Raw genomic sequence first — 56,560 nt, forward strand, 5'->3', positions numbered from 1 at the left:
ACCAGCCTTTCCAATAGCAGCTCCCCCGGCCTGGCGCGGGAGATAACCGCCGAAGTCGGCCTGACATCAGCAAGATGGCTGAGCGGAATATCCCACTCAGCCACCGATTGCCACCGCCCCCGCTCGACGGCACCTGTGATACCCATCTCATTAAACATTCGATCTTTTTGGCGGTCATGCCCATCTCGGACAAAGGGTCTACTCCGCCGACTCGCCGTAGTCTAAGGCCACCTGCGCTGGTTAACGGCTGCGAACATTCACTGGATGTTCGGTCTGTCACCCAGCTTGGTGCAGGCAGCAAGCTGCCCTATGGAGGCTCAGCCGCACCGTCCGTGGTGCGGATGATCGGCTGAGTAGATCCCTTTGCCCTCCTTGAGGCTGCAGAGTCACCTGCTGGCCACTCGGAGCTCAGGATGAGGCAACAGAGACGACCTCCCACGACCGTGAAATGCCACGGATGGCATTTACGAGCCCTCAGGGACGAGTTTATGGCGTGTCGTGGGAGGCGGCTGTGTTGTCTCTGAGTTCGGACTTGGATCTGCGCAAATACCCCGGACTTGGGGACAAGGCCGGGGTAAAGATGATAACCACAGTCACCGAATGCGGTAGCCTGTTCGTCAGCTACTCGCCCGCGGGCATCATGCCCACCACGGAAATTACGCCAGCAGGCGCTTCATGCCGGCCAGCATGGCACTGGCCACCTCGTAATGATCCGCCTCCCACAACTGATCATTCAGAAACTCACCGGAGTAAAAGCCGTCGTAGCCTGTGCTTTGTATGGCACTGGCCCATTCCTGCAGCGGGATCTCGCCATCCCCCAGCAAACAGCCGCGCAACAGCTTTTCATCCACCCAGGGAGCATCGACGTCGGGACGCAGACCATCCGACAGATGAACGTTGTAAATCAATGACTTGTCAATCCTGGCCATATCTTCGGGAGTCGCACCGCGGCACGACCAGAAATGCCAGGTATCCAGAACAAAACCAAAGTTGTCGCGCCCGACCGTATCATGGAGCCGGTAGTAATGCTCCAGGGTGGCAATCGGCGTCCAGGCGGCCCCTTCGTATTGAAAGCGAATACCGTGCTCTTTACCGATATCGGCAATATTGCGGATATTCTGGGCGGTAATACGAATGTTGTCTTCCACAGACAGGCCGGTCAGTGCCTCAAACGCATTCAACTGTATGGTGGGTGCACCAATATCGGCGGCAAACCGGCATAAGGTTTCTGCATCCCTGAACAGCCGGGATTGCTGTTCCTTTCCTGTACTTTCCACCGAACCGATAATATCGATAGCCGACGGCGCTATCTGCGCCTCGTCCAGCCGCGCTTTCAGTGCCTGGCTGGTCAGCCCGGCCTGAATATAGCGCCACAGCTTATCGGTGTGTATCTCCAGCCCGTCGTAGCCCGTTTCTTTGGCCAATCGAATATCACTCACAATATTGCTGTGCAGTGAACACATTCCATGCAGTGCGTAGCGCATCCTTTAATCCTTCCGGTTCAATATAAATGACAATTCCAGTTGCCAACCACACCCTGAGATGGCTCAGCAACGACTTCTGATCCAGGTGCTGAGCGAGCAAGCCCCCTGGTCGGTAACCGCGCCGCTTGTCGCGCTGTGGTCTGCCTCACGATACCAGCTCGATGCCTCTAATAGACCATCATTCGGCGCCATGCCCCAGACCGCGACATGCCGCGGCTGCCCCACCCTCGTTGAATTGCTCTTTCAGGTGCGCATTGTCGTTTGGCACAGCATCGGAAATGTCTGGATCACAACAAGCCCGCCAAATCGAAAAATATTTTCTAAAAATGACAAATGACATCCTATCCCCTTAAAAAAACCACGACAACAAGTACCGTATTCTTTTTGTTTAAAATGTTATACGGATCAAGTTATTAACGATCACAAAAGACGAAATAAAACTTAAGTTATTGTTTTTATATATATAAAATTAAAACCCCCATCCCTTTATTACACTGTGGTCACAAAGTGACACTTAATGTGAAATATCGAAAAAGAGATGAAAAATATTTTTCATTTGGTGTTTTTATTGTTTATACTCCTCCCCAATGATGAAGGAGCGATGCAGGTAATGACGGTTGAGCTGGGCTGTGCGAGGTGATGTCACCGGCTGGTACATCCAACAGGACAGAAGAGTCAACTTCATCTTGCTGATATACAAAGACAAATTATGGAGAAGAAGCATGAGTAAGGTGCAATATGGAATCAGCCCGCTGACCTGGACCAACGACGATATGCCGGAACTGGGCGGCGAGATACCGCTGGAAACCTGCCTGAGCGAAATGGCCGAAGCCGGCTTCACCGGTACCGAGATGGGCACCAAGTACCCGAGAGATCCCGAGGTGCTGATCCCGCTGCTGGAACAACATGGCCTGGTACTGGCGTCCGGCTGGTTCAGCGGCAACCTGATGACCCACACCGCAGAACAAGAAATTGCGGCCATGCAGAGCCATATCAGGCTGTTGAAGGCCGCAGGCTGCAAGGCCATGGTCTTTGGTGAAGTCAGCAACACCATTCATGGCGATATCAACAAACCGCTGTCACAGCGTGTGATCCTGAGCATGGATGAATGGAAAACCTATGCCGAAAAGCTGACCCAGGTCGCCGATTACCTGCTCGGTGAGCATGGCATCAAGCTGTCTTTCCACCACCATGTGGGCACCATCTGCGAAACGGAAGACGATATCAACCTGCTGATGGAGCTGACGGGCGACTCGGTTCACCTGACCCTGGATACCGGCCACATCACCTATGGCGGCGGCAACCCGGTCACCATGATCAAGCGCTGGGGCCACCGTATCGGCCATATGCATTTCAAGGATCTTCGTCTGGACGTCATGAAGGCCGCCCGCGATGCAGATAAATCCTTCCTGAATGCCGTACTCGATGGTGTCTTCACCGTTCCCGGCACCGGCGATGTCGATTATGACGATGTCTTTGCTGCCCTGAAGGAACGTGACTATGAAGGCTGGTTGCTGGTTGAGGCCGAGCAGGACCCTGCCAAGGCACACCCGCTGACCTATGCCAAAACGGCTTACGAGAACATTACCGGCTATGCCAATAAATATGGCCTCTAGGCTGTCATTATTCCGTCCTTGCCGGGGACACTGGTCCCCGGTTCAAACACTGGCCGCTCAATAACCGGAAAAAAAACCTGCAGCCAGGACAAGGAAGCCACTTTTCGTGTGTCGAAACTCGAGGAAGAATATGAAAACTGTACGCCTGACTGTTGCTGAAGCGCTGGCCAAATACCTTGCGGCGCAAATGATAGATATTGACGGTAATAAAGAGCAGCTTTTTGGTGCCAGCTTTGCCATTTTTGGTCACGGCAATGTCACCTGCTTTGGACAACAACTTAAAAATATCGAAGACAAGATCCCCACCTGGCGCGGTCAGAACGAACAGTCGATGGCGACAGCCGCCATTGCCTATGCCAAGGCCAATCAGCGCCGCCGCATTGGTATCGCAACCAGCTCCATTGGTCCGGGCGCGACAAACATGGTGACCGCCGCGGGGATTGCCCATACCAACCGCCTGCCGCTGCTGCTGATCTCCGGTGATGCCTATGTCAGCCGCCTGCCCGACCCTGTGCTGCAGCAGCCGGAAAACTTCGAAGACCCATCCATCACCTGCAACGATACCTTCAAGCCCCTGACCCGCTACTGGGATCGTATTGTGTCGCCGACCCAGCTGATGCATACCCTGCCCCAGGCGATTGACACCATGCTGGACCCGGCCACCTGCGGCCCTGTCTTTATCGGTCTGCCGCAGGATATTCAGGGTGTGGCCTATGATTACCCGGAAGTCTTCTTTGCCGAGAAAGTGCACCGGATCCGCCGGCCAGAGCCTGAAATGGTGGTGCTGGAAGAAGCCATGGACATCCTGGTCAAGGCCAGACGCCCGCTGATCATCTCCGGTGGTGGCGTGCATTATTCACTGGCCACCGATGAACTGGCCGCATTTGCAGCAAAACACAATATTCCCGTGGTGGAAACCATTGCCGGTCGCGCCACCATGCTGCAGGACAATCCGCTCAACGCCGGACCGATTGGGGTCACCGGCTCCAATTCGGCCAACTACATGGCCGCCCATGCGGACGTGGTGGTCGCCATCGGTACCCGGCTGCAGGACTTCACCACCGGCTCCTGGAGCGTGTTCCGCAACCCGGAGATGAGGCTGGTCAGCATCAACGTCGCCAGGTTTGACGCGGTCAAGCATATGTCCTACCCGGTACTGGGCGACGCCAAGGCGTGCATGACCAAATTGTCCGCACTGCTGGGCGACTGGCGTGCGGACCAGGAATGGGCAGACACGGCAAAGGCACAGGCCGATGAATGGAAGGCGCAGGTTTACAAACGCACCCATCCGCAGGAAGGAGACCTGCTGCCGGGCCTGTCTTCCTATGCCCAGGTGATTGGCAAGCTGAACACCTCGATGGAGCCGGGAGATACCATTCTCACCGCCGCCGGTGGCCTGCCTGCCGAACTGGCCATGAACTGGCAGAATTACCAGATCGGCAAATTCGATATCGAGTTCGGCTTCTCCTGCATGGGCTACGAAATAGCCGGGGGCTGGGGCGCCAAAATGGCCAATCCGGACCATGATGTGGTGGTGCTGGTGGGGGATGGTTCCTACATGATCCAGAACTCCGATATCTACTCCTCGGTCCTGACCGGCCACAAGATGATTGTGGTGGTATGCGACAACGGCGGCTTCGCGGTGATCAACAAGCTGCAGAACAATACCGGTAACGAATCGTTCAATAACCTGCTCTCCGACTGCCGCCGGCCGGATGGCGAGCTGGCCCGCGTGGATTTTGCCAAGCATGCCGAAGCACAGGGCGCCATCAGCGAGAAACTGACCTCCATTGACGAGTTTGATGCGGCATTTGCCCGTGCCAAAGCCGCCGATCGTACCTATGTGATAGTGGTAGACGTCGATCCGGTTTCTCCGGCGGCATGGTCCAAGTGTGACTGCTGGTGGGAAGTGGGCCTGCCCGAGGTGACCCGCAATGAGGATACCGCCCGCACGGTGGCGGAATGGGAAGAAGGCCGCCGCCACCAGCGCCCCGGCGTATAAGTCACGTAACATATTGTTGTTCATACAGTTATCTTAAACCGCAGGTCAGGCACCTCCCCCTGCGGTACGAGTAAGGGAGCAGAAACATGTTTAATGAAGAACGTCGCTTTGAACAACCGATTCGCTGGGCCATGGTCGGTGGCGGACGGGGCAGCCAGATCGGTTATGCGCATCGTAGTGCCGCCCAGCGTGATGGCCTGTTCAGACTGGTGGCCGGTGCCTTTGATCTTGACCCCCAGCGCTGCCGCGACTTTGGTACCAACCTGGGTGTTGACGCCGATCGTTGCTATGCCGGTTACAAGGAGATGTTTGAAGCCGAAGCCGGACGCGCGGACGGGATTCAGGCGGTTTCGATCGCTACCCCCAACTCGACCCACTATGAAATCTGCAAGGCGGCACTAACAGCCGGTTTGCATGTGGTGTGCGAGAAGCCCATCACCTTCACCACCGAAGAAGCCGAGGAGCTGAAAACCCTCGCCGCAGAAAAGGGCCGTGTCATTGGCGTCATGTACGGCTATTCCGGCTTCCCCATGGTGCAGCAGGCACGCGAGATGGTACAGCGTGGCGACCTGGGTGAAATCCGTGTCATCAATATGCAGTTTGCCCACGGTTTTCATAACGAAGAGTACGAAAAGAACGACCCGGGCCTGAAATGGCGGGTCAGTCCGCAGGCGTCAGGCCCGACCTATGTGCTGGGTGATATTGGGACCCATGTCTTTTTCCTGGGCGAAATGATCACCGGGCTGGAGGTGGAACGCCTGTCCTGCATGCGTCAGAGCTTCATCCCGTCTCGCGCGCCGCTGGAAGATAACGCCCACGTCATGATGCAGTTCAAGGGCGGTGCGGTCGGCACCCTGTGGGCATCGGCGGTCAATGCCGGTTCCATGCACCAGCAGAAAATCCGTATCGTCGGCTCCAAAGCCTCGATCGAATGGTGGGACGAATACCCGAACCAGCTGCGCTATGAAATTCAGGGCGAACCGGCCCGTGTGCTCGAGCGCGGCATGAATTACCTGTATCAGGATGCCGCCGGCGTCTCCGCAAACCGTATTGGCGGCGGCCATGCCGAGGGATTCTTTGAATCCTGGGCCAACCTGTATCACCGCTTTGCCCTGGCCTTCGATGCGGCAAACCGTGATGACCAGGCCACCCTGGGCGAGCTCTGGTTCCCGGGTATCGATGCCGGTATCGAAGGGGTTCGCCTGTGTGAGAAATGTGTCGAGTCTGCAGATCAGAATGCAGCCTGGGTTGAGTACAAGTAACAGGAAACCATCATGACAAAACTTGCACTTGAACAAGATCGTCCACTTGATGCCATCGTCCTGGGGCGCGCGGGAGTCGATCTCTATGCCCGTGAAGCGAACATGGATATGGCGGATATTTCCGGATTCAACAAGTTCGTCGGCGGCTCGGCCGCCAATATTGCCGTGGCCATCAGCCGACTGGGCGCAAAGACAGGATTTATCGGCTGTGTCGCCGAGGACAGCTTCGGCGATTATGTCTGCCGCTACCTGGCCGGCCAGGGGATCAACCTTGACGGCATGATGACAGACGCATCCGGCTCGCGCACCTCGGTGGCGTTTACCGAGATGAAGCCGAGCGATTGCAACGTACTGATTTACCGTAACCGGGCGTCGGATCTGACCCTCAAACCGGAGCAGGTTGACCCCGACTATATTGCCAGTGCCAAGATGCTGGTGGTGACGGGGACCGCCCTGTCCGAAAGTCCGAGCAGGGAAGCCACCCTGATTGCCATGGAGCACGCCCGCCGCAGCAATACCGTCGTGGTGCTGGATGTCGACTACCGTCCCTACTCCTGGCGAACCGATGTGGATGCGTCCATCTACTATGGCATTGCCGCCGGTTTGTCGGACATCGTTATCGGTAACCGCGAAGAGTTCGACATGATGGAAACCGTACTGGCCCCCGGTAACAAGGACGATGATGCCACGGCTGCGCGCTTCCTTCGGGGCCATACCCAGGTGGTGGTGATCAAGGCCGGTGAGCTGGGGTCGAAAGTCTACTGCCGCGATGGCCACCAGTTCCGGCAGGGCATCTTCCCGGTCGAGGTCAAGAAGCCGTTCGGCTCTGGCGACTCCTTCGCCGGTGGCCTGGTCTGGACCCTGGCCAATGGCGGCGAGCTGGAAGAAGGGGTCAGGCTTGGCTCGGCCGCCGCCGCCATCAATGTCAGCGGTGACAGCTGTACCGAAGCCATGCCGACCCGGGAGCAACTGTTCGCCTTTATCGAGACCAGAGAGCAGGGCCGATAGGCCCGGGACCATACCACGGATTATCAGACAATCAGGACGCCATGGTGATGCAGGCACTGCCGCCGCATGGCAAGTGAGGAGGAAAAAGTAATGGGCAAGCATATCCCGCCATTTGACAACAAGAACCAGCCCATCATCGATATCAACGATGAGGTGACGCCGCTGTGTTATTTCAACCAGGTCCGCCTGAAACAGGGTGAAACCCACCAGCACGAGGTCGAGGGGTACGAGTCGGTCATTGTACTGGCCGGTGGTACCTGCAGCATCAAGGTCAGCAAGCAGGGCCAGGCACCGGTGGTGTTTGACAACATCGGGCAGCGCGCCTCGGTCTGGGAGGGTAACCCCGAATCCGTCTATGTGCCACTGGGCTACCGTGCCGAAATCGAGTGTGTGAGCGAGCAGGCCGATGTCATGATCGCCGGCGGGCGTTATGAAGAGTCGCTGGAACCCTTCTGCGTTCGCCAGGACGATGTGGATATGGTCCAGTATGGCTCGGACGAGACCAAAACCCACCGCAAGATCAAGCACGTACTGGGGCAGTCCAACGCCGACAAGCGCGGTCGCCTGCTGGTAAGCGAGCTGTTTACCGTGGGTGCCGGTGGCTGGTCGGGGTTCCCGCCGCACAAGCACGACGAGGACCGCATCAAGGAAGACGGCAGCAAGGAAACCCTCTACCAGGAGGTCTATCAGTTCCGTTTCAACCCGGATTTTGGCTTCGGTGCCCAGTTTCTCTATGAGCACGAAGACGATTTCGGCCCTGTCTATCACGTTCGTACCGGCTCGGTGATCGCGATCGACAAGGGCTATCACCCGAGCGTTGCCGCGCCGGGATACGAGATGTACTACTTCACCATCATTGTGGGCAAGACATCCAAGTCGCTGATCCAGCATTTCGATCCGCACCATGAATACCAAGTCAACACCATACCCGGTATCAAGGACATGATTGCCAAATTCAAATAACGAGGAGTTCTTATGCTGGTCAATTTAAACGATTTATTGCCGGAAGCGGCAGCATCCAAGTATTCGGTTCCCTGTTTCAACGTCTTTGGCTATGAGGATGCCAGGGCGGTGGTCGAGGCGGCCGAAGAGGTCAACAAGCCGGTGATCCTGGCCTGCAACAAGGATGTCATCGACTTCTACGGGGTCGAAACGGCAGCCGCCATGTTCCTGCACCTGGCCCGCAGCAGCACGGTACCTGTGTGTCTGCACCTGGATCATACCTATGAGGAAGAGATCGTATACCGCGCGCTCAAGGCGGGCTTCAGCTCGGTGATGTTCGATGGCTCTCAGCTGTCACTGGAAGAAAACATCGCCCGTACCCGCAAGGTGGCAGAGGTTGCCCATGCCCTCGGTGCCTCGATAGAGGGCGAGATAGGCTCGGTGCCCTATGATGAAGGTCGTGATCATATCAAGTCCATCGACACGGATCCCGCCGATGCGGCGAGGTTTGCCGCGGAAAGTGGTGCCGACTGCGTCGCCATCTCGGTCGGCAATGTCCACCGCCTGACCGAGCCCACCTGTACCATTGACTTTGGCCTGCTGGATCGCATCGCGGGCGCGGTATCCATCCCCCTGGTCATCCATGGCACCACGGGCATCAAGGAAGAGGACATGCTCAGGCTGAAGCAGAGCCGGGTTTCTAAGTTCAATATCGGTACCTGCCTGCGCCAGGCACTAGGCCATAATCTGCGCGATTTTATGAACGATGAGCCACAAAAGTTTGATCGCATCTACTTTATGCAGAAGGCCATGCCCTATGTGAAGCAGGAAGCGATTCGACTCTTTGAATTATTGTCTTAAAATGTCCGCCCCGGGGCGAACTTCCCCGGGGCTTGTGAGTTTATTATTGGCTTGTTAACGGGAGAGCACTCAGGTATGGCCATCAAGGATACCCAGCTACAACTCGTGCCGGACGATCTGGACACACTGCGAGAGCTGATTGCCAAGCGTTATGACAAGCTGAGTAACCGCCTGCGGCAAGTGGCCGACTATGTGATGGCACAGCCCATGCTGGTTGCGGTCGAGACCATGGCGACCATAGCCGAACAGGCGAATGTCCCCCTGTCGACATTGAGCCGCTTCTCAAATGCCATGGGCTTTAGTGGCTTCAGCCAGATGCAGGCCCTGTTTCGCGACCAGTATCTGAATCGTCCGCGAGACTACAAGGAGCGGGTACGCCGGGCCCGTGAGCAGGATGAACTCGGGCCCGAGTCGCCCATGGCGATTTTTCAGGATTACGGCAATGCGAACATCGAAGCCATGGAGCAGCTTCAGATGTCGGTATCGCCACAAAAGCTCGAGCATGCCGTGGCGCTGATGGACAAGGCCGATACCATCTATATCCAGGGAGCACGCCGGGCCTACCCGGTTGCCTTCTATCTCTGGTATGCCCTGATGAAATCGGATAACAATGTGGTGCTGCTTGATGACCATGGCGGTATGCTGACCCCGATGACACGCCGGATGTGTGAACGGGATGTGCTGGTAACGGTCACATTCAGCCCTTACGCCCCCGAGACCAACCGTCTGATTGAGCAGGCCCATGGCAAGGGGATACCAATAGTGGCGATTACCGATAACCTGATGGCAACCCACGGCGGCATGCTGGCGGTATGCTTTGAGGTACAGGAAGGAGAAGTCATGGGCTTTCGTTCTCTGAGCAGCTCCATGTATATGGCACAGGCCCTGGCTGTCAGCCTGATGTGCAGGGAAACAAGTTAAACAGCCTCCGGCAAGACCGGAGGCTGTCAGGCAATATCCTGCCGTTTACCGATCCGCATCCAGCATCTTGTAGATATCCTCTTCGCTGGTATGGCGCACGTCCTTGCCTTTGACGAAGTAGATGATGTATTCGCAGATATGCTGGACCCTGTCCCCTACCCGTTCCAGGGTGCGGGCACAACCCATCACGTTGAGCACCTGGGGAATGGAGCGGGGATCTTCCATCATAAAGGTCATCAGTTCACGAATGATGGACTCATATTCCCGATCGACCTTGTCGTCTTCCTTGTGCACCTCGATGGCCGCATTGACATCCATACGGGCGAAGGCATCCAGTGACTCGTGCAGCATCTTGACGGTGCGGCGGCCCATGTTTTCCATGGACACCAGCGGCGGCTGGGTCTTGTTGGCATTATCCAGCACCATGCGCGCTATCTTGCGCGCGCTGTCTCCGATACGCTCCAGATCGTTGATGGTCTTGATGATCGCGAGTACCAGCCGCAGATCGGAGGCGGTCGGCTGGCGCTTGGCGATGATACGGGTACATTCCTCGTCTATCTGCATCTCCAGGGCGTTGACCTTGGCATCGTTCGCCATGATCTGCCGGGCCTTGTCCATATCCTGCTCATGGACAGTGGTGATGGCATCGCCCAGTTGCTGCTCGACCAGACCACCCATCACCAGCACCTGATTGAGTACCCCGTCCAGCTCGGCATTGAACTGGCCGGAGATATGTTTATTGAGATTTAGCTTTTCCATCTAATACTGCCCCTTAACCGTAGCGCCCGGTAATGTAATCTTCGGTTTTCTTCTTGCTGGGAGTGGTGAACAGGGTATTGGTATCGGAATACTCGATCAGCTCGCCCATGTACATAAAGGCGGTGTGATCCGACACCCGTGCCGCCTGCTGCATGTTGTGAGTCACTATGACCACAGTGTACTGTTCCTTAAGGGTATTGATCAGCTCTTCGATCACCAGGGTCGAGATCGGATCCAGCGCCGAGGTCGGCTCATCCAGCAGCAAGACTTCGGGCTCGATGGCGATGGCCCGGGCGATCACCAGGCGCTGCTGCTGACCGCCGGAGAGGCCGAAGGCGTTGTCGTGCAACCGGTCCTTGACCTCGTCCCACAGGGCCGCCCCCCGCAAGGAGCGCTCCACCGCATCGTCCAGCCGGCGCCGGTCATTGATCCCCTGCAGGCGCAGGCCATAGACCACGTTCTCATAGATCGACTTGGGGAAGGGGTTCGGTCGCTGAAACACCATGCCCACCCGGCGACGCAGGGCCGCCACGTCGACCGACTTGTCATAGATATTCTGGTTATGCAGCAATATCTGCCCGTCGATACGACAGCTTTCCACCAGATCGTTCATCCGGTTGATACAGCGCAACAGGGTGGATTTACCACAGCCGGACGGGCCGATAAAGGCCGTCACCTGCCCCCTGGCGATCTTCATGTCCACGTTGAACAGGGCCTGCTTCTCGCCGTAGTACAGGCTCAGGTCCTTGACTTCCAGTGCGATCTGCTCTGCCGCCAGCGCGTTCACATTCAAGGTGGCATCCTGGTTCATGGTGGGTGATACATTAATCATCTTAATACCTCAAATCTGTGGCTGCCCGGAGCTTAGTGCTCAAGGGAGCGGAATTTTTCACGCAGGTGGTTACGAATAGCGATGGCGGTCAGGTTCAGACCCACTATCACGGTCACCAGCAGGAAGGAGGTGGCATACACCAGGGGACGTGCCGCCTCGACGTTCGGGCTCTGGAAGCCGACATCGTAAATATGGAAGCCCAGATGCATAAATTTGCGGTCCACATGCAGATAGGGGAAGTTGCCATCCAGAGGCAGGCTGGGCGCCAGCTTGACCACCCCCACCAGCATCAGCGGAGCCACCTCCCCGGCGGCCCGGGCGATCGCCAGGATAAGGCCGGTCATGATCGCCGGGCTGGCCATGGGGATAACGATGCGCCACAGGGTTTCCGCCTTGGTCGCACCCAGGGCCAGCGAGCCCTGACGCACCGCACTGGGAATACGCGACAGACCTTCCTCGGTCGAGACGATCACCACCGGCAGGGTCAGTATGGCCAGGGTCAGTGCCGACCAGAGCACCCCGGGTGAACCAAAGGTCGGGGTCGGCAGGCTTTCCGGATAAAACAGCTTATCGATAGAGCCACCCAGCATATAGACGAAAAATCCCAGGCCGAACACACCGTAGACGATGGAGGGCACCCCCGCCAGGTTGATCACCGCGATACGGATAACCTTGGTCAGGTTGTTCTTACCGGCATATTCGTGCAGGTAGATGGCCGCCACCACCCCCAGCGGGGTGACGATAATGGCCATCAGGATCACCATGAACACTGTCCCGAAAATCGCCGGGAACACGCCGCCTTCGGTGTTCGCTTCCCGTGGCTCGCCGCTGATGAACTTGCCCACTTCCGAGAACCAGGACAGCGCCTTGGCCGCCGTGCTCATGTCGTTGGGCCAGGTCACGTCCAGCACCTCACCCAGGGACAGGGTCACTTCCTGGCCGCGCATGTCCCGGATCACCACGCTGTCCCGGTGGGCCTGATCGCGCAGCGAGAACAACTCGGTTTCCAGCTGCCGGTAATCGGACTTCAACTGTTCACTTTCGCTACGCAGGGCGGCAATGGCCTCATCGGTGGCCTCACCGTCCAGCTCCAGTCGGCGCTCCTCCAGCCGCAACTGCTCCAGCTCATGGTTGATGCCACCGATCTCACTGCGTTGCAGCGAGCGCATCTGTTTGTTGAGCTCGAGCACCCGCTCGATCCGTTGCTGCAACTGGGCGTTGACATCACCGCTGACGGCGCTGTCCCCCTCCAGTACGCGCACCACGTAGCCATAGAAGTTGCCATGGTTGGAACGCTCCAGCATCGCCAGCTCGGCCGGTTTGGTGCGGGAGACGATGTCGGTTTCCAGCAACCAACGGAAATCCAGGTTAACAAACTCCCGGTTACCGGTCTTGACCAGGTAACGGGTCAGACTGTCGGTGGTCACCCCTTCCAGCGCCAGACCAGAGCCTCGCAGCTGGGCAATGGGGACCTGTTCCCGGTCGTGAATTTCCCCTATCACCGTCTGCCGGCTGCCGTCTGCCGCCGTGACCTGCCATTCATAGATGGTATGGGGCCAGAAGTAGGTCAGGCCACGCCAGCCGATCAACAGCAGCAGACCCAACACCGCCACCAGGCTGAGGCTCACCGCCCCGCCGGTCATCCAAATCCAGGGCGAACCCGATTTAAACCATTTACCCATAATCGTTTTCGCCCCTTACATTGAACTGTATTTGTCACGCAGTCGCTGACGCACGAACTCAGCCACCGTGTTAAACAGGAAGGTAAACACGAACAGTACGAACGCGGCCAGAAACAGTACCCGGTAGTGGGAGCTGTTCACCTCGGCTTCCGGCATTTCCACCGCGATATTGGCGGCCAGGGTCCGCATGCCACTGAAGATACTGAAGTCCATTACCGGGGTATTGCCGGTGGCCATCAGCACTATCATGGTCTCGCCCACGGCCCGGCCCAGGCCCATCATCACCGCCGAAAAGATGCCCGGGCTGGCGGTCAGCATCACCACCCGCACCAGGGTTTGCCAGGGCGTGGCGCCCAGCGCCAGGGAGCCGTTGGTCAGGTGCTTGGGCACCGAGAATACGGCGTCTTCGGCGATGGAGAAGATGGTCGGGATCACCGCAAAACCCATGGCGATACCCACCACCAGGGAGTTACGCTGGTCAAAGCCGATACCCAGTTCATTGGTCAGGAAGGCCCGGGCGTTGCCGCCGAAGAACAGGGCTTCAACCTCGGGGCTGAGGGCAAAGGACAACCAGCCCACGATGATCACCACCGGCAGCAGCAGTATGCTCTGCCAGCCATCGGGCACCAGGTTCTTGATGGCGTTGGGCAGCTGATGCCAGGCGAAGGCGGTGGCCAGCATGGCGATGGGCATCATCACCAGTATCATGACGATACCGGGCAGATGCGACTCCACCAGGGGGGCCAGCCAGAGCCCGGCCAGGAAACCCAGGATAACGGTGGGCAGGGCCTCCATGATCTCTACCGTCGGCTTGACGAACTTGCGCAACCCGGGCGACATGAAGTAGGCGGTGTAGACGGCCCCGGCGATGGCGATGGGCACCGCGAACAGCAGGGCGTAGAAGGCCGCCTTAAGGGTGCCGAAGGAGATCGGTACCAGGCTCAGCTTGGCCTCGAAGTCACTGCTGCCGGAGGTGGACTGCCACACATACTGGGGCTCGGGGTAGCCTTCGTACCAGACCTTGGTCCACATCGCTTTCCAGGTCACTTCCGGATGATCGTTTTCCACCTGGAAGGTAGACAGCTTGTTGCCTTCCGCCAGCATGATCATATTGTTGCGGGGCGAGATGGCCAGGCCGGTGACCTCGGCTTCGGCCAGCCTTTGCGAGAACAAGCGGCTGCCGCCGGTGGTATGGAAGATTTCCAGGGCACCATCGGCCGACACGGTAGCAAAGCCTTTGCGGTGGGATTCCGGCGCCAACAGGCGTACCGCCCCGCTGGCCTCGAATTCACGAATAAAGGTGAATTCGCGCTTACCGCCCCTGGCGACCTCAAACCACTGGGAAATAACGCCGTTGTCATTGGCCACCAGCATGGAGTTGCCGCCGGCCAGCAGGCTGACGGAGCTAATGTTACCGCCGCCGGCATTCATATCCAGGACATTGCGCAGGGTAATATTTTTGGTGTTGCGGATATCGAAGATCGACACCTGGTTACCGCTGCGTGCGAACAGGAAACGCAGGTTGGGCGTCAGCAGCAGCTGATCGACCTGCGCGGGAAGACGGGGTATGGTCACCCGTTCGACACTTAGTTCGATGGCGCCGGTGATAAAGTTTTCCTTACCGGAAAAACGACTGAGCACCCCTTCGCCATCCTCGGTCATGGCGACCGCCACCATGTCGTTGCCGCCCTGCTGGAAGGCCAGCTTGACCAGCGGACGACCCCGTTCGTCCAGCATCAAAGGCGCTTCGCCCAACGGGTATTCAAGCTCGGGGGTGATCCGGCGGATGTTGTCCGGGTAGCTGACGTTAAACTTGGGTGCCAGCACCCGGATGGTGCCGTCATCCAGGCCATAGGCCACCGCGTTGGAAGTCCGGCTGCGGCTGGCGCTCAGTATCTTGCCGGGCACCTGGGCGTTTAACACCCGACGTCCCTGCTCGGGCAAGGAATAGACATTCACCTCCCCCCGGTCATTAAAGCGAAAGACCAGCTCATTTTGCTCTTCCGTGCCCAGCAGCACGGTTTCACCGCCGCCGACCATCTCTACCTGCTGCAGCGGCTCGACCTTGGCGCCATCAAAGATCGGCTTCACCACATAGAGCAGGTAGAAAAAGATCAGCAACAGGGCGATCAGTACCAGTATGCCACCGGCAGTCACCCCGTATTTCACCAGTCTGTCTTTTAGCCAGCGGCCCCTGCTGCCGGCCAGCTCTATTGTTTGGGTTTCGGTTGACATCAAGCCACCTCAATAGGATTCCAGTTGGGGGAATTATATGGCGATTAAATGACAGTTTTGTTACACCCATCCCTAAACCACAAAAGCAGCTACCAAAATTTTCTTAAGGGTGTATCGTTAAAATGCTCACTCGCATGCCAAACACCCCGACTAACTGGTTGTTTTTTATACCTAAACCACAGAGCGACTCGGGAAATCAGCAGCGAGCCTGTGCAAGGATTAGTCAACGAGCACTTAGCCATCAAGGAGAAGCGTATGAAAACATTGGTTGCCACCCTGATAGGACCCGACAAAACCGGCCTGGTGCAACAGCTTGCCCGGCTGATCAGGCAGCATAACGGCAGTTGGCAAAGCAGTGCCATGAGTGAGCTGGCCGGGCACTTTGCCGGCATAGTGGAAATCCAGGTACCCGAAGAGCACGCGCCTGCCCTGTCCAAGGCCCTGCGCGGCCTGCCGGAATTTCAGGTGCAACTGGTCGAAGGCCTGGCATCCGCACCTCAGGGGCAAACGCTGCAGCTGACCATCACCGCCAATGATCGCCTGGGCATCGTCGACGAGCTGACCGCCGTGCTCAACAGCCTCAACATCAGCGTGAAAAGCCTGAAAACTGCGAGTCACCCGGCACCCACTACCGGTACCCAGCTGTTCGAGGCCCACAGCACGGTGGTGCTGCCTCATGGCCAGACCCAGGAAGACCTGCAAGGCCGGCTCGAGGCCCTGAGTGATGACCTGATCGTCGATATAGAACCGGAATAGGTCGTCACAAAAGCGTCATATGAGTATGTCATAAAAGTGGCTTAAAAATGACATAACTCTCTTGACGGGAATACCGATGAGCACGGACCACAGGTTACTGGAAAAAGAGCTGAGCTGGCTTGCCTTTAACGAACGTGTACTGCAAGAGGCCATGGATAAAAGCGTACCCCTGATAGAGCGGGTACGTTTTTTGGGTATCTTTTCGAGCAATCAGGACGAATTTTTCAAGGTCCGGGTGGCCGACGTCAAACGGCGGGTGATGATCGATGCGGATCAGGGCAGGACCAATGGCGCCGCCAGCCTGCTCAGGGCCATTCAACAAAAAGTCATCAAGCTGTCGAATACCGTCGATGATGTCTACAAAGAGCTGATCGTGACCCTGGCCCGGCAGAATATCTTCCTGCTCAATGAAAACCAGCTGTCCCCTGAACAGGAAGCCTGGGTCAAACATTATTTCGAAACCGAGGCCCGCGCCTATATCTCCCCCATCATACTGCGTCCCGGGATAGATCCGATCCGCTTCCTGAAAGACGAGTGTACCTATCTGTGCGTGGGCATGAGCAAGGGTGAAGAACACAATTATGCCCTGCTGGAGATCCCCACCGATGTGTTGCCCCGCTTCGTGGCCCTGCCCCCGGTAAAGACCCGGCGCAAGAAAAGCATACTGATCATGGATAATGTGCTGCGCCTGTGTCTCAACGATATTTTCGCCGGCTTCTTCGAATACGACGACATTAGAGCCTATGCGTTCAAGATGACCCGGGATGCGGAATACGATGTCTCCGATCAGTTCGATCAGAGCCTGCTTGAAAAGATGAGCGACGGCTTGAAACAACGGCTGACCGCGCTGCCGGTCCGCTTCGTACACGATCGGGAAATGCCGCCCGACATGGTACAGACCCTGGTGCGTAAGCTGAAAATCCATGGCCATGACGCCGTGATGTACGGTGGCCGCTATCATAACTTCAAGGATTTCATCGGTTTTCCCAATGTCGGCCGCAAGCACCTGGTCAACCCTCCCCTGCCAGCCCTCCATTGCCGGGAGTTCAGGGACAGTCCTTCCTCGTTCGATGCCATCCGCCGCCGGGATATTCTGCTGTATTTCCCTTATCACAGCTTTAGCCATGTCACCGAATTCATCCGCCAGGCCTCGTTCGATCCCGCGGTGACCAGCATCAAGATGAATGTCTACCGGGTCGCCAGCCTGTCGCGCATCATGTATTCGCTGATGGATGCGGCCAATAACGGCAAGCAGGTGACGGTGGTGATTGAACTCAGGGCCCGCTTCGACGAGGCCGCCAATATCGAATGGGCCAAGATCCTGACCGAAGCCGGCATCATCGTCGAGTTTGGCGTCCCCAGCCTGAAAGTTCACTCCAAGCTATGTCTGGTAAGCCGGCGGGAAGGGGAACGGCTGGTGCAATACGCCCATATCGGCACGGGCAACTTCAATGAAAAAACCGCCAATATTTACACGGACTTCTCGCTGCTGACCTGCCATCCGGAGATCACCGGTGAAGTGGCTCAGGTATTCAACTTTATCAAGCACCCCTACAAGAGGGTGAAGTTCAATCACCTGCTGGTCTCCCCCATCAATGCCAGGGGACAGCTGTACAGCATGATCGATAACGAACTCGCCAATGCCCGCCAGGGACTGCCCGCCAAGATCATCCTGAAATTGAACAACCTGGTCGACCACGGCCTGATCAGCCGGCTGTATGCCGCCGGCCAGGCCGGCGTCAAGATAGACATGATCATCCGTGGCATGTGCTCCCTGGTAACGGGGGTGCCCGGGCTCAGTGACAATATCCGCGCCATCAGCATCGTCGACCGCTACCTCGAGCACCCCAGGGTACTGGTGTTCCATAACAACGGCCAACCCAGGGTCTTTATTTCGTCCGCCGACTGGATGACCCGCAACCTGGATTTCAGGGTTGAGGTCAGCACGCCTATCCTGGATCCCGAGCTCAGCATGCGGATCCTGGATATCCTTAATATCCAGCTGTCCGACACCACCAAGGCCAGGGTGCTGGACGCCGAGCAAACAAACCGGTATGTGGACAGGGGCAATAAGCGTAAGATCCGCTCTCAGACCGCCATCTATGATTACCTGAAAGCACTGGAGGGATAAGGGCGCATGTCAGAGCAATACCTGGCTACCATCGATCTGGGTTCAAACAGTTTCCATATGGTGATAGCCCGATACCATGGCGACAGCCTGCGTATCGTCGATCGTTTGAAGGAGCGGGTCCGGCTGGCCGATGGCCTGGATGAGCATCGCCGACTGAATGAAGCGGCGATGTCCCGTGGGCTGGCCTGCCTGCAGCTGTTTGGCGAGCGGTTGCGCGGCTTCAAGGCCGCCCAGGTCCGCGTGGCCGGCACCTTTACCCTGCGCGAAGCTATCAACGCCCCGTCCTTTGTGCAACAGGCACAGAAAGCGCTGGGATTTCCCATCGACATCATCAGCGGCAACGAAGAGGCCCGCCTGATTTATCAGGGGGTGGCGCATACCCAGAATACCCGGGGCAAGGTGCTGGTGGTGGATATCGGCGGCGGCAGTACCGAGCTGATTATCGGCGAGGGATTTGACTGCCAGCTGGTGACCAGCCGCAGCATGGGCTGCGTCAGCTTCACCAGCACCTACTTTAGCGACGACGAGCTGAGCGAGCAGGGCTTTGAACGGGCCATTGCGGCGACAGAGTATCTGCTGGCCCCCGTGGTGGGTCGCTATCTCAGGCTGGGCTGGGATCAGGTGCTGGGCAGCTCGGGCACCATCAAGTCATTGCTGGATATCTGTGAATCGGTCACCGGCGAACAGGGGATCAGCCTGGCCGGCCTGCTGCATATCAAGGCCCGGTTGATCCAGGCCAACCGGATAGAAAATATCGAACTGGCCGGCTTGAGCGACGATCGCAAGCCCCTGCTCGCCGCCGGACTGGCCATACTGCTGGGACTGTTCCGCAGCCTCAACCTGGATCGGATGGGCTTTTCCGATGGTGCCCTGCGTGAAGGCCTGCTCCATTCCTTTGTTGGCCGGGCCGGACACCACGATACCCAGGCCAATACCATCCAGGCTCTGAGCCAGGAATATGTCATCGACACCGAGCAGGCCCAACGGGTCAAAAACACGGCCCTGGCCCTGCTCGCCCAGGTCAGAGACGCCTGGCAACTCGATGACAGCTATGCCCGTCTGCTGGGCTGGGCGGCGCAACTGCATGAAGTGGGACTGCATATCAACTTCAGCGCCATCCATCGCCATTCGGCCTATATACTGAGCAATGCGGATTTACCCGGGTTTACCCAGGAACAACAGAAGGCGCTGGCGGCACTGGTCCGCTTTCACCGCAAGGCACTCAAGCTGGGCGAATTGGCGCCGCTCAACTACCTGCCCGAGGTGCAACTGTTGCGCCTGATCCGCCTGTTGCGACTGGCGGTGGCCCTCAACCGGCGCCGCCAGGATAATGTCCTGCCCGAATTGGAGATTGAGCCTGTCGACGAACTCGTTCGCCTGCGGCTGCCCGCCGGCTGGTGTGATAAAAATCAGCTGCTGATGACCACCCTGGAGCGGGAGCAGGACTACCAGGCCAAGGTGAACTGGCCATTGGAACTGCTCAGGCTCTAGGGTGTGTTCCGTTGCTGTGCATAAATGACGATAAGGCTGTGCCGCTTCGTGGCAAGGTGCGCACCACACAGTTTGGTAGGCCCAAATCAGTGGTAAGCAACGCCGCAACGGGGCGGCACAGCCTCAGCCCTTCGGGTCGTGGCCCAACAGGGCGCGCTCTGCGTTAGCAGCCTGACCCATAGGCCCACTATGCGCTACGCCTGCTGCCTTGATCGTGCCCTGTTGGGCGGCGGCGACATCATGAGCAATATCGGAACACACCCTAGCCGCCTTGGCGGCTTTTTTTTCGGCCCGACGACGCCTGAAAAAGGCGCTGAGCTGGGTTGAGCAGGGCTCGGCCAGCACCCCGGAAGTCCAGGCGACCCTATGATTGATACCGGGGCTGTCCAGCAGCCGCAGTACCGAATCGACAGCCCCGGTTTTGGCATCGGCCGCGCCGTAGACCAGACGCTTGATCCGACTGTGCACCATGGCGCCGGCGCACATGGTACAGGGCTCAAGGGTGACATACAGGGTGGCATCCAACAGGCGGTAGTTGGCCAGCGTCTGGCCCGCCGCCCGTAACGCCATGATCTCGGCGTGCGCCGTGGCGTCATGGCTGCCGATGGACCGATTCCAGCCCTCGCCCACGCATCGGCCATCCAGCACCAGCAAGGCTCCCACCGGTACCTCGCCTTCCTCCTCAGCCCTGGCCGCCAGGACCATGGCCCGTCTCATCCAGTATTCGTCTTGTTCACACATAAACCATCTCCGCTAGGCGCTCATTATGGCAAAAGCGGCCACGCCTTAACATACGCAATGCCGCACGGCAGCGGGGGAGAAATTAAAAATGCTGAAAAAATAACAAGCTTGACGAAGAAAACACCAACCGCACCGAATTGGACAAAATAGGCTTGCAGCCTCCGCCGGGCAGCTATATAGTGCACCCAATTCGGCGTGTAGCGCAGCTTGGTAGCGCACTGTCATGGGGTGTCAGGGGTCGGAGGTTCAAATCCTCTCACGCCGACCAAAAACCCTGAAAAGCCTTAAGGTTACCCTTAAGGCTTTTTTATGTCTTAGATTCCATCAGGATCACCTTCCATACCTGGCCTTGACGGGCCAGTTCGCGTTGTTCCAGGCTGACAAATCCCATGTTCTCAAAAAACGGCTGGGCGGTGATGCTGGCTTCGCAATACAGCCGCGAAAGTCCACGAGACGCCGCTTCCGCCCTCAGGCGCTGCATCAGGGCCCGGCCTATGCCCTCTCCCTGATGTTGATGATGCACGTAAAACATATCGATACGACCATCCTCGCCCAACTCGGCAAACCCCAACAACAGGTTGCCATCCATTGCCACCAGGGGCTGGGTGCGGATAAAACGGCTGACCCAACGTGGCTCATCATATTGGTCTGGCGCCAGCACCGCCAAGGCCTGCTCGCTGTAATCGGCTTGATTGATGCTGTGTACGGTATCATGGAACAAACGCCAGATACTGCTGGTTTCACCGCTGCGTATCTTCCTGATCTCCATTGTGACTCCTGCCTCTTCCTCCCCTATTCTAGGCACAGATACCGGCAATAAAAAAGGCGGCCATCAGGCCGCCTAGGGTATTTGCTGAATTTATTGCTTACAGACCCAGTTTTTTCAGGTCGGCTTCGATAACGGCCATAGGCACGGGCACATAACCGTCTTTATCGACGATCTGCTGGCCTTGCTTGGACAGCATCAGCTTGATGAACTCGGCTTCCATCGGACCCAGCGGCTCGTTGGGGTGCTTGTTCACATAGACGTACAGGAAACGGGACAACGGATATTCACCGCTGATGGCATTCTCAGAGGTGGCAGCCACGAAGTCGGTGGAGCCCGCCTTGGCCAGCGGCACGGCACGTACGCTGGAAGTGCTGTAACCCAGGCCGGAGTAACCGACGGCATTCAGGGAAGAAGACACGGATTGCACCACGGAGGCGGAACCGGGCTGCTCGTTGACGGTATTCTTGAAGTCTCCTTTACACAGGGCTTCGTCTTTAAAGTAGCCATAGGTGCCGGATACTGAGTTACGGCCGTACAGCTGAACATCACGCTTTGACCAGTCGCCGGTCAGGCCAGCCTGTCCCCAGTTGGCGATCTGCTCTGCGGAGCCGCATGCCAGGGTGCTGGAGAAGATGGCATCCACCTGATCCATGCTCAGACCTTCGATGGGGTTGTCTTTATGGACAAACACCGCCAGCGCATCGATGGCCACGCGGACCGCCGTCGGCTTGTAGCCGTAGCGTTTTTCGAAGGCTTCGATTTCGTTGCTCTTCATGGCGCGGCTCATTGGGCCGAACTGGCCGGTACCTTCGGTCAGGGCGGGTGGCGCGGTGGAGGAGCCGGCGGCCTGGATCTGAACGTTGACGTTAGGATAGTTGCGTTTGAACTCCTCGGCCCACAGCGTCATCATGTTGGCCAGGGTATCCGAACCCACGGAAGACAAATTACCGGAAATGCCGCTTACTTTTTCATAGTCAGGCAGGGCACCGTCAACGGCAGCCAGGGCGGAAGTGGAGGCCAGTACGGCAGTCAATCCGAGCGCGCTTACCAGTTTGTTCAATTTCATCCTTAATCTCCAATCTGAGTTCGGTCTTTCAAGACCCGGCCAGTATTGCCTTAGGTGGTGACAAATATATGAACTGAAAGTGACGTTTTTATGACAGGGGAAGCATAGGCGGCAATAAGTAAGGCAGCCAGGCTGCCTTGCATATAAGCTCAGGCAAACTCCAGGGAGGAACTGTCTGAGATAAGCAGTCGTTCGGGCAGGTTAAAGCTGAAGCAGCTGCCCTGACCCGGCCGGCTCTGGATGTCCAGCTGGGAGTCATGATGGCTCAGGGCATGCTTGACGATAGCCAGCCCCAGACCCGAGCCGCCGGTATGCCGGCTGCGGGCTTTATCCACCCGGTAGAAGCGCTCGGTCAGGTGGGCAATATGTTCCGGCGCTATGCCTTCACCGTTGTCGGTGACAGCAAAACGGCCATAATGTCCGACCCGGCCCCACTCCACCTTGATATGGGTACCGGCGGCGGAATGGCGAATCGCATTGTAGACCAGGTTGGAAACGGCGCTGCGCAACTGTTCCTGATCGCCCCGCACCTTCAGCTGTGCATCCACCACAAAGGTAAAGCTGTGGCCTTTATCACCGCTGAGCGCCATCGCCTCCTGCTTCAGCATCCCCAGCATGGCCGGCAGGTCGACTATCTTGTTGGTGTCGATATCGACCGAGGCTTCAATACGGGACAGGGTCATCAGCTGGTTCACCAGCGCATCCATGCGCAGGGTCTGCTCCATCATCACCTGCTGGGTCTTATGCCACCTGTTCGCCGGAGGCAGCTCTTCGGCCATTTCCAGGTACCCCTTGAGTACCGTCAACGGCGTGCGCAACTCATGAGAGACATTGGCGACAAACGACTTGCGCATCTGCTCAAGGCTGCGGATGCGGGTAACATCACGCACCACCAGCATGGCCTGATCTTCCGCATAGGGCATGATCCGGCACTCCAGCAACTTGTCCTCGTTGACCGGCGAAGGCAGTTCAAGCGGCTCGTTGAAATCGCCCCGTTTCATATAGGCGATAAAGACCGGCGTGCGGATCAGGTTGCCGATATATTGCCCGGCATCATCGGGCCAGCGAAAGCCCAGCAGCTGCTGCGCCAGGCGGTTACACCAGATAATGCTGCCATCCCGGCGGATCACCACGGCGGCATCGGGCAGCGCCTCAGCCCCCTCACGAAAACGTCGCACCAGATTGGCCAGCTCGCGCCGGCGCGCCCGCTGCCGCTGCTGCAGCCGATAGATGCCGTTGAAAATGATCTCCCAGCTGCCCTGACCTTCCGGCGGGATCAGGCTGCGATCCCGCCACAACCATACCGCCAGCCGATGCTGAAAACGATAATGCCAGACCAGATGCAGGCTGGTGCCTGCCAGCAGGGCAAGTGCTATATCATGGGTAAGCAACCCCAACAGCAAAAAAGCCAGGTAGTACAAACACAGCCGCCACCACAGGCCATGGCTGGATTCTTGTAGCTGCATACAACCTCATAGGCGGGTAGAGAAACGGTATCCGGCACCGCGCACCGTCTGGATCAATTTGTCGTGGCCCGACTCCGACACCGCTTTGCGCAGCCGACGGATATGCACATCCACTGTCCTGTCTTCCACATACACATTGGTGCCCCACACATTATTTAGCAACTGCTCGCGGCTGTATACCCGCTCGGGGTGCGTCATAAAAAAATGCAGTAACTTGAACTCGGTAGGACCCATCTCCAGCTGCAGATGATTAGCGGTCACCCGATGGCTGGCCGGGTCCAGCTTCAGCCCCTGTACCTCGATGACATCCTCGACCGCGGTGGGCGCGACCCGGCGCAACACGGCCTTCAAGCGGGAGGTCAGCTCCTTGGGAGAAAAGGGTTTGGTGATATAATCATCGGCGCCGACATCCAGCCCTTTGATCTTGTCGTCTTCCTCGGCCCGGGCGGTCAGCATAATCACCGGGATCTGGCGGGTCAGCTCATCCTGTTTCAGCTGTTTTATCAGCTGAATACCGCTGCCTCCCGGTAGCATCCAGTCGAGCAGAATAAGCTCCGGATAGGGCTCTTTGATCAATGCCAGTGCCTGGTCATAATCTTCGGCCTCCTGGGTGGCAAAGCCTTTTTGTTCCAGAACAAAACACAGCATTTCGCGGATAGGTGCTTCGTCTTCGACTACCAGTATTTTCCGTGTCATTCTTCAACCGCCTCTTTAAGGGTCTTGTTGGTATCTGACCCATTATTGGAAGCAAGTATGACATTTTTATGAATTTATGACGCCAGGGTGTCAGAACATTGACAGCAATAAGGTGTTTTTCATTCAACAGGCCCGGTAACCCATCCGATATTCCGGCTGCCCGGTGTTGGGATCTATATCCTCATCCGTGATGGCAAAGCCATGCTGCTGATAAAAATGCACGGCCACATCATTTTCGGTAAACACCTTTAATTCCAATCGCCTCCTCAAGTGTTTAGCCATCGCCAGCAGGGCCTTGCCGATACCGTTTTGCTGGCAGTCGGGACGCACAAACAAGGCGGCGAGATAGTCATCCACCAGGGCGATAAAACCCTGTACCTCCCCTTCCCGCTCACAGACCCACAGCTCGGCTCCGGGCAGATAACGGACACGCATCCGTTCCAGTTGCTGCCACCAGAAGGCTGCCGGTACAAAATCATGGGCTTGCAGGGAGCCCAGCAGCCATACTTCGAGTATGTCTTCCATGTCTTTAGCCGTGGCTTGTCGTATCATCATCTCTTTCCCCGATGGCCTTGCTTCAAGTGTATGAAGCCGGCCACCAGGCCATCCGGGTTTTGTGGCTGTCTGTGAGCCAGATCGGCTTGCATCATTCAGGAATGACACCCTGATCACAAACTGACTTTGCAGTACAATGGCTCTTTTCCTGCCGTCACCGAGGACGCTATGTGGTTTAAAAATCTACAGATATACCGTTTTACCCGCCCTTTTGAACTCAGCCTCGAAGATCTTGAGCAACAGCTGGAAGCCTTTCCTTTCAGTCCCTGTGGTGGCCAGGATCAAGCCAAATTCGGCTGGATTTCCCCCCTGGGCAAACAGGGTCAGGCCCTGACCCATGGCGCCGGTGAGCAGATCCTGCTCTGTGCCAAAAAAGAAGAAAAGATGCTGCCCGGCGCTGTGGTCAACGATGCGGTGACCGAAAAAGTCGAGGCCCTGGAAATCGAGCAGGGCCGGGCCCTGAAGAAAAAGGAAAAAGAAGCCATCAAGGAAGAGGTGATCACCAACCTGCTGCCCCGGGCCTTCAGCCGCCATCAGCAGACCTATGCCTGGATCAACCCGCAAGCCGGTTTCATCGCGGTGGATGCCAGCAGCAGCAAACGGGCCGAAGACCTGTTGGCGCTGCTGCGCAAGAGCATCGGCTCCCTGCCGGTGGTGCCGCTGGCCATGACCACGCCGCCGGAAATCACCCTGACCGACTGGCTGAAGGAAGGCACGGCACCCGCCGGCTTTGCCCTGGAAGACGAAGCGGAACTGCGCTCCGCCCTGGAGCATGGCGGCATCATCCGTGCCAAACAGCAGGATTTACTGAGCGAAGAGATGAAAGCCCACCTGGATGCGGACAAGCTGGTCACCAAACTGGCACTGAACTGGTCCGATACCATCAGCTTCGTGCTGGCCGATGATATGAGCATCAAACGTCTCAAGTTTTCCGAAGAGCTGCGTGAACAAAATGACGATGTGGTCAGCGAAGATGCCGCCGCCCGTTTCGACGCCGACTTCGCCCTGGTCACCGGTGAGCTGTCCCGCTTTATTCCCGAGCTGACCGAGGCCCTGGGCGGTGAAGAAACCCACTGAGCCTCCCTTCTCTACCGGTCGCAGCCCCGCGACCGGCCCCCTCAAGCATGCCCTTTACCGTCCGAAGTTGTCCGAGCGAATGCCGTTTTTGCCCCTATTTTCCTGATTTTCGGGCTGGCCGTCTTTCGCCCTCGCCGCACTCACTTAGGATATCGACCAGATCCCCGCCGAGGAGGCTGCAATGCGCAATAGATGGATTACCGGTCTGATTGGCCTGGGCTGGCTGATCGCCATCGGGGCCAACGCCCATGAACAACATTACCAGCCCCGTCATGACCATGGTTATACGCCCCGTTATGAACATTTCCATGATCGGCGAGACGATGGGCGCTATGACGGTCGTCGCGACCGGCTGCACGTCACCTCGGTGGCCAGGGCCCGGCGCATGCACGACGACCGCCATGTGCTGGTCTCGGGCCACATCGTCAAACGGCTGCGCGGCGACAACTACCTGTTCCGGGATGACACCGGTACCATTCGCGTGGAGATCGACGATGACGACTGGCGCTGGCTGCGCGGACACCGCCGGGACCGGCTGCTGCTGTGGGCCACCGTAGACCGGGATCGGGACGGCGTCGAGCTGGAGGTCGACCGCTGGCGGGTCGCCCGCTGACCCGGGCCGCATGTAAACTCGAAATTGCCGGCCCCAGGGAGTAGAATGCCGTCCCGGCCGCCATCCGGTGGCGGCCTGCTGACCTGAGATCAGACGAGAAAATTTATGTTCAAGCCCGAATTGCTGTCCCCCGCCGGTACCCTGAAAAACATGCGCTACGCCTTCGCCTACGGGGCGGACGCCGTCTACGCCGGCCAGCCCCGCTATTCGCTGCGGGTGCGCAACAACGAGTTCAATCACGAAAATCTGAAGATCGGCATAGACGAAGCCCATGCCCTGGGCAAAAAGTTCTATGTGGTGGTCAATATCCAGCCCCATAACTCCAAGCTGAAGACCTTCCTGCGCGATATGAAACCCGTGGTGGAAATGGGACCGGATGCGCTGATCATGTCCGATCCCGGGCTCATCATGCTGGTACGGGAACATTTTCCCCAGGTGCCCGTCCACCTGTCGGTCCAGGCCAACGCGGTCAACTGGGCCTCGGTCAAGTTCTGGCAGGACTACGGCATCGAACGGGTGATCCTGTCCCGGGAGCTGTCACTCGAAGAGATCGCCGAGATTCGCGAGCACTGCCCGACCGTCGAGCTGGAAGTATTCGTGCACGGCGCCCTGTGCATGGCCTATTCGGGCCGCTGCCTGTTGTCCGGTTATATCAACAAGCGCGATCCCAACCAGGGTACCTGTACCAACGCCTGCCGCTGGGAATACAAGGTGCACGAGGCCAGAGAAGACGACGCCGGCCAGATAGTCCATAGGCAGGAACCGATCCAGATCCAGCAGGTAGCGCCGACCCTGGGTGCCGGCCACCCCACGGATCAACTGGTATTACTGGAAGAGGGTAACCGCCCCGGCGAGTACATGGCTGCCTATGAAGACGAGCACGGCACCTATATCATGAACTCCAAGGACCTGCGCGCCGTGCAATACGTGGAACGCCTGACCCAGATGGGGGTGCACTCCCTGAAAATAGAGGGCCGTACCAAGTCCTTCTATTATGTGGCCCGCACCGCCCAGGTCTATCGCAAGGCCATCGATGACGCCGTAGCCGGCCGTCCCTTCGATGCCACCCTGATGGGCACCCTGGAAAACCTGGCGCATCGGGGTTATACGGAGGGCTTTTTGCAGCGTCATGCCCACAGCGAGTACCAGAACTATGACACCGGCTACTCGGTCTCCACCAGCCAGCAGTTTGTCGGCGAAGTCACCGGTCGTGACGGCCGCTGGGTTGGAATCGCGGTGAAGAACAAGTTCCAGGTGGGCGACAGCCTGGAGCTGATGACTCCCAAGGGTAACCTGACGTTCACCCTGGATGCGCTTAAAAACCGCAAGGGTGAGTGGGTTGAAGTGGCGCCGGGCAGCGGCCACACTGTGCATATACAGCTCCCGGAAAGTGTGGATGCGGAATTTGGCATCCTGCTGCGCCACTTGGAAGAGCGGCAAAGCACCCGTAAACCGCACCAACAACCCGAGGTAACTCATGGCACTGCTGATCACCGATAAGTGCATCAACTGCGACATGTGCGAGCCCGAATGCCCCAACGGGGCCATCTATTTCGGGCCCGAGATCTATGAGATAGACCCGGCGTTGTGCACCGAGTGTGTAGGCCACTATGACAAGCCCACCTGTGTCAGCGTCTGTCCCATCGACTGCATCATCACTCATCCCGAGCACCGGGAGAATGAAGAGCAGTTGTGGGACAAGTTTGTACTGCTGCATCATAAGCCGTAGGCTGGCAGGATCAGCGCCGCCCGAATAACGCCCCCACCGGCTCACAACGATGGGGGTTGTCCGGCCATTACAGACCGGTCGCCGGCAACGCCTGCTCCTGAGGCATCAGGAACCACACCACCAGGCCGGCAAAGGCCAGCAACAAGCCGCCCAGTACAATCTGGTTCATTTCCGGCAAACCGCCCTGCACCAGCAGGAAGACACCACCGCCCAGGTTGGAGCAGCCCCCCAGCAGGGCACCGGCGGTGCCGCTATGGTATGGAAAAGGCGATACCGCCTTGGAGGTCGCCACCGGGAATAACAGGCCGGCACCGGCAAAATAGAGGCCGCCGCCCAATACCAGACCTGCAACACTTATCTGACCATTGAACCCGGAGAGCAGCACCACAGCAGCCCCTATCAGCAATCCCATGGCCGACAGCCACTGCAGTTGACGCACGGACCAGGAAGCGGCCTTCCAGGACGCCACCATGGCGCCGGCAAAATACAGGGGCAACGGCAAAATAAACAATATGCTGATCTCGGCACTGGTCAGTTCACTCTGCCTGCTCACCACTACGCTGAACACGGCTTCATACAAGATCACCCCGGCGAAGGCGGCGATCAGCATACCCAGCTGGCGACGGAAGCTGGGGTTGTGCAGCACATATTTATAGGCCGGCAGTATGGGCTGCATATGACGTCGCTCCGGCGGCAGGGTTTCCCGGAAAAACGCCACCATGATCAGCGTGATCACCAGGCCCACAGCCAGCAGGAACCAATACATCGACTGCCAGCCGAAATACTGGTTCAAGTAACCGCCAATCAAGGGAGCCAGCAAGGGAGCCAGCATGATGCCCATGGACACATAGCCGTTGTAACGTACCAGATCCGGGCCATCGAAACGGTCCCGCATCAGGCTGCGACACAGGCTGCCAGCCGCGGCCGTGCCGGCGCCCTGGATAAGGCTGCCGATCAGCACAGCGGGGAAAGTAGCCCAGTACAGAATAACCGCCGAGCCCAGCACATAGACGAGCAAGCCGCTCAGCAAGACTGGCCGACGACCGAAGCGATCGGACAAGGGACCGTAAATAAACTGGAATAGGCCGTAGGGGATCAGGTAACAGGCCATCACCAGGGACAATCGGCTTGCGGAGACGCGCATATCTGCTGCCATCTCGGCCATGGCGGGCACGTACAGAGTCTGGGTCATTTGACCCGCGGCCACCATTAAAACCGTTAGCAACACCAAAGTAAGGCCAGACATGACCAGGATCTCCCAAATGCCCAGACGGGCAGCTTATGATATGGAGCCCATGATAATGAACAGCTATCTTCACTGGCAATATGGGCCAGCACGACCTTTTATAATGGCCAGACCTAGTTTTTTTAATCAGAAGTTATAGCGGTAATTGACGCTCCAGGAAGACAACCCTTCGTTCGGCTCCTCGATACCGGCGTTAGACAAATGCCCCCCCTCCAGGGCCAGGCTGTGTTTGTCCAGCGCCACGCCCAGTCCGGCCCGGCTGGAAAACTGGAACTGGGTCGACAATTCCCGGTTACCCAAACGGGTTTGGCTGATCCAGGCCGGTCCTACACCGACAAAGGCGAAAGGACGCAGCCCCCGTTTTGCATGGCTATAGCTCAGTACCGGCGCCATGCTGAGTGCGACCAGATCGTCATCGTCCAGTTGCCAGTAACTGCTGTCAAACCAGAGACCGTAGCCCAGCTGGCCCTGCCCAAGCGAAATCCAGGGCGTGCTTTGATTCCACTCAACCCCCAGCTGATAACGCTCGGCGCCATCACCGCTCCCGGCCCCCAGGGCCAGACCCCAATCGGCCCAGACAGGAGAGGCTATCAATGCAAGCAACAACAAACTCCCTTTGTTCATTGTTCAGGTTCCTTATCTGGTGAGATATTTTTACTTAGTAAACCATAGCTTAGCGGGTCGCTGGGGATCCTGCTGGCTTTGAGTCACCTGCGCCGGAAATGCCTGCTTGATGAGCTATCTTCCCCTGCAGGCCAGGCAGCCCTGGCAGGGGAACAAGGGATCCGAGCCCCGGTTAAAAATCGCACGGGGATAAAGGCTTGTCAGCCCCCCTGATACTGGTATAATGCGCCGCTCAAATTTCGTTCTTTAACATCAAGTGGGTTCACTCATATGCATCCGATGCTGAATATTGCGGTGCGCGCTGCGCGCAACGCCGGTCAAGTTATCGTCAAAGGTTTCTCCAACCCTGACTACGTGGAGACAACGCAAAAAGGCCAGAACGATTTTGTCACCAACGTCGATCTTGACGCGGAAAACGCCGTAGTAAATACCATCCGCAAATCCTACCCGGAGCATACCATCATTGGTGAAGAATGCGGCGAGCTGCTTGGCAGCAACCCGGATTATCAATGGATAATAGACCCGCTTGATGGCACCAACAACTTTGTTAGAGGCATTCCTCATTTCGCCGTTTCCATTGCCCTGCGGGTAAAAGGCCGCACCGAACAGGCAGTGGTATACGATCCTATTCGTGACGAGCTGTTCACCGCCAGCCGCGGTGCCGGCGCCCAGCTGAACGGCTATCGCATCCGTGCCGGCAAGGCGAAAGATCTGAGCAATACCCTGCTGGCTACCGGTTTTCCCTTTAAGCAAAAGCATCAGCTGGATGCCTATCTGGCCATGTTCAAGGCCATGTTCGTCCAGTGTGGCGACGTGCGCCGGGCCGGTGCCGCCAGCCTGGATCTGGCCTATGTCGCTGCCGGCCGGGTCGACGGCTACTGGGAACTGGGCCTCAAGCCCTGGGACTCTGCCGCCGGCAGCCTGATTGCCCGGGAAGCCGGTGCCCTGGTTACCGACTTCGTCGGCGGTCATAACTATGAGCGTAGCGGTAACGTAGTTTGTGCCAATCCCAAGGTGCTGAAGATCATGCTTGCCACCCTGCGAGAGCACCTGCCGGAATCCCTGGCAAACTGATTTAAGTTCTCTTGTTACTAAGTCCTTAGCCCCGGTTAATCTGGGGCTTTTTTTGTTTTTGCACCCGTTTTCTTGCCCTCGCTCCCACGCAGAGCATGGGCGCGAGAGTAATAGCAATCCCAATAAATAAATGATCAGTATCAACGGAGGATAAAGGGACCACTCCACCGACTCGCTCAGGCTCATCCATGTGATGCTCAGCACATGGCATCTGGCCTCCAGGGATGGGGATGGCGGGAATGCCGGAATAGCAGGAGCCCTTTTCGGCCCTGTCATGTGATGGTCGCTGGAGCAGATCCCTTTGTCCTCCGTGATGCTCCAGAGGCGCCTGTGGGCAATACCTACAGGCAACGCCGTGTTCCAGAAGAGGCAACAGAGATTACCACCCACGACCGTTACATGCAGGGATGGCATGTCCGCATGGCGTGTCGAGGGAGGTAGCTGTGCTGCCGTTGAAGCCTGGGTCCAAAAGATGATCAGATACTTACTGTGATTGGTATAAGAACAGCAAAACCGCTGCCATCCTCTCGAAGGCAACGGTCCATAGGCCTTTTTCAGTCAAAGCGGGATATTTCAGATAAGTGCGCCCTTCCCTGGAGTCCAGCCGTCGTGGAAATGACCTTGTTGCTGGGATGGGTTACTCGGAGTTTGGGGCTAACAGACCCAATCACCATGCCACCCATAATAAAAAAGCCTGCCGATCACTCGGCAGGCTTTTTAACATGCAGTCTGGACGACTAATCAGCCATTCAGGCGCTTGTCGTTGCGACGGGGACGGAACTTGCCGCCACGGTCATCGTCATTGCGCGAACGGAAGTCACGACGGGCCGGCAGCGGGCCGCCTTCGTATTTAGCCAGGTTCAGCGGACGCTGACATACCCGAACCTTCTGCAGCACTTGCTGTACTTCGCTGGTCATGCCCTCGGGCAGGTCCACGGTGGAAAACTCATCGTGGATCTGGATCTGGCCGATAAAACGGGACTCCAGATCCGCCTCGTTGGCGATGGCACCGACCAGGTGACCCGGCTTAACGCCGTGCACCCGGCCCACATCCACCCGGAAGCGCTCCATCATCACACCGGACACATCGTCACGGCCGCCGCGGGGACGATCAGCACGAGGACCGCGCTCACGACCACCGTCACGGCTTTCACGCACATCCGGACGACGGGCGGCCATGGGTCTGTCTTCGACAAACAGCGGGCGGTCACCTTGCAGCAGGCGAGCCAGGCCGGCGGCCAGCTGGGCGCTGTCCAGGCCTTCTTCCTGCAGACCGTTAACCATCTCCACGAAAGGCGCCAGGGCTTTTTCGTCGGCTTCTACGCTGGCACGGATGCGGGACTTGAAGCGCTCCGCGCGCTTCTTGTTGATGTCGTCGGCAGACGGCATCTGCATTTCTTCGATCGGCTGACGGGTATGGCGCTCCAGGTTGTACAGGCCTCGCTTCTCACGACCGGTAACAAACAGGATGGCGTCACCCTCACGGCCGGCACGACCGGTACGACCGATGCGGTGCACATAAGACTCGTTGTCGTGGGGCATGTCGAAGTTGACTACATGGCTGATCCGCTCTACATCCAGGCCTCGGGCGACCACGTCGGTGGCCACCAGGATGTTAAGGCGGCCGTTTTTCAGGCGATCAACCACTTTTTCACGCAGCTTCTGGGGAATGTCACCGTGCAGGGCTTCACAGGCGTGACCTTCGCGGCCCATCATGTCAGCCAGATCTTCGGCGTCTTTACGGGTACGTACGAATACCAGCATGGCATCCATGTCTTCGGTCTCGACCAGACGGCACAGGCCTTCATGCTTGGACATGCCACGCACGAACCAATAACGCTGGCGAATGCTGGAGTTGGTACGGGTCTTGTTGGCGATGCGCACTTCCTGCGGATCATTCAGGTATTTCTGGGCAACACGCTGGATAGCCGGCGGCATGGTGGCCGAGAACAGGGCGATCTGACGGGTAGCCGGAGTCTGTTCGAGGATCCACTCGACATCGTCGATAAAGCCCATGCGCAGCATTTCATCGGCTTCATCCAGTACCATGGCTTGCAGGCTGTCCAGCTTGAGGGTACCGCGGCGCATATGGTCCATGACCCGGCCCGGGGTACCGACCACGATATCGACGCCGCGCTTCAGTGCACGGATCTGGGTATCATAGGCCTGGCCACCATAGATGGACAGGATACGGATGTCTTTCTGGTATTTGGCATAGCCTTCGAAGGACTCGGCAACCTGGATGGCCAGTTCGCGAGTCGGCGCCAGTACCAGAACCTGCGGGGTAGCACTGCCGCCGGTAATACGGCTCAGCAAAGGCAGCGCGAAGGCGGCGGTTTTACCGGTACCTGTCTGTGCCAGACCCAGAACATCACGACCACTCAACAGGGTGGGGATAGCGGCGGCCTGAATAGCGGAAGGCTGCACATAACCGGCATCGGTCAGTGCATTTAATACGGCAGGCGCCAGTCCAAGATCGGTAAAAGCAGGCACGTTAGTCGCAGGTACAGTAGAAGTATTTGTCATTTAACAGTTCCGAATAAATAGAATGTCGGCGGACTGATACGTAAAAGGCCAGGGACAGCCTGGCTCGCAGATAGCGAGGGCTTCCCATCACAGAGTGTGTATCACACTAAGATTCACAAGGCTAATCTGGCCGTTTTTGTCTCAACACCGCCATGGTTAACTGCCTGATAAAAACCAGTCAGTTTTTCTCATCATGGATGTCGATCTGCCAGACTTGTGTCGTCGCGCCCAAATGGAGGGGACGTACGGTTCCCATGACAGGGCCGCTTCGTTTGGCGCGGACGTGATTTGCGTTAACCTCCAGACCAACGCAACAATAACCCGCTTCAACGCACATATTTTGGCAGCTACTAAAACCCAGGGTTCTGGCGAATGCATCTGGTGCATCGCCACGTAGCATGCCGAATAGGCGGGTTATTACGATTCTCAAGCAACACATTTCAGCTTAAATACCGTGACCCACATCACAAAAGGTCATGCCCAACTGGGCTGAGGGCGCATTCTCCAACAGTTGCTTCGAACTGTCCAGCGTAAATTGCTTATTTTACATAAAAATAACGCGGGGACTGGGGCTGTGGGATTGGAAAGCGTCAAGCTCCCGGGTCCCCACTCCCCTGCCCCTGTTCCCTATCTTCGCCTGATTTTTCCCACCACATAGATCAACAGCACGGCACCGATCACCGACATGATCAGGGAGCCGAGCAGGCCGGTGGCGGCCAGCCCCAACAAGCGGAACAACAGGCCGCCGAGAAAACCGCCGACCAGGCCCACCACTATGTTACCGAGCAGGCCAAAGCCCCGGCCCTTCATCAGGTTGCCGGAGATCCAGCCGGCCAGGCCACCGATAATCAAACCCCAGAAAAGGCCCATATGCAACTCCTTGTCGTGTTACGCCAACAAGCTTAGCAGAGCCTGGACCGGGTGTTTGATACCCTGGCCTTCCATCCGCTTGACCTGGCTGCGGCAGGAAAAGCCGGTGGCCAGGCAGCGCTGTTGCGGCAGCTTGGCCAGCGGCTCCTGCCAGCTCAGGCCATACAGGGTCTTGGAACCTTCCACATGCTGGCGTTCATGGCCGTAGGTACCGGCCATGCCGCAGCAGCCCACGGAGACCGGCTCCAGCCTGGCGCCCAGATGCGCGAAGATGCGGCTCCAGTCCTGGTGGGTTGCGGGCTTGGCGGTCTTTTCGGTGCAATGGGCAAACAGGTACCAGGGCTCGCCGGCCACCGGCTTCTGCGCCAGCTTGTCGATCACCTGCAGCAGCCACTCCTGGGGCAGCAGCACCTCGAAGTCGCCCCGGGCCGGACCCAGGATCTTGTCGTATTCGTCCCGATAACAGAGTACCAGCGACGGATCCACCCCGACCAGGGGGATATTCAGCCGCGCCAGCTGATTGAGAAACTGGGCGCTGTCGGCGGCCATGGCGGCGAAGCGGCGCAGGAAACCTTTGACATGGGCCGGCTTGCCGTTGGGCTTGAACGGCAGCACCACAGGGTTCAGGCCCAGAGCCGTGGCAAGGCGAACCAAATCGTACACCACCTGAGCATCGTAGAAGGAGGTAAAGGGATCCTGCACTATCAGCACGGTGCCGGCCTTTTCCTCTCCGCTCATTCCCTGCAGCCGCGCCAGATCAAACTTACCGGCCGGGCTGTCGGCCAGCAGCGTCTGCAGGCTGGGCTCGCTGACCAGCGGCATGTCCACCATGCCCAGCACCGACTTGGCACCGGCCTGCACCCATTTGTGCTTGAGCAGCGGGTTCACCAACCCGGGGGCCTTGGCCATCCAGGGACTGTAGCTTTCCACCCAGGACACCAGATAATCCTTGGGCGGACGCTGATAACGCTGATGATACATCTGCAGGAAGCGGGCCCGGAAGGTGGGCACATCCACCTTGATCGGGCACTGACTGGAACAGGCCTTGCAAGCCAGGCAGCCGTCCATCGCCTCTTTCACTTCATGGGAAAAATCGTATTCGCCGCGGCTTTTCCGCCAGGTGGCTTTGACCCGCTCCACCAGGCCCTTGACGCTGGTGCCCCGGCTCATCACCGCCGCTTCTTCCGCCATGGGATCGAAGCCCTGGGCCGACAGCTGGCGCAGCCATTCCCGCACCAGGCCGGCCCGGCCCTTGGGCGAATGGCGGCGATCGGCGGTCAGCTTCATCGACGGGCACATGGGCGAGCGCACGTCAAAATCGAAACACAGGCCGTTGCCGTTACAATCCATCGCCTGGGTAAAACCGTCGCGCACATGCACCGGGATCTGTCGGTCGAAGAAGCCGCGCTTGGTGGCATCCACCGACACCAGCTGCTCCAGGCTGTCGAGCGGGGTACAGATCTTGCCCGGATTGAGCCGGTTGAAGGGATCGAACGCCGACTTGATACGGCGCAGCTCGGTAAACAGGGTCTCGCCGAAGAAGGTGGGACTGTATTCGGAGCGATAACCCTTGCCGTGCTCGCCCCACATCAGGCCGCCGTATTTGGCGGTGAGCGCGTTTACCCGGTCGGAGATGGTGCGCAGCATCACCTCCTGCTCGGGATCCGTCATGTCCAGCGCCGGACGCACGTGCAGCACACCGGCGTCCACATGACCGAACATGCCGTACTGCAGGCCATGCTCGTCCAGCAGGGTGCGGAATTCACTGATATAGTCGGCCAGGTGCTCGGGCGGCACCGCGGTATCTTCCACAAAAGGCACCGGCTTCTTGCGACCCTTGGCATTGCCCAACAGGCCCACCGCCTTCTTGCGCATGCCGTAGATGCGGTTAAGGGAGGCCAGATCGTCACACACCTGGTAGCCGATCACCCCGGCCTCGCCCCGCTCGATAAGCCCGTCCAGCCGGGCACAGAGGGCCGAGACCTTCTGCTGCTGGGCCTGCTCGTCCTGATCGGCGTATTCCACCATGTTCAGGCCGTCCATCACCTTGCCCGGCACGTCCCGGATAAGATCGCTGACCGAATGCCAGACGATGTCTTCCCGGGCCAGGTTGAGCACCTTGGAGTCGACGGTTTCCACCGACAGCGCCTCGGCCTCCACCATCAGCGGCGCGTTGCGCAGGGCGGACTGGAAGCTGTCGTATTTGACGTTGACCAGGGTGCGGTAGGCAGGAATGGGCGTCAGATCCAGCCAGGCCTCGGTGATCAAGGCCAGCGAGCCTTCGGAGCCACACAGCAGCCGGGTCAGATCCAGACAGTGTTGCCCTTGGTCATAGACATGCTTGAGATCGTAGCCGGTAAGGAAGCGGTTGAGCTTGGGAAAACGCCGCTCGATTTCGTCGGCATGGCCGGTCACGCTGTGGTAGACACAGCGGTACAGCTCCCCTTCCCGGCTGTCTTCGGCCAGCTTGGCGTCCAGCGCCTCACCGGAGACGGGTCCGGTTTCGATGATGCTGCCGTCCACCAGCACGGCGGTCACCCCGAGCACGTGATCCGAGGTCTTGCCGTACACCAGGGAACCCTGGCCGGAGGCGTCGGTATTGATCATGCCGCCAATGGTTGCCCGGTTGCTGGTCGACAGGTCGGGGGAGAAAAACAGCCGGTAGGGTTGTACCAGCTGGTTGAGCCTGTCCTTGACCATGCCGGTCTGCACCCGGACCTTACGGCCGTCGGCATCGACCTTCAGCAGCTGATGCATGTGGCGGGACATGTCCACCACTATGTTGTCGTTCAGCGACTGGCCGTTGGTGCCGGTGCCGCCGCCTCTGGGGGCAAAACGGATATCCCGGTAGGCATCCTTGCCGGCCAGGGTCAGCATCATTACCAAATCCTGGGTCGAACGGGGGAACACCACCGCCTGGGGCAAGCACTGGTAAACGCTGTTGTCGGTGGCCACCGCCAGCCGGCTGCCATAGCTGCGTTCTATGTCACCGCGAAAACCACTGTTGGTCAGAGTATCGAGAAAAGAAAAGTAGGTGGGGTTTATCTGCTGTTGCAGATCTAACCTTGGGATCATGAGAGCTGTCCCCTGTGTCCTGTAAAATGCGCCCGAGAAGCGGCCAGTATACACCCGGCGAGGGACCTTAGGCGAGCGGCGAAGCTCGCCAATACTGGCCGCCAGGAGCCCAAGGCCCTCCCGACTGCCCGGGCTGACAGTATCCGAATAACGGCGCCGGGCGAGCCATGGCAACCTTGATTTCCCACGCCTGAGCCTACGCCGGCTCAATCTATTCATAGTTTTTTAGCTATATAAGCCATATACAGAATGTATTTAATCGCAATATTTAAATGATGTTAATTTTCTCCGCGCTCATCAGAAATTATTATCGGCGAGCTCGCGTTATTTCACGGTTGAAATGGATGTAAATTCTGCTTTTCGCATTAAAAACGGATTTAAAAGTTAAAGATCGGACTCGTTATATTGGAAATGCATGAATTAAATGACAAGGAGTCGTGCCTATGAATGCAATCGTGTTGGCCATCGTGGTAATGGTGGGCTTATGCCTGGCCAGGGTATCCGTGGTGTTCTCCCTGGTGGTAGCCGCGCTGGTCGGCGGCCTGTACTCAGGAATGTCGGTCGAGGAAGTGATCGGCGCCTTCAATAATGGCCTGGGTGGCGGCGCCACCGTCGCGCTGGCCTATGCCACCCTGGGGGCCTTTGCGGTGGCATTGTCGCGCACCGGCATTACCGGGCTGGTATCTCAGCATACCCTGAAGATGATCGGCGGAGGAGCCGGCAACGGCCGCCTGAACAGCATCAAGTGGGCTTTGTTTGGCGCCCTGATCCTGGTGGGCGCGGCCTCGGGTACCATAGTGCCGGTCCATATCGCCTTTATTCCTATCCTGGTCCCGCCCCTGCTGGGGCTGATGAGCATGATGCAGCTGGATCGCCGGGCCGTCGCCTGCGTGATCACCTTCAGCATCACCATCATGTATATGACCACGCCGGTCGGCTTCGGCACCATTTTCCTCAATGACATCCTCACCAATAATGTCAACGAGGCAGGAGCCGAGCTGGGCATGACGGTCACCGCCGCCATGGCGCCGAAAGCCATGCTGATCCCCGCGGCGGGCATGGTGCTGGGGCTGCTGGTCGCGGTATTTTACAGCTACCGTACTCCCCGCCAGTACCGACACTCGGAGGCTGCCGCCCAATCCCAGGGCGACAAAAGCGCCAGCCTGTCCCGCCTGCAGCTCTTCATTATCCTGGTGGCCATCGTCGGCGCCCTGATCGTTCAGCTGACCACCGGCTCCATGGTGCTGGGTGGCCTGCTCGGCTTCGCCTTGCTGTCGATGAACGGCATGTTCAAATGGAAAGAACAGGACGATGTGTTTACCCAGGGCATGCGGTTGATGGCGCTGATCGGCTTTATCATGATTTCGGCCTCCGGCTTTGCCAGCGTGATGAAAGCCTCCGGCGCCATTCCCGAACTGGTCACCAGCTCGACCGCCCTGATCGGCGACAGTCCGGCATTGGCGGCCCTGATCATGCTGCTGGTCGGCCTGTTTATCACCATGGGTATAGGATCTTCTTTTTCTACCGTGCCCATCATAGCGGCGATTTATGTGCCGCTGGCCCTGAGTTTCGGCTTTTCACCCCTGGCGACCCTGGCGCTGGTGGGCACCGCCGGCGCCCTGGGGGATGCGGGCTCTCCAGCCTCAGACTCGACCCTGGGACCCACCGCCGGGCTGAATGCGGATGGTCAGCATGATCATATCCGGGACTCGGTTATCCCCACCTTTATCCATTACAACATCCCGCTGATCATCTTCGGCTGGATAGCCTCTCAGGTACTTTAGTAAAGGTTCGGCCGACAAAGTCCATAAACAGACGTGCCGGTACGGACGCGGTAAATCGCCGTGACCGTGCCAGCACGACTCTTTGCGGTGGAAAGTCATCCACCAGCGGCAGGCAAACAATGGGATAACCGTCGTAACTGCGATCACCCACCGGCCGGGTACAGGACAGGGCCAGGCCATGGCCGTGGGCAACCAGTCCCCTTTGCATCTCGAACGACGCCGTGGTGTAGGTGATGTTGGGTTTGATATCCTGATGCCAGAACAGCGACATGAAATATTCCCGGGTCAGCGGCAAATCCTGAAAGATCAGCGGCTCATCGCTGATCTCTGCCAGGGCCACCTTTTCTTCCACCGCCAGTCGGTGCCCGGCCGGCACCAGCACATAGGGTTTCAGCTCATCCAGCACCCGGCTGTCTATGTCCTGCTCCAGGCCCAGATCATAGCTGAGCGCCAGCTCGGCCCTCCCCTGGGTCAACGCCTCGCTGACCCCGGCCAGATCCTGCTCCAGCATCAGTAGCTTGATGCGGGGATAATGGCGCCCGAATTCATTGATCAACCTGGGCAGATAATAGGGCGCTATATCCCTGAAACAGGCGATGGCCAGCTGCCCTTCTACCTGGTGTTCGTCCTCCTGTATGCTGGCCAGCAGGTTGGTCGAGGTGGTCAGGATCAGCTGTGCTTCCTTCAGCAGGATCTCCCCTTTGGACGTCAGACTCACCCCCTGGCCCCGGTGGCGCTGGAACAACGGCTGCCCCAACAGGCTTTCCAGTTGATGGATGGCGATAGACACCGACGGCTGGGAAACATAGAGCGCTTCCGCCGCCTTGCTGATATTGCCGTGCCGGGCAACGGTGACGAAATAGCTGAGCTGGCGGAAGGTAAATGGTATAGCCATTTATCTATATCTCGAATACAAAAAGTGTATTTATAACCTATGTTACTTGTCTGTTAAAGTCATCCCTGTCGTTCATCACCGGACAAGAAGGACTTATCGACATGCGGACACTCGGCCCGACCCTGCTCACCCAGGAGCAGAAAGACACCTATCAACGCGATGGTGCCATCGTAATCAAGGGGATGTTCAAAGACTGGATTGAACCCCTGCGGGAAGGGTTTGAACAGGTATTGCGCGCACCCGGGCCCCATGGCCGGGAAAACGTCACCAGTGGCGCCGGCGGTCGTTTCTTCGAGGATTATTGCAACTGGCAGCGTATTCCCGAGTTCAAACGCTGGATAGAACAGTCGCCGGGAGCCGCTATTGCCGGGGAAATCACCGGCTCCGACTATATCCAGGTGTTCCACGAGCATATTCTGGTGAAGGAGCCCGGCACTTCCAAGCCCACCCCCTGGCATCAGGACATGCCCTACTACTGCGTCGACGGCGAGAAAACCGCAAGCTACTGGATACCGCTGGATCCGGTCACCAGGGACAACACCCTGCAGGTGGTGCTGGGCTCCCACAAGTGGCCCAGGCTGATCCGCCCCAGCCGCTGGTCCACCAATGAATCCTGGTATAAAGACGACAGCCAGTTTATGGAGATGCCCTGCATTGACGGCGGCGAATTCGACATCCTGACCCCCGAGCTGGAGCTGGGCGATGCGCTGATCTTCAACTTCAAAACTGTGCACGGGGCGCCGGGCAACCAGACCCGGCGTCGCCGGCGGGCATTTTCCACCCGCTTTATGGGCGACGATGTACGCTTCGCCGAGCGGGGCGGAGAAACCTCACCCCCCTTTACCGGCATCGGCCTGCAGCAGGGCGATGCCATGCGCGAAGACTGGTTCCCCGTGGTATGGCGCAAAGACGTCTGATGAGCCGTTGGCCAGGGTGTGCCCCGCTACTGTTGATGATTTAGCCGCCGCCCCAACAGGGCGCGATCAAGGCAGCAGGCGCAATCACCAAAAACGAGGTCAACGTCGCCGAGGCGGCCAAGGCATCCCTGCCTTACTGGCTCATCTTGCTGATGGCGGTTGCCCTGCTGACCGGCTTTCCGTCCCTCGCCCTCTGGTTACCCGATATCATGCAATAACGGTCCGCCGCCCCCGCCGGGCAGGCGACCTACTCCCCCCGACATCACCGTCTCATAGCCAGCGCCTGACCTTGGCACAGTAGGCGCGGTAGGCTTCCCCGAAGCGCTGCGCCAGGATGCGCTCTTCGGGCAGGATCTGAAAACGGTTCATATAGCCCACATAGCCGGCAAGCAGCAGCAGGTTGGCCAACTGCCCAAGCCATAAAACCCAGGCCAGCAGCAACAGCAGATCCCCCAGATAAATAGGGTTGCGGGACCAGCGAAATACGCCGGTCACCACCAGCGTAGAAGTATTGCCGGGACGCAGCGGGTTGACCGTAGTCCTGGCCCGAAGCAAGGCGCCGGCGGCACTGCCGATCAACAACAAGCCGCTTCCCAGCAACAGGCCGATCACCAGATCCGGCCAGACCAGCGTAAAGCGGCCGCCCCCCAGTTCCTGGGCGCATACCCACATCATGAGCCCGAACAAGGCCACCACCAAAGGGGGCGGTATCAACAGGTCCAGGGACACGCCGGGCTTATTGGTGCTCATGGTGCTCTTCCTCTTCGACAGTGAAAGAAACACCCTATCAGCAAGACGGTCGCAAAAAGCAGGCGCATCTATACGACCGGCACGCGTCCGAGAATGGCGGGGCGCTCAACGGCCATGCCCGGTGGCACTCGTCAGGGGCACGACCTTGCCGGCTTCCGGCTCAGGAGTAACCGGCTCTGACGCGACCGACACCGGCGTCTCGGGTTCCCGGTAATGGCGGGTCTCAAGCAAGGCCTGGTAGGTGTCGGGGTAGATATGGATACCTTCTTCCCCCACCCGGATCCCGGCCTGTTTAAACCAATGCGTCACTTGGGTACGCCGCCCGGCCATCACCATTTGTATTCCACGACGTTTCAGCTCCTTGTGCAGCTCGGCCACCATGCTCATCACGCTGATATCCTGATGGGTAAAGCAGGCCACCGCATCGATCACCAGGCATTTGGGCGGCACCGGTTCCTGGGCCAACAGATGCAGCACCCGGCGCTTGAAGTAAGAAGCGTTAAAGTAGGTCAGTGGCGAGTTAAAGCGATAGATCAAGGCCCCGGGAACGGCTTTGACTTTCTCGCTGCGGCCCATGGTGTGCACCACCCCGGCTTCGTTCATGCCCAGCAGTTGTTCGGTGGGGCGCATGACATTGCGCAGAAACTGAAACAGACCGAGCAACACCGCCAGGGTAATACCCGGGATCACCCCCATGGCGAGCACGCTGATAAAGGTGATGCCCGCCAGCCAGAACGCCGAACTGTCGGAATAACGCAAGGCCCACAGTCCCTTGACGTCGAGCAGTGACACCGATGCCATGATCAGCACCACTCCCAGGGCCGCGGTGGGGATATATTGCAGCGGTGCCGTCAGATAGAAGGTGACCAGGGCGATGGCGGCGGCGGCGATGATCGATACCAGCTGGCTTTTGCCGCCGTTGGCGTCGTTCACCGCGGTACGCGAATCGGCACCACTGATGGCAAAGCCCTGGGACATCGCCGAGGCCAGGTTGGCAAAACCCAGCGCCCTGAACTCCTTGTCCGCATCGATCTCGTAGCCATTCCTGGCGGCAAAACTACGGGCGGTCAGCATCATGGAAACGAAGCTCACCATCGCCAGGTTCAGCGCCGGCAACACCAGTTCCCGCATCAGGCCGGGCGGAAACTCGGGTATCTGCAGCAGGGCCGCCGAGCCCACGGTGCCCACGGTGGCAATGCCCTGCGTACCGAGATCCAGCGCCCATACCAGGCCGCCGCTGATGGCCAGCGCCAGCATGCTGCCCGGCCACTGGGGCCGCAAGCGCTTGCTGAGCAGCAGCAGCACCAGGGTAAGCAGGCTGATGCCCAGGGTGGGCAAATGAATGCGGGAGAAGTACCCCAGGCTCTCGGCAATCCGCTCGATCAGATGGCGCTGATCAAAGGTAAAACCCAATACCTTGGAAAGCTGACCCACTATGATGGTAATGGCCACCCCGTTGAGCAGTCCCATCAGGATCGGGCGGGACAGGAAGTCCGCCAGCACCCCCAGCTTGAAACGACTGGCGATCAGGCACCAGAACCCGGTCATCGCCGTCATGGTCATCACCAGCTGCCAATGGCGGGTCGCATCACCGGCCGCCAGCGGCGTGACCACGGCGGCAATAACGGCGCAGGTGGCCGCATCCGGCCCCACAATCAACTGCCGGGAGGTGCCAAACAGGGAGTAGGCCACCATCGGCAAAATACAGGAGTAAAGGCCGACGATGGCCCCCACCCCCGCCAGCTCCGCATAGGCAATAGCGACCGGCAACGCCACCGCCGCCACCGACAGGCCGGCCCGCAGATCCGGCACCAGCCAACTGCGCTGATAATGAAGCAATACCGCAAGCCCGGGCATCCAGCGCGCCAGGGAAAATAATTCGCTCATTATATAACCACTTGAGTAGATTTTTATGATGAGACCAGGGGGCCACGCCCTCACGGCCTCAAATCGGGGGCCATATACTGCATGCAGAGCCGCCGGCACTGCAACAGGTGAAAGATTGGCAACAGCAAAAACCGGACCAGGCCGACCCGATAAGGTTGTTATTTCATTATTAGCCAATATCGTCCGGCTTGCCCGCCCCGCTGAGAAAGATGGCCGGCAGGGCCGGTAACAAAAACGCCCCACCCGGGTACAGTCCGCGGATGGGACGCCAACAACGGCCAACGGCTGGAAACGACGGGTTAGCGGGTGACCATATTGCGGATTTGCTCGGCCCGCGCTTCATCGCTCAGCTCGGAAGGAGGCGGGGTGACGATGCCTTTCTGGCAGGCCGGACGCTGGGCCAGTTCGCCCAGCCAGCGCTGCAGGTGGGCAAGCCCTTCGATATCAATCCCGCTCCATTCGTAGCCACGCACCCAGGGCCAGGTGGCCATATCGGCGATGCTGTATTCGTCACCGGCCAGATAACGGTACTTGGCCAGCTGGCCATCCATCACCTCGAACAGCCGGCGGCCTTCGTGCTGGTAACGATCGATGGCGGCCGGGATTTTTTCCGGGAAATAGCGGTAAAACACATTGGCCTGGCCCATCATAGGGCCGACGCCGCCCATCTGGAACATCAGCCACTGGATCACCCGGGAACGCTTGTTGGCATCATCGGGCAGGAACTTGCCGGTTTTTTCGGCCAGATACAACAGGATGGCGCCGGACTCAAACACCGCGAAATCGTCGTTGTCCCGATCGACGATGGCCGGGATGCGGCCATTGGGATTGATCGCCAGAAATTCCGACTGCTTCTGCTCGTTGGCGCCCAGGTCCAGCGGATGAACCTGGTATTCCAGGCCCATCTCCTCCAGGGCAATGGAGATTTTAAAACCGTTGGGCGTCGCAGCGGTATAGAGGTCGATCATGGTCATCTTCCTGGTTCGGGTGGTTTATAGGGACACGATAGCAGGCCGCGCTGCCAACTGCTGCTGCCAGCGTTGCAGGTGGGGCAGGCTCTGATCAGCCTCGATATCCATACGGCCGATGAATTCCATCAACACATAGGCACAGATATCGGCGATGGAATACTGCTCGCCGGCCAGATAAGGCGATTCGGCCAGCCGCTGGTCCAGCCTGGGCAGGAAGGCCTGCACCCGCGCCTTCGACTCATGGCCCCAGGCCTCGACGCAGTTTTCCCGGTCCTGATAGACCCGGGTCAGGTTACGGAACGCCTGAAACGCCGGCACCAGACCGTCCAGCTCGACGATACGATGCCACATCTCCACCCGGGCACGCTCCAGGGGGGTATTACCGAACAGCGAGATGTCCGCAGGGTAGCGTTCGTCCAGGTAGCGGCAAATAGCCACCGACTCGCACAGATAGCTGCCGTCATCCAGCGCCAGCAGCGGAATGCGGCCGTTGACGCTCATCGCCCTGAAGGCGTCGCTCAGGTTTTCGCCCCCGCGGATATCCACGGGTACCCGCTCGATTTCAATGCCCATTTCCGCCAGAAAAATACCGACACGCCGGGCGCTCGGCGAAGGAGCCAGTTCATAGAGCTTCATCATCAATCCTCTTTACAACCGCTTGGTTTGACTAAAATTTACGCCATTACAGAACAATCGGTCAATCATCGGATTGCCCCTTGAGGTGAAGCAAGATGGCCAGGAGCTGCAGCTTTGACAGACAGGAAAAACGCATCAAAGCCAAGGAGCTGTTCTGACACAAGGCGGTGCCGGTGAGGTGTTGCCGGACTACCTTGCCTCCTTCAAGACGACGTCTTAGGCAGCTGCTTCAGCCACTGGCTTGGCGAAAGCCCCAGCTGTTGCCTGAAGGCCTTGGCCAGCGCCGGTGACCCGCTGTAGCCCACGGTGCTGGCCACATGATCAGTCGGCTTGCCTTCTTTGAGCAGGGCCTGAGCCAGGCACAGGCGCCACTGAATAAGGTATGCCCCCGGGGTCTGCCCCAGGGTGTCGCGAAAGGCTACCGCAAAACGGGCCCTGGACATGCCGGCCCTGGCCGCCAGTGTGACCAGTGTCCAGTTCGCCGACGGCTGCTCATGGATGGCGATCAGCGCCTTCGACAGCCGCGGATCGGCCAGCCCGGCCAGCAGCCCGACATCAAGATCACCGGACTCCATCAGGTAACGATAAAGCTGAATGATCAACAGCTCACAAAGCCTGTCCAACGCCGCCTGACGGCCACAGCGATCGTTAAACGCTTCCTCGAACAACAGCGCCAGGGTGCCGGCCAAGGAGTCCAGTTCTTCCAAGGGGATCACGATAGGATGAGCCATCGCCCTGGCCAGCGGGTTGCTGGCGGCCGAGCCAAAGGTGAAGGTGCCGCAGACGGTTTCCGCCCCCGCCTCGCCCGGGATCAGGCGGTGACCGCCGGGCTCCATAAAGAACATCAGGCTGGGCCGGTCGATGATGATATCCCCGGCATCGGCGCTTTCAAGCGTCAGGCTGCCGCGCTTGAGGATATGGATATAGCCGCCGCCCTCGCCGCCGTGATAGCTGGCGGCACCACAGAGCGGGCCGGTGTTAAATACCCGGGCATTGAGATGAAAATGCCGGAGCAGTGCCGCGAGTCGATCCATATTGATACCAATGGATAAAAAATATGGACTATAAGATATCACCCGTCTTGATTTATCGTCCATGCTTACTGCAGAGACCGACCGGCCCCTATTGGCTCGCGCCATGACCAGGTCCGGCCAATGTTAACGACGGCAGGAGCTGAACGATGAACAAGATAATACCGGGTACCTTGCTGGCCGCCTTGATGACGGGGCCATTATCCGCCACGGCGGCCGATCTCGCCGAGCAAACCTATGGCCGCTACGTGGATCAACAGGGGGGGATCTCGCTACCCCAGGATGCACGCTCAAGCTGGCCCCATTTGGGTTCTTGGATAGTGGAGGATCCCGACGCGCCCGGCCACGGATTCCATGACGTCTATACCCAGCCGGAGGCGGTGCAGGGGTACAGGGAAAAAGGGGTATTTCCAGACGGCACCATATTGATCAAGGAAATCCGCAGCATTGAATCGGGCACCAAAACCACCGGCCAGGCCCAGTGGGCTGGCGAACCACAAATATGGTTTGTCATGGTCAAAGACGACAAGGGCCGTTTTGACAGCCCGCACTGGGACAAGGGGTGGGGATGGGCCCTTTATGAAGCCAAGGATCCCTCGAAAAATGTCTCCACGAGTTTTGCCGAAACCTGCCAGGCGTGCCATCTTCCGGCAGAGAGCACCGGCTGGGTATTCACCGAAGGATATCCGACTCTGAAGAAATAGCGGTCGGCGGTGCCTTCATATGGCACCGCCTTTGTTATGCCTGGCCGTCGCGCTGTTGACAAAAGATCCCATGGCGTCGAGCCTTAGGGTGTGACACTCGCTCACTTGACCATCCGCCCGGCTTGCTGGACCCCTTCTCTTCGCCGGCTCGCCAGGGCTGTTGCAGGAGTCATCAAGATGCTCACCGATCAACAAGGAAACCCGCTCACCGGGGCCACGACAGAGGCCGCCGCCTTGTTCGACCAGGCCGTCACGGCATTCAACCTGTATCGGGGCGACCCCATCGAACTGCTCGATCGGGCCATGGCGGCCGCCCCCGGTTTCGCCATGGCACCCATCATGAAGGCCTGGCTGTTCGCCGTGGCGACCGAGCCACAAGCCACGCTATACGCCCGCGACCTGCTCGATCACATCAAGACCCTCAGGCTCGGCGAACGCGAGTCCTCGCTCCTTGCCGCCCTCGAGCTGCTGCTCGCCGGAAACTGGACCGCCGCGGCCCTGGCACTCGACCGGCACTGCATGCGCCTGCCCCGCGATCTTGTCGCCCTCCAGTGCGGACACCTGCTGGACTTCTATCGCGCCAACGCCCGCGAGCTGCGCGATCGCATTGCCCGGGCGCTGCCGCACTGGTCGCCCGAGACGCCGGGGTACTCCATCCTGCTCGGCATGTACGCCTTCGGGCTGGAAGAAAACGGCGATTACGCCCGGGCCGAGGCCGCCGGCCGGCAGGCCGTGGCCATGCAGCCGCTCGATTGCTGGGCGCACCATGCGGTCACCCATGTGATGGAAATGCAGGGCCGGGCCGAAGACGGCATCGGCTGGATGATGACGCGCGAACCCTATTGGTCCGGCGATGACAACTTCTTCAAGGTGCACAACTGGTGGCATCGGGCGCTCTACCACCTGGATCTGGATCAGCAAGACCAGGCGCTGGCCCTCTATGACGGGCCGATCCGCGCGGGCCACAGCACCATGGCGCTCGATATGGTCGACGCCACGGCGCTGCTGTGGCGCCTGCAACTGGCGGGAGTGGAACTCGGTGAACGCTGGCAGGAATTGTCCGAGGCCTGGGACCGGCACGCCGACGGCCGCCTCTATCCGTTCAACGACTGGCATGCCGCCATGGCCTGTCTCGGTGCCGGGCGGGAGCCGGAACTGGAGCGGATCCTGCAGGCCTGCCGCGCCGCCGGCCGCGAAACGGGAGAAGTGGCCGCCTGGACGCGGGAGACGGGCCTGCCGCTGATCGAAGGCTTCGTGGCCTTCTGGCGGGGCGACTACCCGCTGGCGGCGGAAAAGCTCCATGGGGCGCGCCATATTGCCAACCGCTTCGGCGGCAGCCATGCCCAGCGCGATATCATCGACTGGACCCTGACCGAGGCGGCGGTGCGCGGCGGGCTCAATGATCTCGCCCAGGCACTCGCCCACGAACGCCTGGCGCTCAAGCCCCACAGCGCCGTCAACCGCCGTTTCCTTTCCAGCATCATAACGAATGAATGAATGAATGAATGACAGGCCGCCCGCATGACCCTGCCGCGGGTGGCCTTATCGAAAGCGGGCCGCTAGAATGGCCTTCTTTTCTTGCCGGACTAAGACTCATGGATCTCACCGCCCTGCCCACCCTGTACGCTCACCTGCACAGCGCCCTCGGCGAACTGCCCGACGAAGCGAGGCGGCTGTTCCACGGCCGGGGCCGTTGCTGGCCGGGGCTGGAGCAGCTGACCGTGGACTGGCTGGACGGCCAGTTGCTGGTATCACTGTTCAGGGAGCCGGAGCCGGCTTTTTTGTCGGGCCTGCATGCCCTGTTGCAGGAGCTGACCGGGCAGGACGTCTGGCGGAGCAGCGGCGCCCGCGCCTTGCTGCTGCAACACCGCAGCCGGGAAGGCAGCCCCCTGGAGGTGCTCTGGGGAACGCTGGAGCCGGAGCCCAGGGTCCGCGAACAGGGCCTGAACTATCAGCTGGTGCTGGGCCGCAACCAGAACCACGGCCTGTTCCTGGATATGCGCTATGGCCGCCGCTGGGTGCGGCGGCAGGCCAAAGATAAGCGGGTGCTCAACCTGTTTGCCTACACCTGCGGGTTTTCGGTGGCCGCGCTGGCCGGCGGCGCCAAGCAGGTGGTCAACCTGGACATGGCCAGCTCCGCCCTGGCCCGGGGACGGGACAATCACCGGCTGAACGGACACGACCTGGGCAAGGTGACCTTCCTCGGTCATGAGCTGTTCAAGTCCTGGGGCAAGGTGCGCAAGCTGGGTCTTTATGAGCTGATCATCATAGATCCGCCCTCCTTCCAGAAAGGCAGCTTTGCGCTGACCCGGGACTACCAAAAAATCCTGCGCCGACTGCCCGAGCTGCTGACCGACAACGGCCGGGTGCTGGCCTGCGTCAACGATCCGGACATTCCCTGCCGGTTCCTGATCGACGGCATGGCGGAGCAGGCCCCCCGGCTGCGCTTTGTCGAACGGCTGGACAACCCGCCCGAGTTTGCGGATATCGACCCCGAGGCCGGGCTCAAGGCCCTGGTATTTGACCACCGGGCTTGATTGACGGCACCGTTTGTCCTCCTCGAAAAGCCCCCTCCATACAAGACGCCCCGCTGGATAAACCAGGCCGGGGCACGTATCTGGTTAAGCCGATGGCGTCAGTCGAGGATATGCTCCAATATCAGGTGAATATTCCTGGTGGCAATCTCAACCAGTACCGCATCCCGGCCGACCCGGTGCCACTCATAGCCATCATAATGGGGCAGCCGGCTGTGCAGGTGCGGATCGAATTGCTTGGCAATCCCCGGGGGCAGCGGCTTGCCCCGTTGAAGGTTCATGCGAATACCCGGGGGCAGGGCCTCATAATCATGGTGGTGACGGTCAAACTGGCGGTGGTAATCACGGAAGATCAACCGTACCCGGGCCTCGTCTATCGAGGGGCCGTGGCCATGATGATGGCCCCCCCGATCGTCATTGCCGTGGTAGTCGTCCCTGTGATTATCACGACGATGCACCCGCTCTCTGTCGTTGCCCTGATCGTTCCCCTGGTGATCATTATCTTCATCTTCATAGCGGTGAGCCTTGCCATGGGCCGATTTGAACTCTTTATGCGCCCCATGGCCCTTGCCTTCCGGCGGCTCGGCCAGTACCGGCGCGGCGGCCAGCAGCAGACCCATGGCACAACTCAGCAGTGAAATACGGGGTTTGTAGAAAACAGCCATAGTGCGTCCTGTAGCAGGGGGGAGTTCACATCAGCATACTGCCTATGCCGAACCCAGGCAAAACGCCGGCCGCGGCAACAAGACCTTTCCTGTCGCCTGCCGCACGGCTCCAGACCGGGGGTAGACCTATGCCCTGTCTCATTCCGTTATCGCGGGACAGTTTCCATATAGCGGCCAGCCTCACGCCCTGAATGGAGCTGACTTCTGTCCGCATCCCGTTACAATGGGACGGCATTCCATGCGTGGCCCAAACACCCCGGCCACCCTACCTTGAGGATAAGATATGTTGGTTCGTTCACTGCTTGCTTCGGTCATCCTGTTAACCACCGCCGCAGCCCAGGCCCATGAATATCAGGCGGGCGCCTTGCAGATCGATCACCCCTGGAGCCGGGCGGTACCGCCCATGGCGAAAGTGGCCGGCGCCTTCCTGAGCATCAATAACCAGGGCGGCGAAGAAGACGTCTTACTGGGCGCCCGTACCCCGCTGGCGGAAAAGGTGGAAATCCACCAGAGCATGCTGGAAGGCGACATGATGCAGATGCGGCAGGTCTCGGCCCTGCCGATTCCGGCCCATGGCGAAGTGGTTCTGAAGCCGGGCGGCTACCACCTGATGCTGATCAACCTGAGCAGCCAGCCCGGGGAAGGCGACAGGTTCCCGCTGATCCTGCAGTTCGAAAAGGCGGGTGAGGTGGAGGTAGAAATCGCCGTGGAGGCGGCAGTCAAGAAAGACGCACATGCCGGCATGCACCACTGATGACATGACGGCATAGGCCCCTGACGATCATCCACCCGGACGTCAGGGACCCATCTGCTTACGGCCTTATCCGGCGCGGGATAAAGCTCCCAGGGCCGGCGAAAAAATCATTAGCGATAAGCCGCAATTGAGCATCAATTGGTCGCATATGAGACCATGATTATTTCCCTGAGCCCTCAGACTCGAGAAGACGCACCATACTCTCAGGGATGTAGACCATATGAAAAGCTCACTTTCGGCCCTTGTGCTGGCCCTTTCGACACTGATGCCCCTCCACGCCGTTGCCGAAACCAAGATGGATTTCTCCAACGAATACAACTACAGCTCGATACACGCCGAAGGCGACAGCTACTTCATCGGCAAGGTCAGCGAGCTGACCAACAACGAGGTGAACATCACCCTGCATACCGGCGGCGCCCTGGGCTTCAAGTCGGCGGATCATTTCTATGCGGTGGCCGACAACGCCATCCAGATAGCCGACACCCTGGCCGGCACCCTGGGCGGCATAGACCCGATATTTTCCCTGTCCTCCCTGCCCTTCCTGGCCAGCAACGAAGACCAGGCAGAAAAGCTGTACCGGATCGCCCGCCCCCATTACGAAAAGGTCTTCGCCGACAACAATCAGGTGCTGCTGTACGCTTCCCCCTGGCCGGCCAGCGGCATCTGGGCTAAAAAGGAGGTGGCGTCAAGGGACAGCATTAAAAACCTGAAGATCCGCACCTATGACAAGAACGGCACCATTACCCTGCGGGAAGCCGGTGCCTCGCCGGTGAACCTGTCCTGGGCCGATGTGGTACCCCAGCTGTCGACCGGCGGCATCGAAGCCGTGCTGACCTCGGCGGAAGCCGGTGCCAACGCCAGCTTCTGGGAACATCTCAATCACTACAGCGCCATCCAGTACGCCATTCCGCTCAATATGGTGCATATGAACAAGGATGAATTCGACGGGCTCGACGAAGCCCGGCAGCAGGCCATCCTGGAAGCGGCCAGGCTGACCGACGAGCATAACTGGCAGGAAGTCCGCGCGCGGGTGGCCAAGAACTATCAGCAGCTGGGTCAGCACGGCGTCAGTATCAACGACCAGCTGCCCGGGGAGTTCACCACCCAGCTTGAGCAGGCGGCGGCAAAAGCCATCGAGAAATGGGTGGAGGAAACCGGGGAGCGCGGCCGGGACATCCTGACCCGGTTCAAGCAGGAAGGCTGACCCATGGCCCGCCTGTTAGGCTTAATCACCCGCCGGCTCAACCAGCTGGCGGGGCTGCTGGCCATGCTGCTGATCCTCTATATTGCGGGGCATATTCTGCTGGAGATCGGCATGCGGCTGTTCGGCGCCTCCACCTTCGTACTGGACGAGTTCGTGGGCTACGCGGTGGCCACCCTGACCTTCCTGGGGCTCGGCTACTCGCTGGAGCGGGGCTCCCTGATCCGGGTAAGCATGTTGCTGGACAAGTTGCCGCGCCGGCTGCACTGGCTGCCCGAGCTGGCGTCCACCCTGCTGGCGCTGTTTTCCTTCGCCACCCTCGCCTGGTACTGGGGGCACAACGTCTGGCGCAGCTATCAGCGCGGCACGGTCAGCGACACCCTGGCCGAAACGCCGCTGTGGCTGCCCGAAGGCATGGTGCTGCTGGGCATGCTGCTGCTCTGCCTGACGCTGCTGGCAAGGGCCCTCAGCCTGGCCGCCGGCGAGTTGCCCACCACGGCAAAGGGAGAGCTGTAATGGAAACCGTATTGATAGCGGCCGGGGTCATCGGCCTGATCTTCCTGGTGCTGGGGCTGGGTACCTGGGTGTTCGCCGGCCTGGTGGCGGTGGCCCTGGGGTCGCTGGTCTGGCTGGGGGACTTCAACCTGGATCGCGCCGGGGTGATCCTCAGCCGTATCCTGTTCCGTGCCGGCAATTCCTGGGAGCTGTCGGCGATCCCCCTGTTTATTTTGATGGGCGAGCTGATCTTCAGATCGGATATTTCCGACCGGCTGTTCCGGGGGCTGGAGCCCTGGGCCCAGAAGGTGCCCGGCGGCATTTTGCATACCAATGTGTTCGGTTGCGCCATCTTTGCCGCCGTGAGCGGCTCCAGTGCCGCCACCACCGCCACCATCGGCAAGATCACCACCAGCGAGCTGTCGCGCCGGGGCTATGATCGCAACCTGTCGATCGGCTCCCTGGCGGGCGCCGGCAGCCTGGGGCTGTTGATCCCGCCCTCCATCGTGATGATCGTCTACGGTGTGCAGGCCGAGGTGTCGATCAGCCAGCTGTTTATGGCCGGAGTGATCCCGGGACTGCTGATCGCCCTGCTGTATTCGGGCTATATCGTCACCGTCGCCCTGAGCCGGCCGGACAAGGCCCCCCGCCGGCTGACGTCCGATGTGTCCATCCTCTCGAGCCTGGCCTTGCTGGCCCCGGTGATCATCCTGATCCTGCTGGTGATGGGCTCTATCTACTCGGGCATCGCCACGCCCTCGGAAGCGGCGGCGGTCGGCGTTGCCGCCACCCTGGTGCTGCTGGCGCTGGAACGGCAGCTCAGCTGGAGCCTGTTCAAGGAGTCGCTCGCCTCCACCGTGCTCAACTCCACCATGGTGTGCAGCATACTGGTGGCCGCCGCGCTGCTTTCCACTGCCATGGGCTACCTGCACCTGCCCCGGGAGCTGGCCGGCTATATCGCCAGCCTGGAGCTGTCCCCCGCCCTGCTGCTGGTGGCGCTCGCGCTCTTCTATATCATGCTGGGGCTGTTCCTGGACGGCATATCCATTACCGTGATGAGCCTGCCGATCACCCTGCCCATCGTGATCCAGGCCGGCTTCGACCCCATCTGGTTCGGGGTGTTCCTGGTGATCATGGTCGAACTCGGCCAGATTACCCCGCCGGTCGGTTTCAACCTGTTCGTGCTGCAGGGGCTGACCGGCGAGCGCATCGGCCGCGTCGCCTGGTCGGCCATCCCCTTCTTTGTGCTAATGTGCCTGGCGGCCGCCATCGTCAGCATCTACCCGGGCATAGTGCTGTGGCTACCGAATTATCTTTCCGGCTGAGCCGGGTGAACCTGCCTGACTAAACGACAAAAGCGGCCCTCGAATTATCACCGGGATAAATCAAGGGCCGCTGTTTTACCATTTGGCGCCTGGCACGGTTTGCGCATTTCGGTATCCGGGCGAGCGTTATTTCCGTGATATTGATGGGCTCGCCATCATGACGTTTAAAAGCAGCGCTTTATGAACCGCCTCTAACCGTATCTGTCGCACATAAGCCAGGGGCTAGGGGATAACGGATTGCAGCCAGGCCTGCAGATGGGCATGGGCACTGCCGGCTGTCGGTTCCTGCTCTGCCAGCAGGCAGTAGCCGCTGCCGTCTTCCGTAAAGCCCATGGGGGCAATCAGTACGCCGGCCTCCAGATCGTCACGCACCAGCTGATAGGGACCGATGGCCACGCCGAGACCGGCCACCGCCGCCTGCAGGCTGAAGTAGAAATGCTCGAAGGTTTGGTCCGGGGCCCTGTCGGCCAACGCCTGACCGGATGCTGTCATCCACTCCTGCCATGCCTGCGGGCGGGTCTTGGTATGCAGGCGCGGCGCCCGGGGCTGCAGCGACGGGGCAGCCGCCATATCAAAAAACTGCTCGACCTTGCCGGGATGGCACACGGGGCCAATCCGTTCATTGAACAGGCGGCAGGCGTACAGGTTGGCGGGCCAATCAAAATCATTGCGGCGAATGGCCAGATCGATGCCGCTGTCAAAAGAGAAGAGCCCGCCCCCGGCCACCAGATGGACGTCCAGCCCGGGGTGCAACGCCTGGAACGCGGGCCAGCGCGGGATCAGCCAGCGCATCAGCAGGGTCGGTTCGCAGGAAACCACCAACGGGCGTGACTGTGCCTTGTCCCGCAGCTCGCGGGAGGCCTGGCGGATCAGCCCCAGGCCATCGCCTACCGCCCGGAACAGCTTGTGCCCGGCATCGGTCAGAAAAACCCCGCGGTTGCGCCGCTCAAACAGCGCCACACCCAGGTCATCTTCGAGCTGGCGCACCGCACGGCTGATGGCCCCATGGGTGAGATGCAGTTCATCGGCGGCCCGGCTGAAACTTTCGGCCCTGGCCGCCGCCTCGAAACAGCGCAGCGCCGTGAGCGAGGGAAGCTGAGACGCCTCTTTCTGTGAGCCAAATTCACACTTCATGTCAGCATTGATCGTTATTCATCACGGCTCTTCCGCTTTAAGATCAGGTTCGTTCTTGAACCTTTAGGGATACTCATTATGACTGAACTGTTAGCAGTAATCACCTTTACCCTGTTCGCCGTGGTCAGCCCCGGCCCGGACTTCGCCATGGTATCGCGCAACAGCCTGATGTTGTCGCGCCGGGCGGGCGTGCTGACGGCGGTGGGTATCGGCCTGGGGGTGCTGGTGCATGTGGGTTACACGGTGCTGGGGGTGGGCCTGCTCATCCAGCAGTCGCTGTGGCTGTTCAACGCCATCAAGCTGGCGGGAGCGGCATACCTCGTCTACCTGGGCATCGGGATGCTGCTCGCCCGGCCCGGCCAGGTGGCCGATATGACCAGGTTGACCCCCTTGTCGGACATCAGCGTCCTGCGCACCGGCTTCTTCACCAACGCCCTGAACCCGAAGACGACCATCTTCATCGTGAGCCTGTTCATGCAGGTGGTGCAGCCCACGACGTCGCTGACGGTACAGGCAGGCTACGGCGCCTTCATCTCGCTGGCGCACATCGCCTGGTTCGCCGTGGTCGCGCTGTTCTTTTCCAGCGATTCGGTGCGCGACCGGCTGCTGGCGGTCCGCCACTGGATTGATCGCGCCTTCGGCGGCCTGCTCGTCGGCTTTGGGCTTATCCTGGCCGCCGCCAGCCAATCACGGTAACCCGGCAGCGGTTAACGGCCGGTGGCTCAGCTGTCTGTGGGCTTCTTGCGCTTCATCGGTGCCATGCCGTCA

Annotated in this window: 50 protein-coding genes, 1 tRNA gene and 2 pseudogenes (2 of these 53 only partly in view); 27 read left to right on the forward strand and 26 right to left on the reverse strand. The window is 59.1% G+C overall.

Annotation, left to right across the window (positions count from 1 at the left end; all coding sequences use genetic code 11):
* Position 1, forward strand: a 1-nt sliver of a protein-coding gene (locus ABD806_RS05860; protein ID WP_344955670.1) for a MurR/RpiR family transcriptional regulator. The gene continues 869 nt to the left of window position 1, outside the view; a 1-nt sliver of its 870-nt coding sequence is all that appears in the window; its start codon lies beyond the left edge, outside the window; the stop codon is cut by the window's left edge — 1 of its three bases falls inside, at position 1.
* Between the two features lie 655 nt (positions 2-656).
* Here ABD806_RS05860 and ABD806_RS05865 read toward each other — a convergent pair.
* Positions 657-1,484, reverse strand: a complete 828-nt coding sequence (locus tag ABD806_RS05865) for a sugar phosphate isomerase/epimerase family protein (RefSeq protein WP_344955672.1) — start codon at positions 1,482-1,484, stop codon at positions 657-659.
* Positions 1,485-2,206: 722 nt separating this feature from the next.
* Between ABD806_RS05865 and iolE the strand changes: the two genes are divergently transcribed.
* The 7 genes from iolE to ABD806_RS05900 all read left to right on the forward strand — a co-directional run bounded on the left by iolE (position 2,207) and on the right by ABD806_RS05900 (position 10,096).
* Positions 2,207-3,100, forward strand: a complete 894-nt coding sequence (gene iolE / locus ABD806_RS05870; protein WP_344955674.1) for a myo-inosose-2 dehydratase — start codon at positions 2,207-2,209, stop codon at positions 3,098-3,100.
* 130 nt (positions 3,101-3,230) lie between these two features.
* Entirely contained in the window at positions 3,231-5,102 is a 1,872-nt protein-coding gene (iolD, locus tag ABD806_RS05875; protein WP_344955677.1) for a 3D-(3,5/4)-trihydroxycyclohexane-1,2-dione acylhydrolase (decyclizing), read from the forward strand.
* An 86-nt stretch (positions 5,103-5,188) separates the two neighbouring features.
* The gene (locus ABD806_RS05880) at positions 5,189-6,364 is read left to right on the forward strand and encodes a Gfo/Idh/MocA family protein (RefSeq protein ID WP_344955680.1); all 1,176 of its coding nucleotides are present in this window, start codon (positions 5,189-5,191) and stop codon (positions 6,362-6,364) included.
* Positions 6,365-6,376: 12 nt separating this feature from the next.
* Positions 6,377-7,372, forward strand: coding sequence for a 5-dehydro-2-deoxygluconokinase (gene iolC, locus ABD806_RS05885; protein ID WP_344955682.1), 996 nt, complete (start codon positions 6,377-6,379; stop codon positions 7,370-7,372).
* A 90-nt stretch (positions 7,373-7,462) separates the two neighbouring features.
* Positions 7,463-8,335 (forward strand): 5-deoxy-glucuronate isomerase, encoded by an 873-nt coding sequence (locus tag ABD806_RS05890; RefSeq protein ID WP_344955684.1) that lies wholly within the window; start codon positions 7,463-7,465, stop codon positions 8,333-8,335.
* A 12-nt stretch (positions 8,336-8,347) separates the two neighbouring features.
* A complete protein-coding gene (locus ABD806_RS05895) occupies positions 8,348-9,175 on the forward strand; it encodes a class II fructose-bisphosphate aldolase (protein WP_344955687.1) in 828 nt (275 codons plus the stop codon).
* 75 nt (positions 9,176-9,250) lie between these two features.
* Positions 9,251-10,096, forward strand: a complete 846-nt coding sequence (locus tag ABD806_RS05900; RefSeq protein ID WP_344955691.1) for a MurR/RpiR family transcriptional regulator — start codon at positions 9,251-9,253, stop codon at positions 10,094-10,096.
* Positions 10,097-10,141: 45 nt separating this feature from the next.
* Here the strand turns inward: ABD806_RS05900 and phoU are convergent, their stop codons facing one another.
* The 4 genes from phoU to ABD806_RS05920 are packed head-to-tail and all read right to left on the reverse strand — an operon-like array spanning position 10,142 to position 15,604.
* Complete coding sequence (gene phoU / locus ABD806_RS05905; protein ID WP_344955693.1) at positions 10,142-10,855, reverse strand: phosphate signaling complex protein PhoU; 714 nt, start codon at positions 10,853-10,855, stop codon at positions 10,142-10,144.
* A 13-nt stretch (positions 10,856-10,868) separates the two neighbouring features.
* The gene (pstB, locus tag ABD806_RS05910; RefSeq protein ID WP_344955696.1) at positions 10,869-11,687 is read right to left on the reverse strand and encodes a phosphate ABC transporter ATP-binding protein PstB; all 819 of its coding nucleotides are present in this window, start codon (positions 11,685-11,687) and stop codon (positions 10,869-10,871) included.
* 32 nt (positions 11,688-11,719) lie between these two features.
* Entirely contained in the window at positions 11,720-13,369 is a 1,650-nt protein-coding gene (pstA, locus tag ABD806_RS05915) for a phosphate ABC transporter permease PstA (protein WP_344955698.1), read from the reverse strand.
* A gap of 15 nt (positions 13,370-13,384) precedes the next feature.
* Entirely contained in the window at positions 13,385-15,604 is a 2,220-nt protein-coding gene (locus ABD806_RS05920; protein WP_344955700.1) for an ABC transporter permease subunit, read from the reverse strand.
* Between the two features lie 255 nt (positions 15,605-15,859).
* Here ABD806_RS05920 and ABD806_RS05925 point away from each other — a divergent pair, with 255 nt between their 5' ends.
* The 3 genes from ABD806_RS05925 (at position 15,860) to ABD806_RS05935 (ending at position 19,982) form a co-directional block, all read left to right on the forward strand.
* Entirely contained in the window at positions 15,860-16,360 is a 501-nt protein-coding gene (locus ABD806_RS05925) for a glycine cleavage system transcriptional repressor (RefSeq protein ID WP_344955703.1), read from the forward strand.
* A 76-nt stretch (positions 16,361-16,436) separates the two neighbouring features.
* Positions 16,437-18,491, forward strand: coding sequence for a polyphosphate kinase 1 (gene ppk1, locus ABD806_RS05930; protein ID WP_344955705.1), 2,055 nt, complete (start codon positions 16,437-16,439; stop codon positions 18,489-18,491).
* A gap of 6 nt (positions 18,492-18,497) precedes the next feature.
* On the forward strand, positions 18,498-19,982 hold the full coding sequence (locus ABD806_RS05935) for a Ppx/GppA phosphatase family protein (protein WP_344955708.1): 1,485 nt from the start codon (positions 18,498-18,500) through the stop codon (positions 19,980-19,982).
* A gap of 264 nt (positions 19,983-20,246) precedes the next feature.
* On the opposite strand, the pseudogene tadA reads toward ABD806_RS05935, so the two are convergent.
* Positions 20,247-20,723 (reverse strand): annotated as a pseudogene (gene tadA, locus ABD806_RS05940) (tRNA adenosine(34) deaminase TadA); the annotation flags it as partial.
* Positions 20,724-20,914: 191 nt separating this feature from the next.
* Between tadA and ABD806_RS05945 the strand changes: the two are divergent.
* A tRNA-Pro gene (locus ABD806_RS05945) sits at positions 20,915-20,991 on the forward strand.
* A 39-nt stretch (positions 20,992-21,030) separates the two neighbouring features.
* Here the strand turns inward: ABD806_RS05945 and ABD806_RS05950 are convergent.
* The 5 genes from ABD806_RS05950 to ABD806_RS05970 form a co-directional block, all read right to left on the reverse strand.
* Positions 21,031-21,492 (reverse strand): GNAT family N-acetyltransferase, encoded by a 462-nt coding sequence (locus ABD806_RS05950; RefSeq protein WP_344955710.1) that lies wholly within the window; start codon positions 21,490-21,492, stop codon positions 21,031-21,033.
* 97 nt (positions 21,493-21,589) lie between these two features.
* Positions 21,590-22,558, reverse strand: a complete 969-nt coding sequence (locus ABD806_RS05955) for a PstS family phosphate ABC transporter substrate-binding protein (RefSeq protein ID WP_344955713.1) — start codon at positions 22,556-22,558, stop codon at positions 21,590-21,592.
* Between the two features lie 149 nt (positions 22,559-22,707).
* Positions 22,708-24,024, reverse strand: a complete 1,317-nt coding sequence (gene phoR, locus ABD806_RS05960; RefSeq protein WP_344955716.1) for a phosphate regulon sensor histidine kinase PhoR — start codon at positions 24,022-24,024, stop codon at positions 22,708-22,710.
* A 6-nt stretch (positions 24,025-24,030) separates the two neighbouring features.
* Complete coding sequence (gene phoB, locus ABD806_RS05965; RefSeq protein WP_344955719.1) at positions 24,031-24,720, reverse strand: phosphate regulon transcriptional regulator PhoB; 690 nt, start codon at positions 24,718-24,720, stop codon at positions 24,031-24,033.
* A 123-nt stretch (positions 24,721-24,843) separates the two neighbouring features.
* A complete protein-coding gene (locus ABD806_RS05970; RefSeq protein WP_344956461.1) occupies positions 24,844-25,272 on the reverse strand; it encodes a GNAT family N-acetyltransferase in 429 nt (142 codons plus the stop codon).
* Between the two features lie 171 nt (positions 25,273-25,443).
* Between ABD806_RS05970 and rdgC the strand changes: the two genes are divergently transcribed.
* The 4 genes from rdgC to ABD806_RS05990 all read left to right on the forward strand — a co-directional run bounded on the left by rdgC (position 25,444) and on the right by ABD806_RS05990 (position 28,694).
* Positions 25,444-26,352: a recombination-associated protein RdgC gene (gene rdgC, locus ABD806_RS05975; RefSeq protein ID WP_344955721.1), complete on the forward strand. Its 909-nt coding sequence runs from the start codon at positions 25,444-25,446 to the stop codon at positions 26,350-26,352.
* A gap of 181 nt (positions 26,353-26,533) precedes the next feature.
* On the forward strand, positions 26,534-26,965 hold the full coding sequence (locus tag ABD806_RS05980; protein WP_344955724.1) for a YgiW/YdeI family stress tolerance OB fold protein: 432 nt from the start codon (positions 26,534-26,536) through the stop codon (positions 26,963-26,965).
* A 105-nt stretch (positions 26,966-27,070) separates the two neighbouring features.
* Positions 27,071-28,465, forward strand: coding sequence for a prephenate-dependent tRNA uridine(34) hydroxylase TrhP (gene trhP / locus ABD806_RS05985; RefSeq protein WP_344955726.1), 1,395 nt, complete (start codon positions 27,071-27,073; stop codon positions 28,463-28,465).
* Positions 28,443-28,694: a YfhL family 4Fe-4S dicluster ferredoxin gene (locus ABD806_RS05990; RefSeq protein WP_344955729.1), complete on the forward strand. Its 252-nt coding sequence runs from the start codon at positions 28,443-28,445 to the stop codon at positions 28,692-28,694. The genes trhP and ABD806_RS05990 overlap by 23 nt, the downstream gene beginning before the upstream one ends.
* A 67-nt stretch (positions 28,695-28,761) precedes the next feature.
* Here ABD806_RS05990 and ABD806_RS05995 read toward each other — a convergent pair whose 3' ends face one another.
* Together ABD806_RS05995 and ABD806_RS06000 are read right to left on the reverse strand one after the other, a co-directional pair.
* Positions 28,762-29,940 (reverse strand): MFS transporter, encoded by a 1,179-nt coding sequence (locus ABD806_RS05995; protein WP_344955731.1) that lies wholly within the window; start codon positions 29,938-29,940, stop codon positions 28,762-28,764.
* Between the two features lie 126 nt (positions 29,941-30,066).
* Positions 30,067-30,564 (reverse strand): acyloxyacyl hydrolase, encoded by a 498-nt coding sequence (locus ABD806_RS06000; protein WP_344955733.1) that lies wholly within the window; start codon positions 30,562-30,564, stop codon positions 30,067-30,069.
* A gap of 270 nt (positions 30,565-30,834) precedes the next feature.
* On the opposite strand from ABD806_RS06000, the gene suhB reads away from it, so the two are divergent.
* Positions 30,835-31,638 carry an inositol-1-monophosphatase gene (suhB, locus tag ABD806_RS06005; protein WP_344955735.1) on the forward strand — a complete coding sequence of 268 codons (804 nt, stop codon included), beginning with the start codon at positions 30,835-30,837 and terminating at the stop codon, positions 31,636-31,638.
* A gap of 741 nt (positions 31,639-32,379) precedes the next feature.
* On the opposite strand, the gene ABD806_RS06010 is transcribed toward suhB, so the two are convergent.
* From ABD806_RS06010 to ydiJ, 4 genes and pseudogenes are all read right to left on the reverse strand, one after another.
* A complete protein-coding gene (locus ABD806_RS06010; protein WP_344955738.1) occupies positions 32,380-34,164 on the reverse strand; it encodes a DEAD/DEAH box helicase in 1,785 nt (594 codons plus the stop codon).
* Positions 34,165-34,345: 181 nt separating this feature from the next.
* Positions 34,346-34,567, reverse strand: a pseudogene (locus ABD806_RS06015) (hotdog fold thioesterase); the annotation flags it as partial.
* Positions 34,568-34,791: 224 nt separating this feature from the next.
* Positions 34,792-35,034: a GlsB/YeaQ/YmgE family stress response membrane protein gene (locus ABD806_RS06020; RefSeq protein ID WP_344955740.1), complete on the reverse strand. Its 243-nt coding sequence runs from the start codon at positions 35,032-35,034 to the stop codon at positions 34,792-34,794.
* 18 nt (positions 35,035-35,052) lie between these two features.
* The gene (ydiJ, locus tag ABD806_RS06025) at positions 35,053-38,109 is read right to left on the reverse strand and encodes a D-2-hydroxyglutarate dehydrogenase YdiJ (protein ID WP_344955742.1); all 3,057 of its coding nucleotides are present in this window, start codon (positions 38,107-38,109) and stop codon (positions 35,053-35,055) included.
* Positions 38,110-38,552: 443 nt separating this feature from the next.
* Between ydiJ and ABD806_RS06030 the strand changes: the two genes are divergently transcribed.
* Entirely contained in the window at positions 38,553-39,893 is a 1,341-nt protein-coding gene (locus tag ABD806_RS06030; RefSeq protein WP_344955744.1) for a Na+/H+ antiporter family protein, read from the forward strand.
* Here ABD806_RS06030 and ABD806_RS06035 read toward each other — a convergent pair.
* The gene (locus tag ABD806_RS06035; protein WP_344955747.1) at positions 39,859-40,788 is read right to left on the reverse strand and encodes a LysR substrate-binding domain-containing protein; all 930 of its coding nucleotides are present in this window, start codon (positions 40,786-40,788) and stop codon (positions 39,859-39,861) included. The two genes, ABD806_RS06030 and ABD806_RS06035, sit on opposite strands and share 35 nt — an antisense overlap.
* 101 nt (positions 40,789-40,889) lie before the next feature.
* On the opposite strand from ABD806_RS06035, the gene ABD806_RS06040 reads away from it, so the two are divergent.
* Positions 40,890-41,705, forward strand: coding sequence for a phytanoyl-CoA dioxygenase family protein (locus ABD806_RS06040; RefSeq protein WP_344955749.1), 816 nt, complete (start codon positions 40,890-40,892; stop codon positions 41,703-41,705).
* A 270-nt stretch (positions 41,706-41,975) separates the two neighbouring features.
* Here ABD806_RS06040 and ABD806_RS06045 read toward each other — a convergent pair whose 3' ends face one another.
* The 5 genes from ABD806_RS06045 to ABD806_RS06065 all read right to left on the reverse strand — a co-directional run bounded on the left by ABD806_RS06045 (position 41,976) and on the right by ABD806_RS06065 (position 46,983).
* On the reverse strand, positions 41,976-42,455 hold the full coding sequence (locus ABD806_RS06045) for a methyltransferase family protein (protein ID WP_344955752.1): 480 nt from the start codon (positions 42,453-42,455) through the stop codon (positions 41,976-41,978).
* Positions 42,456-42,560: 105 nt separating this feature from the next.
* Positions 42,561-44,342 carry a SulP family inorganic anion transporter gene (locus ABD806_RS06050; protein ID WP_344955754.1) on the reverse strand — a complete coding sequence of 594 codons (1,782 nt, stop codon included), beginning with the start codon at positions 44,340-44,342 and terminating at the stop codon, positions 42,561-42,563.
* A 299-nt stretch (positions 44,343-44,641) separates the two neighbouring features.
* A complete protein-coding gene (locus ABD806_RS06055; protein WP_344955756.1) occupies positions 44,642-45,310 on the reverse strand; it encodes a glutathione S-transferase family protein in 669 nt (222 codons plus the stop codon).
* 24 nt (positions 45,311-45,334) lie between these two features.
* The gene (locus ABD806_RS06060; protein ID WP_344955759.1) at positions 45,335-45,952 is read right to left on the reverse strand and encodes a glutathione S-transferase family protein; all 618 of its coding nucleotides are present in this window, start codon (positions 45,950-45,952) and stop codon (positions 45,335-45,337) included.
* Between the two features lie 200 nt (positions 45,953-46,152).
* Positions 46,153-46,983, reverse strand: coding sequence for an AraC family transcriptional regulator (locus ABD806_RS06065; RefSeq protein ID WP_344955761.1), 831 nt, complete (start codon positions 46,981-46,983; stop codon positions 46,153-46,155).
* Between the two features lie 146 nt (positions 46,984-47,129).
* On the opposite strand from ABD806_RS06065, the gene ABD806_RS06070 reads away from it, so the two are divergent.
* From ABD806_RS06070 to ABD806_RS06080, 3 genes are all read left to right on the forward strand, one after another.
* A complete protein-coding gene (locus tag ABD806_RS06070) occupies positions 47,130-47,684 on the forward strand; it encodes a cytochrome P460 family protein (RefSeq protein WP_344955765.1) in 555 nt (184 codons plus the stop codon).
* A gap of 177 nt (positions 47,685-47,861) precedes the next feature.
* The gene (locus ABD806_RS06075; RefSeq protein WP_344955769.1) at positions 47,862-49,181 is read left to right on the forward strand and encodes a tetratricopeptide repeat protein; all 1,320 of its coding nucleotides are present in this window, start codon (positions 47,862-47,864) and stop codon (positions 49,179-49,181) included.
* 98 nt (positions 49,182-49,279) lie between these two features.
* Positions 49,280-50,221 carry a class I SAM-dependent methyltransferase gene (locus ABD806_RS06080; protein WP_344955773.1) on the forward strand — a complete coding sequence of 314 codons (942 nt, stop codon included), beginning with the start codon at positions 49,280-49,282 and terminating at the stop codon, positions 50,219-50,221.
* Positions 50,222-50,319: 98 nt separating this feature from the next.
* Here the strand turns inward: ABD806_RS06080 and ABD806_RS06085 are convergent, their stop codons facing one another.
* Entirely contained in the window at positions 50,320-50,883 is a 564-nt protein-coding gene (locus ABD806_RS06085) for an anti-virulence regulator CigR family protein (protein WP_344955777.1), read from the reverse strand.
* A 283-nt stretch (positions 50,884-51,166) separates the two neighbouring features.
* Here ABD806_RS06085 and ABD806_RS06090 point away from each other — a divergent pair, with 283 nt between their 5' ends.
* From ABD806_RS06090 to ABD806_RS06105, 4 genes are all read left to right on the forward strand, one after another.
* The gene (locus ABD806_RS06090) at positions 51,167-51,637 is read left to right on the forward strand and encodes a copper chaperone PCu(A)C (protein ID WP_344955780.1); all 471 of its coding nucleotides are present in this window, start codon (positions 51,167-51,169) and stop codon (positions 51,635-51,637) included.
* A gap of 220 nt (positions 51,638-51,857) precedes the next feature.
* Positions 51,858-52,841: a TRAP transporter substrate-binding protein gene (locus ABD806_RS06095; protein WP_344955783.1), complete on the forward strand. Its 984-nt coding sequence runs from the start codon at positions 51,858-51,860 to the stop codon at positions 52,839-52,841.
* 3 nt (positions 52,842-52,844) lie between these two features.
* Positions 52,845-53,354: a TRAP transporter small permease subunit gene (locus ABD806_RS06100; protein WP_344955785.1), complete on the forward strand. Its 510-nt coding sequence runs from the start codon at positions 52,845-52,847 to the stop codon at positions 53,352-53,354.
* A complete protein-coding gene (locus ABD806_RS06105; RefSeq protein WP_344955789.1) occupies positions 53,354-54,658 on the forward strand; it encodes a TRAP transporter large permease in 1,305 nt (434 codons plus the stop codon). Before ABD806_RS06100 ends, ABD806_RS06105 begins: the two co-directional genes overlap by 1 nt.
* 222 nt (positions 54,659-54,880) lie before the next feature.
* Here ABD806_RS06105 and ABD806_RS06110 read toward each other — a convergent pair whose 3' ends face one another.
* Positions 54,881-55,792, reverse strand: coding sequence for a LysR family transcriptional regulator (locus ABD806_RS06110; protein WP_344955792.1), 912 nt, complete (start codon positions 55,790-55,792; stop codon positions 54,881-54,883).
* Positions 55,793-55,870: 78 nt separating this feature from the next.
* Here ABD806_RS06110 and ABD806_RS06115 point away from each other — a divergent pair, with 78 nt between their 5' ends.
* Complete coding sequence (locus ABD806_RS06115) at positions 55,871-56,488, forward strand: LysE family transporter (protein WP_344955795.1); 618 nt, start codon at positions 55,871-55,873, stop codon at positions 56,486-56,488.
* Positions 56,489-56,514: 26 nt separating this feature from the next.
* Here the strand turns inward: ABD806_RS06115 and ABD806_RS06120 are convergent, their stop codons facing one another.
* Positions 56,515-56,560 carry the 3' portion of a DEAD/DEAH box helicase gene (locus tag ABD806_RS06120; RefSeq protein WP_344955797.1) on the reverse strand. 1,337 nt of this gene lie beyond the right edge of the window, so the window shows 46 of its 1,383 coding nt (coding positions 1,338-1,383); its start codon lies off the right edge, out of view; its stop codon occupies positions 56,515-56,517.

Source organism: Zobellella aerophila, from assembly GCF_039539325.1.
GTDB lineage: Bacteria > Pseudomonadota > Gammaproteobacteria > Enterobacterales > Aeromonadaceae > Oceanimonas > Oceanimonas aerophila.

What these genes read in the sequence shown, in the direction of transcription:
- ABD806_RS05925 (WP_344955703.1), top strand. Translation starts at nt 15,860, where the DNA reads ATGAAAACATTGGTTGCCACCCTGATAGGACCCGACAAAACCGGCCTG.
- phoB (WP_344955719.1), bottom strand. Translation starts at nt 24,720, where the DNA reads ATGACACGGAAAATACTGGTAGTCGAAGACGAAGCACCTATCCGCGAA.
- ABD806_RS06035 (WP_344955747.1), bottom strand. Translation starts at nt 40,788, where the DNA reads ATGGCTATACCATTTACCTTCCGCCAGCTCAGCTATTTCGTCACCGTT.
- phoU (WP_344955693.1), bottom strand. Translation starts at nt 10,855, where the DNA reads ATGGAAAAGCTAAATCTCAATAAACATATCTCCGGCCAGTTCAATGCC.
- ABD806_RS05980 (WP_344955724.1), top strand. Translation starts at nt 26,534, where the DNA reads ATGCGCAATAGATGGATTACCGGTCTGATTGGCCTGGGCTGGCTGATC.
- ABD806_RS06020 (WP_344955740.1), bottom strand. Translation starts at nt 35,034, where the DNA reads ATGGGCCTTTTCTGGGGTTTGATTATCGGTGGCCTGGCCGGCTGGATC.
- ABD806_RS06045 (WP_344955752.1), bottom strand. Translation starts at nt 42,455, where the DNA reads ATGAGCACCAATAAGCCCGGCGTGTCCCTGGACCTGTTGATACCGCCC.
- ABD806_RS05895 (WP_344955687.1), top strand. Translation starts at nt 8,348, where the DNA reads ATGCTGGTCAATTTAAACGATTTATTGCCGGAAGCGGCAGCATCCAAG.
- pstA (WP_344955698.1), bottom strand. Translation starts at nt 13,369, where the DNA reads ATGGGTAAATGGTTTAAATCGGGTTCGCCCTGGATTTGGATGACCGGC.
- iolE (WP_344955674.1), top strand. Translation starts at nt 2,207, where the DNA reads ATGAGTAAGGTGCAATATGGAATCAGCCCGCTGACCTGGACCAACGAC.
- ABD806_RS06085 (WP_344955777.1), bottom strand. Translation starts at nt 50,883, where the DNA reads ATGGCTGTTTTCTACAAACCCCGTATTTCACTGCTGAGTTGTGCCATG.
- ABD806_RS06030 (WP_344955744.1), top strand. Translation starts at nt 38,553, where the DNA reads ATGAATGCAATCGTGTTGGCCATCGTGGTAATGGTGGGCTTATGCCTG.
- iolC (WP_344955682.1), top strand. Translation starts at nt 6,377, where the DNA reads ATGACAAAACTTGCACTTGAACAAGATCGTCCACTTGATGCCATCGTC.
- ABD806_RS06070 (WP_344955765.1), top strand. Translation starts at nt 47,130, where the DNA reads ATGAACAAGATAATACCGGGTACCTTGCTGGCCGCCTTGATGACGGGG.
- ABD806_RS06075 (WP_344955769.1), top strand. Translation starts at nt 47,862, where the DNA reads ATGCTCACCGATCAACAAGGAAACCCGCTCACCGGGGCCACGACAGAG.
- suhB (WP_344955735.1), top strand. Translation starts at nt 30,835, where the DNA reads ATGCATCCGATGCTGAATATTGCGGTGCGCGCTGCGCGCAACGCCGGT.
- pstB (WP_344955696.1), bottom strand. Translation starts at nt 11,687, where the DNA reads ATGATTAATGTATCACCCACCATGAACCAGGATGCCACCTTGAATGTG.
- phoR (WP_344955716.1), bottom strand. Translation starts at nt 24,024, where the DNA reads ATGCAGCTACAAGAATCCAGCCATGGCCTGTGGTGGCGGCTGTGTTTG.
- ABD806_RS06105 (WP_344955789.1), top strand. Translation starts at nt 53,354, where the DNA reads ATGGAAACCGTATTGATAGCGGCCGGGGTCATCGGCCTGATCTTCCTG.
- iolD (WP_344955677.1), top strand. Translation starts at nt 3,231, where the DNA reads ATGAAAACTGTACGCCTGACTGTTGCTGAAGCGCTGGCCAAATACCTT.
- ABD806_RS06065 (WP_344955761.1), bottom strand. Translation starts at nt 46,983, where the DNA reads ATGGATCGACTCGCGGCACTGCTCCGGCATTTTCATCTCAATGCCCGG.
- ABD806_RS06080 (WP_344955773.1), top strand. Translation starts at nt 49,280, where the DNA reads ATGGATCTCACCGCCCTGCCCACCCTGTACGCTCACCTGCACAGCGCC.
- ABD806_RS06000 (WP_344955733.1), bottom strand. Translation starts at nt 30,564, where the DNA reads ATGAACAAAGGGAGTTTGTTGTTGCTTGCATTGATAGCCTCTCCTGTC.
- ABD806_RS05955 (WP_344955713.1), bottom strand. Translation starts at nt 22,558, where the DNA reads ATGAAATTGAACAAACTGGTAAGCGCGCTCGGATTGACTGCCGTACTG.
- ABD806_RS06115 (WP_344955795.1), top strand. Translation starts at nt 55,871, where the DNA reads ATGACTGAACTGTTAGCAGTAATCACCTTTACCCTGTTCGCCGTGGTC.
- ABD806_RS06110 (WP_344955792.1), bottom strand. Translation starts at nt 55,792, where the DNA reads ATGAAGTGTGAATTTGGCTCACAGAAAGAGGCGTCTCAGCTTCCCTCG.
- ABD806_RS05880 (WP_344955680.1), top strand. Translation starts at nt 5,189, where the DNA reads ATGTTTAATGAAGAACGTCGCTTTGAACAACCGATTCGCTGGGCCATG.
- ABD806_RS05935 (WP_344955708.1), top strand. Translation starts at nt 18,498, where the DNA reads ATGTCAGAGCAATACCTGGCTACCATCGATCTGGGTTCAAACAGTTTC.
- ABD806_RS05990 (WP_344955729.1), top strand. Translation starts at nt 28,443, where the DNA reads ATGGCACTGCTGATCACCGATAAGTGCATCAACTGCGACATGTGCGAG.
- ABD806_RS05950 (WP_344955710.1), bottom strand. Translation starts at nt 21,492, where the DNA reads ATGGAGATCAGGAAGATACGCAGCGGTGAAACCAGCAGTATCTGGCGT.
- ABD806_RS05995 (WP_344955731.1), bottom strand. Translation starts at nt 29,940, where the DNA reads ATGTCTGGCCTTACTTTGGTGTTGCTAACGGTTTTAATGGTGGCCGCG.
- ABD806_RS06055 (WP_344955756.1), bottom strand. Translation starts at nt 45,310, where the DNA reads ATGATCGACCTCTATACCGCTGCGACGCCCAACGGTTTTAAAATCTCC.
- ABD806_RS06090 (WP_344955780.1), top strand. Translation starts at nt 51,167, where the DNA reads ATGTTGGTTCGTTCACTGCTTGCTTCGGTCATCCTGTTAACCACCGCC.
- ABD806_RS06010 (WP_344955738.1), bottom strand. Translation starts at nt 34,164, where the DNA reads ATGACAAATACTTCTACTGTACCTGCGACTAACGTGCCTGCTTTTACC.
- ABD806_RS05970 (WP_344956461.1), bottom strand. Translation starts at nt 25,272, where the DNA reads ATGATACGACAAGCCACGGCTAAAGACATGGAAGACATACTCGAAGTA.
- ABD806_RS05900 (WP_344955691.1), top strand. Translation starts at nt 9,251, where the DNA reads ATGGCCATCAAGGATACCCAGCTACAACTCGTGCCGGACGATCTGGAC.
- rdgC (WP_344955721.1), top strand. Translation starts at nt 25,444, where the DNA reads ATGTGGTTTAAAAATCTACAGATATACCGTTTTACCCGCCCTTTTGAA.
- ydiJ (WP_344955742.1), bottom strand. Translation starts at nt 38,109, where the DNA reads ATGATCCCAAGGTTAGATCTGCAACAGCAGATAAACCCCACCTACTTT.
- ABD806_RS06060 (WP_344955759.1), bottom strand. Translation starts at nt 45,952, where the DNA reads ATGATGAAGCTCTATGAACTGGCTCCTTCGCCGAGCGCCCGGCGTGTC.
- ABD806_RS05920 (WP_344955700.1), bottom strand. Translation starts at nt 15,604, where the DNA reads ATGTCAACCGAAACCCAAACAATAGAGCTGGCCGGCAGCAGGGGCCGC.
- ABD806_RS05890 (WP_344955684.1), top strand. Translation starts at nt 7,463, where the DNA reads ATGGGCAAGCATATCCCGCCATTTGACAACAAGAACCAGCCCATCATC.
- ABD806_RS06095 (WP_344955783.1), top strand. Translation starts at nt 51,858, where the DNA reads ATGAAAAGCTCACTTTCGGCCCTTGTGCTGGCCCTTTCGACACTGATG.
- trhP (WP_344955726.1), top strand. Translation starts at nt 27,071, where the DNA reads ATGTTCAAGCCCGAATTGCTGTCCCCCGCCGGTACCCTGAAAAACATG.
- ABD806_RS06040 (WP_344955749.1), top strand. Translation starts at nt 40,890, where the DNA reads ATGCGGACACTCGGCCCGACCCTGCTCACCCAGGAGCAGAAAGACACC.
- ABD806_RS06050 (WP_344955754.1), bottom strand. Translation starts at nt 44,342, where the DNA reads ATGAGCGAATTATTTTCCCTGGCGCGCTGGATGCCCGGGCTTGCGGTA.
- ABD806_RS06100 (WP_344955785.1), top strand. Translation starts at nt 52,845, where the DNA reads ATGGCCCGCCTGTTAGGCTTAATCACCCGCCGGCTCAACCAGCTGGCG.
- ppk1 (WP_344955705.1), top strand. Translation starts at nt 16,437, where the DNA reads ATGAGCACGGACCACAGGTTACTGGAAAAAGAGCTGAGCTGGCTTGCC.
- ABD806_RS05865 (WP_344955672.1), bottom strand. Translation starts at nt 1,484, where the DNA reads ATGCGCTACGCACTGCATGGAATGTGTTCACTGCACAGCAATATTGTG.